At 66.0% G+C, this 51,258-nt stretch carries 52 protein-coding genes, 1 pseudogene and 1 riboswitch; of the genes and pseudogenes, 28 read left to right on the top strand and 25 right to left on the bottom strand.

The window, feature by feature from the left end:
* Nucleotides 1-18 precede the first annotated feature (18 nt).
* From ACX80M_RS13075 to ACX80M_RS13085, 3 genes are read left to right on the top strand one after another with little or no spacing between them, the layout of a single operon-like run.
* A complete protein-coding gene (locus ACX80M_RS13075; protein WP_252599153.1) occupies nt 19-669 on the top strand; it encodes an ECF transporter S component in 651 nt (216 codons plus the stop codon).
* Nucleotides 669-2,288: an ABC transporter ATP-binding protein gene (locus tag ACX80M_RS13080; RefSeq protein WP_252599151.1), complete on the top strand. Its 1,620-nt coding sequence runs from the start codon at nt 669-671 to the stop codon at nt 2,286-2,288. The genes ACX80M_RS13075 and ACX80M_RS13080 overlap by 1 nt, the downstream gene beginning before the upstream one ends.
* Entirely contained in the window at nt 2,285-3,079 is a 795-nt protein-coding gene (locus tag ACX80M_RS13085) for an energy-coupling factor transporter transmembrane component T family protein (protein ID WP_252599150.1), read from the top strand. The genes ACX80M_RS13080 and ACX80M_RS13085 overlap by 4 nt, the downstream gene beginning before the upstream one ends.
* 48 nt (nt 3,080-3,127) lie before the next feature.
* Here ACX80M_RS13085 and ACX80M_RS13090 read toward each other — a convergent pair whose 3' ends face one another.
* Nucleotides 3,128-3,865 carry a glycoside hydrolase family 25 domain-containing protein gene (locus ACX80M_RS13090; protein WP_308216162.1) on the bottom strand — a complete coding sequence of 246 codons (738 nt, stop codon included), beginning with the start codon at nt 3,863-3,865 and terminating at the stop codon, nt 3,128-3,130.
* Nucleotides 3,866-4,150: 285 nt separating this feature from the next.
* Between ACX80M_RS13090 and ACX80M_RS13095 the strand changes: the two genes are divergently transcribed.
* On the top strand, nt 4,151-5,674 hold the full coding sequence (locus tag ACX80M_RS13095; protein WP_252599149.1) for a UDP-N-acetylglucosamine 1-carboxyvinyltransferase: 1,524 nt from the start codon (nt 4,151-4,153) through the stop codon (nt 5,672-5,674).
* A gap of 151 nt (nt 5,675-5,825) precedes the next feature.
* On the top strand, nt 5,826-7,052 hold the full coding sequence (locus ACX80M_RS13100; RefSeq protein WP_252608068.1) for a glutamate--cysteine ligase 2: 1,227 nt from the start codon (nt 5,826-5,828) through the stop codon (nt 7,050-7,052).
* 95 nt (nt 7,053-7,147) lie between these two features.
* On the opposite strand, the gene ACX80M_RS13105 is transcribed toward ACX80M_RS13100, so the two are convergent.
* Nucleotides 7,148-7,771 carry a LysE/ArgO family amino acid transporter gene (locus tag ACX80M_RS13105; protein ID WP_252614283.1) on the bottom strand — a complete coding sequence of 208 codons (624 nt, stop codon included), beginning with the start codon at nt 7,769-7,771 and terminating at the stop codon, nt 7,148-7,150.
* Nucleotides 7,772-7,840: 69 nt separating this feature from the next.
* Here ACX80M_RS13105 and ACX80M_RS13110 point away from each other — a divergent pair, with 69 nt between their 5' ends.
* Both ACX80M_RS13110 and ACX80M_RS13115 read left to right on the top strand, forming a co-directional pair.
* On the top strand, nt 7,841-8,743 hold the full coding sequence (locus tag ACX80M_RS13110; RefSeq protein WP_459309800.1) for a LysR family transcriptional regulator ArgP: 903 nt from the start codon (nt 7,841-7,843) through the stop codon (nt 8,741-8,743).
* A gap of 84 nt (nt 8,744-8,827) precedes the next feature.
* A complete protein-coding gene (locus ACX80M_RS13115) occupies nt 8,828-9,169 on the top strand; it encodes a DUF1905 domain-containing protein (RefSeq protein ID WP_459309801.1) in 342 nt (113 codons plus the stop codon).
* On the opposite strand, the gene ACX80M_RS13120 is transcribed toward ACX80M_RS13115, so the two are convergent.
* The 4 genes from ACX80M_RS13120 to ACX80M_RS13135 form a co-directional block, all read right to left on the bottom strand.
* On the bottom strand, nt 9,081-9,590 hold the full coding sequence (locus ACX80M_RS13120; protein WP_459309802.1) for a methyltransferase family protein: 510 nt from the start codon (nt 9,588-9,590) through the stop codon (nt 9,081-9,083). The two genes, ACX80M_RS13115 and ACX80M_RS13120, sit on opposite strands and share 89 nt — an antisense overlap.
* Nucleotides 9,591-9,705: 115 nt before the next feature.
* Nucleotides 9,706-10,914, bottom strand: a complete 1,209-nt coding sequence (locus ACX80M_RS13125; protein WP_252599141.1) for an O-succinylhomoserine sulfhydrylase — start codon at nt 10,912-10,914, stop codon at nt 9,706-9,708.
* A complete protein-coding gene (locus ACX80M_RS13130) occupies nt 10,911-11,324 on the bottom strand; it encodes a rhodanese-like domain-containing protein (protein WP_252599138.1) in 414 nt (137 codons plus the stop codon). Before ACX80M_RS13130 ends, ACX80M_RS13125 begins: the two co-directional genes overlap by 4 nt.
* On the bottom strand, nt 11,321-11,590 hold the full coding sequence (locus tag ACX80M_RS13135; RefSeq protein WP_252608072.1) for a DUF1737 domain-containing protein: 270 nt from the start codon (nt 11,588-11,590) through the stop codon (nt 11,321-11,323). The genes ACX80M_RS13130 and ACX80M_RS13135 overlap by 4 nt, the downstream gene beginning before the upstream one ends.
* Before the next feature lie 13 nt (nt 11,591-11,603).
* A riboswitch (SAM riboswitch) is annotated at nt 11,604-11,719 on the bottom strand.
* Nucleotides 11,720-11,976: 257 nt separating this feature from the next.
* Between ACX80M_RS13135 and ACX80M_RS13140 the strand changes: the two genes are divergently transcribed.
* The gene (locus ACX80M_RS13140; protein WP_459309803.1) at nt 11,977-12,351 is read left to right on the top strand and encodes a hypothetical protein; all 375 of its coding nucleotides are present in this window, start codon (nt 11,977-11,979) and stop codon (nt 12,349-12,351) included.
* A gap of 8 nt (nt 12,352-12,359) precedes the next feature.
* Here the strand turns inward: ACX80M_RS13140 and ACX80M_RS13145 are convergent, their stop codons facing one another.
* The 5 genes from ACX80M_RS13145 to ACX80M_RS13165 form a co-directional block, all read right to left on the bottom strand.
* Nucleotides 12,360-13,556, bottom strand: a complete 1,197-nt coding sequence (locus ACX80M_RS13145; RefSeq protein WP_252608076.1) for an acetyl-CoA C-acetyltransferase — start codon at nt 13,554-13,556, stop codon at nt 12,360-12,362.
* Nucleotides 13,557-13,660: 104 nt separating this feature from the next.
* A complete protein-coding gene (locus ACX80M_RS13150) occupies nt 13,661-14,218 on the bottom strand; it encodes a GNAT family N-acetyltransferase (RefSeq protein ID WP_459309804.1) in 558 nt (185 codons plus the stop codon).
* 13 nt (nt 14,219-14,231) lie between these two features.
* The gene (locus ACX80M_RS13155; RefSeq protein ID WP_252608080.1) at nt 14,232-14,696 is read right to left on the bottom strand and encodes a pyridoxamine 5'-phosphate oxidase family protein; all 465 of its coding nucleotides are present in this window, start codon (nt 14,694-14,696) and stop codon (nt 14,232-14,234) included.
* Nucleotides 14,697-14,777: 81 nt separating this feature from the next.
* Nucleotides 14,778-15,245 carry an NUDIX domain-containing protein gene (locus ACX80M_RS13160; protein ID WP_459309805.1) on the bottom strand — a complete coding sequence of 156 codons (468 nt, stop codon included), beginning with the start codon at nt 15,243-15,245 and terminating at the stop codon, nt 14,778-14,780.
* 66 nt (nt 15,246-15,311) lie between these two features.
* Nucleotides 15,312-16,253 carry an aminodeoxychorismate lyase gene (locus ACX80M_RS13165; RefSeq protein WP_252608084.1) on the bottom strand — a complete coding sequence of 314 codons (942 nt, stop codon included), beginning with the start codon at nt 16,251-16,253 and terminating at the stop codon, nt 15,312-15,314.
* A gap of 95 nt (nt 16,254-16,348) precedes the next feature.
* On the opposite strand from ACX80M_RS13165, the gene cls reads away from it, so the two are divergent.
* Nucleotides 16,349-17,821, top strand: a complete 1,473-nt coding sequence (gene cls / locus ACX80M_RS13170) for a cardiolipin synthase (RefSeq protein ID WP_459309817.1) — start codon at nt 16,349-16,351, stop codon at nt 17,819-17,821.
* A 38-nt stretch (nt 17,822-17,859) separates the two neighbouring features.
* Here the strand turns inward: cls and ACX80M_RS13175 are convergent, their stop codons facing one another.
* The 8 genes from ACX80M_RS13175 to ACX80M_RS13210 all read right to left on the bottom strand — a co-directional run bounded on the left by ACX80M_RS13175 (nt 17,860) and on the right by ACX80M_RS13210 (nt 24,688).
* A complete protein-coding gene (locus ACX80M_RS13175; protein WP_459309806.1) occupies nt 17,860-19,983 on the bottom strand; it encodes a chorismate-binding protein in 2,124 nt (707 codons plus the stop codon).
* Complete coding sequence (locus ACX80M_RS13180) at nt 19,980-20,540, bottom strand: low molecular weight protein-tyrosine-phosphatase (protein ID WP_459309807.1); 561 nt, start codon at nt 20,538-20,540, stop codon at nt 19,980-19,982. Before ACX80M_RS13180 ends, ACX80M_RS13175 begins: the two co-directional genes overlap by 4 nt.
* Nucleotides 20,541-20,669: 129 nt before the next feature.
* A complete protein-coding gene (locus tag ACX80M_RS13185) occupies nt 20,670-21,680 on the bottom strand; it encodes a bile acid:sodium symporter family protein (RefSeq protein WP_459309808.1) in 1,011 nt (336 codons plus the stop codon).
* Nucleotides 21,681-21,811: 131 nt separating this feature from the next.
* Entirely contained in the window at nt 21,812-22,435 is a 624-nt protein-coding gene (locus tag ACX80M_RS13190) for a LysE family transporter (protein WP_252608092.1), read from the bottom strand.
* Nucleotides 22,436-22,475: 40 nt separating this feature from the next.
* Nucleotides 22,476-22,865 (bottom strand): type II toxin-antitoxin system VapC family toxin, encoded by a 390-nt coding sequence (locus ACX80M_RS13195; protein WP_252599124.1) that lies wholly within the window; start codon nt 22,863-22,865, stop codon nt 22,476-22,478.
* Nucleotides 22,865-23,176, bottom strand: coding sequence for a type II toxin-antitoxin system Phd/YefM family antitoxin (locus ACX80M_RS13200; RefSeq protein WP_252599123.1), 312 nt, complete (start codon nt 23,174-23,176; stop codon nt 22,865-22,867). Before ACX80M_RS13200 ends, ACX80M_RS13195 begins: the two co-directional genes overlap by 1 nt.
* A gap of 75 nt (nt 23,177-23,251) precedes the next feature.
* Nucleotides 23,252-24,070 carry a methyltransferase domain-containing protein gene (locus ACX80M_RS13205; protein ID WP_252608094.1) on the bottom strand — a complete coding sequence of 273 codons (819 nt, stop codon included), beginning with the start codon at nt 24,068-24,070 and terminating at the stop codon, nt 23,252-23,254.
* A gap of 102 nt (nt 24,071-24,172) precedes the next feature.
* Nucleotides 24,173-24,688, bottom strand: coding sequence for a MarR family winged helix-turn-helix transcriptional regulator (locus tag ACX80M_RS13210; RefSeq protein ID WP_252599121.1), 516 nt, complete (start codon nt 24,686-24,688; stop codon nt 24,173-24,175).
* Between the two features lie 176 nt (nt 24,689-24,864).
* Here ACX80M_RS13210 and ACX80M_RS13215 point away from each other — a divergent pair, with 176 nt between their 5' ends.
* The gene (locus ACX80M_RS13215) at nt 24,865-27,081 is read left to right on the top strand and encodes an MMPL family transporter (protein WP_252608098.1); all 2,217 of its coding nucleotides are present in this window, start codon (nt 24,865-24,867) and stop codon (nt 27,079-27,081) included.
* 5 nt (nt 27,082-27,086) lie between these two features.
* Here ACX80M_RS13215 and ACX80M_RS13220 read toward each other — a convergent pair whose 3' ends face one another.
* Complete coding sequence (locus ACX80M_RS13220) at nt 27,087-28,016, bottom strand: NAD-dependent epimerase/dehydratase family protein (RefSeq protein ID WP_459309809.1); 930 nt, start codon at nt 28,014-28,016, stop codon at nt 27,087-27,089.
* A 128-nt stretch (nt 28,017-28,144) separates the two neighbouring features.
* On the opposite strand from ACX80M_RS13220, the gene ACX80M_RS13225 reads away from it, so the two are divergent.
* The 13 genes from ACX80M_RS13225 to ACX80M_RS13285 all read left to right on the top strand — a co-directional run bounded on the left by ACX80M_RS13225 (nt 28,145) and on the right by ACX80M_RS13285 (nt 41,358).
* On the top strand, nt 28,145-28,921 hold the full coding sequence (locus tag ACX80M_RS13225) for a TetR/AcrR family transcriptional regulator (RefSeq protein WP_459309810.1): 777 nt from the start codon (nt 28,145-28,147) through the stop codon (nt 28,919-28,921).
* Nucleotides 28,922-28,990: 69 nt separating this feature from the next.
* Complete coding sequence (locus tag ACX80M_RS13230; RefSeq protein WP_459309811.1) at nt 28,991-29,218, top strand: hypothetical protein; 228 nt, start codon at nt 28,991-28,993, stop codon at nt 29,216-29,218.
* A gap of 221 nt (nt 29,219-29,439) precedes the next feature.
* Nucleotides 29,440-31,320: a molecular chaperone DnaK gene (dnaK, locus tag ACX80M_RS13235; protein ID WP_459309812.1), complete on the top strand. Its 1,881-nt coding sequence runs from the start codon at nt 29,440-29,442 to the stop codon at nt 31,318-31,320.
* A 2-nt stretch (nt 31,321-31,322) separates the two neighbouring features.
* On the top strand, nt 31,323-32,009 hold the full coding sequence (locus ACX80M_RS13240; protein WP_252599114.1) for a nucleotide exchange factor GrpE: 687 nt from the start codon (nt 31,323-31,325) through the stop codon (nt 32,007-32,009).
* 95 nt (nt 32,010-32,104) lie between these two features.
* Nucleotides 32,105-33,085 carry a DnaJ C-terminal domain-containing protein gene (locus ACX80M_RS13245; protein WP_252599113.1) on the top strand — a complete coding sequence of 327 codons (981 nt, stop codon included), beginning with the start codon at nt 32,105-32,107 and terminating at the stop codon, nt 33,083-33,085.
* Nucleotides 33,086-33,100: 15 nt separating this feature from the next.
* Nucleotides 33,101-33,526 (top strand): heat shock protein transcriptional repressor HspR, encoded by a 426-nt coding sequence (locus tag ACX80M_RS13250; protein ID WP_308216161.1) that lies wholly within the window; start codon nt 33,101-33,103, stop codon nt 33,524-33,526.
* Between the two features lie 369 nt (nt 33,527-33,895).
* Nucleotides 33,896-35,161: an urea ABC transporter substrate-binding protein gene (urtA, locus tag ACX80M_RS13255; RefSeq protein WP_252599112.1), complete on the top strand. Its 1,266-nt coding sequence runs from the start codon at nt 33,896-33,898 to the stop codon at nt 35,159-35,161.
* 34 nt (nt 35,162-35,195) lie between these two features.
* Complete coding sequence (urtB, locus tag ACX80M_RS13260) at nt 35,196-36,080, top strand: urea ABC transporter permease subunit UrtB (RefSeq protein ID WP_056341284.1); 885 nt, start codon at nt 35,196-35,198, stop codon at nt 36,078-36,080.
* The gene (urtC, locus tag ACX80M_RS13265) at nt 36,077-37,219 is read left to right on the top strand and encodes an urea ABC transporter permease subunit UrtC (RefSeq protein ID WP_459309813.1); all 1,143 of its coding nucleotides are present in this window, start codon (nt 36,077-36,079) and stop codon (nt 37,217-37,219) included. Before urtB ends, urtC begins: the two co-directional genes overlap by 4 nt.
* Nucleotides 37,216-38,019: an urea ABC transporter ATP-binding protein UrtD gene (urtD, locus tag ACX80M_RS13270; protein ID WP_252608103.1), complete on the top strand. Its 804-nt coding sequence runs from the start codon at nt 37,216-37,218 to the stop codon at nt 38,017-38,019. Before urtC ends, urtD begins: the two co-directional genes overlap by 4 nt.
* Nucleotides 38,016-38,711, top strand: coding sequence for an urea ABC transporter ATP-binding subunit UrtE (gene urtE, locus ACX80M_RS13275; protein ID WP_252608105.1), 696 nt, complete (start codon nt 38,016-38,018; stop codon nt 38,709-38,711). The genes urtD and urtE overlap by 4 nt, the downstream gene beginning before the upstream one ends.
* 151 nt (nt 38,712-38,862) lie before the next feature.
* Nucleotides 38,863-39,234: a hypothetical protein gene (locus ACX80M_RS13280; protein WP_252599215.1), complete on the top strand. Its 372-nt coding sequence runs from the start codon at nt 38,863-38,865 to the stop codon at nt 39,232-39,234.
* Between the two features lie 156 nt (nt 39,235-39,390).
* Nucleotides 39,391-41,358, top strand: coding sequence for an FAD-binding monooxygenase (locus ACX80M_RS13285; protein WP_459309814.1), 1,968 nt, complete (start codon nt 39,391-39,393; stop codon nt 41,356-41,358).
* Here the strand turns inward: ACX80M_RS13285 and ACX80M_RS13290 are convergent.
* From ACX80M_RS13290 to ACX80M_RS13305, 4 genes are all read right to left on the bottom strand, one after another.
* Nucleotides 41,348-42,205: a prephenate dehydratase gene (locus tag ACX80M_RS13290; protein WP_252599105.1), complete on the bottom strand. Its 858-nt coding sequence runs from the start codon at nt 42,203-42,205 to the stop codon at nt 41,348-41,350. The two genes, ACX80M_RS13285 and ACX80M_RS13290, sit on opposite strands and share 11 nt — an antisense overlap.
* 153 nt (nt 42,206-42,358) lie before the next feature.
* Nucleotides 42,359-43,078, bottom strand: coding sequence for a GntR family transcriptional regulator (locus ACX80M_RS13295; RefSeq protein WP_252599103.1), 720 nt, complete (start codon nt 43,076-43,078; stop codon nt 42,359-42,361).
* Between the two features lie 5 nt (nt 43,079-43,083).
* Nucleotides 43,084-43,629, bottom strand: a complete 546-nt coding sequence (locus tag ACX80M_RS13300) for a PTS sugar transporter subunit IIA (protein WP_459309815.1) — start codon at nt 43,627-43,629, stop codon at nt 43,084-43,086.
* Nucleotides 43,626-43,856: a glucose PTS transporter subunit EIIB gene (locus tag ACX80M_RS13305; RefSeq protein ID WP_058930899.1), complete on the bottom strand. Its 231-nt coding sequence runs from the start codon at nt 43,854-43,856 to the stop codon at nt 43,626-43,628. Before ACX80M_RS13305 ends, ACX80M_RS13300 begins: the two co-directional genes overlap by 4 nt.
* Nucleotides 43,857-44,040: 184 nt before the next feature.
* Here ACX80M_RS13305 and ACX80M_RS13310 point away from each other — a divergent pair, with 184 nt between their 5' ends.
* From ACX80M_RS13310 to ACX80M_RS13330, 5 genes and pseudogenes are all read left to right on the top strand, one after another.
* Nucleotides 44,041-45,315 (top strand): PTS transporter subunit EIIC, encoded by a 1,275-nt coding sequence (locus ACX80M_RS13310; protein WP_252599100.1) that lies wholly within the window; start codon nt 44,041-44,043, stop codon nt 45,313-45,315.
* Nucleotides 45,305-46,591 carry an N-acetylglucosamine-6-phosphate deacetylase gene (locus ACX80M_RS13315; protein ID WP_252599098.1) on the top strand — a complete coding sequence of 429 codons (1,287 nt, stop codon included), beginning with the start codon at nt 45,305-45,307 and terminating at the stop codon, nt 46,589-46,591. The genes ACX80M_RS13310 and ACX80M_RS13315 overlap by 11 nt, the downstream gene beginning before the upstream one ends.
* Nucleotides 46,572-47,384, top strand: a complete 813-nt coding sequence (gene nagB / locus ACX80M_RS13320) for a glucosamine-6-phosphate deaminase (protein WP_252599097.1) — start codon at nt 46,572-46,574, stop codon at nt 47,382-47,384. The genes ACX80M_RS13315 and nagB overlap by 20 nt, the downstream gene beginning before the upstream one ends.
* Before the next feature lie 86 nt (nt 47,385-47,470).
* Nucleotides 47,471-48,480, top strand: a pseudogene (locus tag ACX80M_RS13325) (dehydrogenase family protein).
* Nucleotides 48,481-48,988: 508 nt separating this feature from the next.
* Complete coding sequence (locus ACX80M_RS13330) at nt 48,989-50,278, top strand: ammonium transporter (RefSeq protein ID WP_252599096.1); 1,290 nt, start codon at nt 48,989-48,991, stop codon at nt 50,276-50,278.
* Nucleotides 50,279-50,424: 146 nt separating this feature from the next.
* On the opposite strand, the gene ACX80M_RS13335 is transcribed toward ACX80M_RS13330, so the two are convergent.
* The gene (locus tag ACX80M_RS13335; RefSeq protein ID WP_459309816.1) at nt 50,425-51,054 is read right to left on the bottom strand and encodes a glycoside hydrolase family protein; all 630 of its coding nucleotides are present in this window, start codon (nt 51,052-51,054) and stop codon (nt 50,425-50,427) included.
* Nucleotides 51,055-51,258 lie beyond the last annotated feature (204 nt).

A 51,258-nucleotide genomic window follows, 5' to 3' on the forward strand; every position in this document is an offset into this window, starting at 1 on the left:
TTCCTCAGGAGGACCAAAATGACAACTGCAGCAATCAAAAAGACCGGCAATACCTGGCGTGTTGTGGACATCGTGGTGGCGGCGCTCATCGCCATCACCGGCGGCGTGATCTTCTGGGCCTGGTCCCAGGGCGCCGGCATCGTCTCCGCCCCCATGAACGCCGTTTACCCCCCGCTGACCGGCCTGATCGCCGGTGGCTGGATGATCCCGGCAGTGCTGGGCATGCTCATCATCCGCAAACCCGGCGCGGCGCTCTTCTGCGAAGCGGTGGCCGCCACCGGCGAACTCATCATGGGCTCGCAGTACGGCGCCACCGTGCTGATCTCCGGACTCCTCCAGGGCCTGGGCGCCGAACTGGTGTTCTTCCTGCTGGTGTACGGCAACTTCCGGTTCAAGTCCTTCCTGCACCAGAAGTACAACCTCATCGCCGCGCTGCTGGCCGGTGCCGGCGCGGGCCTGTTCTGCGGCCTCAATGACTCGTTCCTGCCGTGGGGCTGGAACATCGCCTACGAGCCCGCCGACAAGCTCGCGTACATCGCGTTCTGCACCATCTCCGGCGCGGTGATTGCGGGCGCGCTGTCCTGGATCGCCACCCGCGGCCTGGCCAGGACCGGCGTGCTGAGCTCGTTCGCATCCCGGAAGGCAGCTTCGGAGCCCGTCTTCAACTGATGACCGCTTCCGACGCCGGCGCTTCCGGAGTACGCCCCGCCGCGGTGTCCGCCCGTGGCTGGGGCTGGCGGCATGCCGGACGTTCCGCCCCCGCCGTCCGGGGGCTCGACCTCGACATCGCTCCCGGCGAGCGGGTGCTGCTGCTGGGCCCATCGGGCGCGGGCAAGTCAACGCTGCTGCATGCGCTCGCAGGAGTGCTGGGGGATGAAGGGGACGACGCCGACGAAACCGGTTCGCTGCTGATCGACGGTGTGGTGCCGCGCGGGCAGCGCGGCCGCTCGGGACTGATGCAGCAGGATCCGGAAACGCAGGTGGTTCTTTCGCGCCTGGGCGACGACGTCGCCTTCGGCGCCGAGAACCTCGCCGTTCCGCGGGACGAGATCTGGCGCCGCGTCCATGAAGCGCTCGACGACGTCGGGCTGCGAAGTGCCGGGGGCGGCGGTTTGAACGCCGGCGCCGGCGCCGGTTTGAACGCCGGCGGGCTCCCGCTGGACCACGCGACGTCGGCCCTGTCCGGCGGGCAGAAGCAACGCCTGGCGCTGGCCGGGATCCTCGCGATGAGGCCCGGGCTGATCCTGCTGGATGAGCCCACCGCGAACCTGGATCCCGCCGGTGTGCTGGAAGTCCGGGACGCCGTGGGCCGCTGCCTGGACAAAACCGGCGCCACGCTCGTTGTGGTGGAACACCGTGTGTCCGTCTGGAAGGACCTGGTGGACCGGATTGTGGTGCTGCAGCCGGGCTCGGCAGCGGGTTCCGCTGCTTCCCCCGCTACGTCCGCAGTCCTGCTGGACGGGCCGCCGGACCAGGTGCTTGCGGAGGCGCGGGACATGCTGATCGGCGCGGGTGTCTGGGTGCCGGGCTATGTTCCGGCAACCCGCCGCCGCGTGTCCGCAGGCTCAGGTGACCTGCTGCTGGCGGCCGAGGACCTTGCCGTCTCCCGCGAGCGTCCGCGGCGCCGCGGCTTCCGGACGATCCCGCCCGTACCGGTGCAGCAGGGCATCACGGCCCTGGTCCGTTCCGGCCAGGCACTCACCGTCACGGGGCCCAACGGCGCCGGAAAGTCAACGTTTGCGCTGACTCTCGCCGGACTTCTTGCGCCGGTGGCGGGAAAGGTGTCGGCCGCCGTCGAGCTTTCCGAGGGGGCCGGGATCGATCCCTTCAAATGGAAAGCCAACCAGCTGATTTCCCGCATCGGAACCGTCTTCCAGGAGCCTGAGCACCAGTTTGTCACCGGCCGTGTGCTGGACGAGCTGATGTTCGGTCCGCGGCATCTGGGACATGGCGAGGAACGGGTTGATGAGCTGCTGGAACGGCTGCGCCTGACGCACCTGGTGGACGCCAATCCGTACACGCTGTCCGGTGGCGAAAAGCGGCGCCTGTCGGTGGCCACCGTCCTCGCGGCCCACCCTCGTGTGCTGGTGCTCGACGAGCCGACGTTCGGCCAGGATGCCAACACCTGGGCCGAGCTCGCATCGTTCCTCTCGGAACTGCTCGACGCCGGGACCTCAGTGGTTTCCGTGACCCACGACCAGGAATTCAGCGCCGTCCTGGGCGGGGCCGAACTGCGGCTGGGCCCGGCCTCGCGCGGCGGCGCCCGCCAGGAAGCAGGTGCGGCATGAGGGATGCCCTGACCCTCCGCAACAACCACGGGCTGCTGACGCGCGCCAACCCGCTGGCCAAGTTCGCCGTCGTCTTCCTCATCACCCTGGTGCTGGCGCTCTCCATCGACTGGGTGTCTGCCTCGGTGGCGCTTGCGGCGGAACTGGCGCTCTTTCCGTTGGCTGGCCTCACGCTGCGCCTCTTGTGGCAGCGCGGCTGGCCGCTCATCCTCGCGGCAGCCCTGGGCGGCTGGAGCACGGCGATCGTCGCGGCGGACAGCGGCGCTGTGCTGCTCGACGTCGGGATCTGGTCCATCAGCGAGGGTTCCCTGCAGCTGGGAATCGGTTTTATGCTGCGCGGGCTCGCGATTGCCCTGCCGGCGATCCTGCTCATGACCTGCACAGATCCCACCGACCTCGCCGATGCGCTGGCCCAGAAGGCCCGGCTGCCGCACCGTTTTGTCCTTGGCACGCTGGCAGCGATGCGGCTCGTGGGACTTATGGCCGAGGAGTGGCAGACCATCGGCATGGCGCGGCGGGCCCGCGGAGTCGGCTCGCAGGGCAGCCCGCTGCAACGGCTGCGGGCCACCCTCGGGCAGAGCTTCGGGCTCCTGGTCCAGGCCATCCGCCGGGCGTCCCGGCTGGCCATCACCATGGAAGCGCGCGGTTTTGGCGCGGGGCATAGGACGTGGGCGCGGGAATCCACGTATTCGCGGCTGGATGCCTGGGTGCTGGCGGGCGGCGTGCTGATCGCAGCGGCTGCTGTGGTTTCCGCGGCTGTAATGGGGACCTGGAACTTCGTCTGGCGTTAGTCCGGGCGGGCCATGCTTCTGGATTCTGGCTACGCCGCGCTGTGCTTGCTAAATGCACGAGTGGTCGTAGTCGAAGCCCCTGGAGACGAACTGGGTCAGGGTGACTGTGCCGCCGGGGGTTAGCGGCGCATTCGAGCAGTTGGCCGTGGCTCCGAAGGCCGTGCGGGCGCCTGCCAGCCAGCTGGGCAGGGCATAAAGGTTGCTGGAGTTGCTGACGGTGCCCACGATCTGTCCCCATTGATAGGCTGAGGAGTAGATGCCGACGTCGGCGCCGATGCTGTGAAATAAGTCGGTCATACCTTCCAGGACGGCACGGTTGGCACTCTTGTCGAGGGACCAGCTGTTGCCTGTTTCAACATCGAGCCACCACAGGTAGTCCGAGGGGCTGCTGATGCCGCGGATGTAGGCGTCGTCGTAGGCCTTGGCGTAGCCGTACATGTATGCGCACGCCGGGGCAACGTCCTTGTCCTTGCAGGTGCCGTAGGGGTTGGATACAGCTTGGGCTGCGGGGTAGTTGTTACTGGTGGGCCACCAGGAGCCAGCGTGCCCCGGGTTGGCGGTGTTGACGTAAAGGGCCACGGACGGCTGGTCGGTCGGGTTCACCGTGATGGCTTTGGCCCAGCGGAGCAGTTCGGCGAGGCAGGGGTTAGTGGTGCTGGCCAGGCCATTGTTGACGCCCACGATCCCGAAAGCTGAAGCGGCGGGAAGCGCCTTGTTGCACTGAGGCCACGAGACATCGTTACCCAGTGCTTGCTCGGCGCCCTCGCCCGGTGAAGGGGCGGCCACGGACGCCGGCGCCACGATAAGCCCGCAAAGGGCCATGAGCAGGCACAAGATGGCACACGCTAAAGCACGGGATGCTGTAGCCGCATTCCCATACATGGCAGGCCTCCTGCAGGGCATTCTTCCGTTATCGGGTGAACCCGATGTTTCAGTCTCCCGCCGAGCGAGTGGCTGGTCAAGGACGATCATCAAGGAGCTGCTATCTCATGAATCGGGTATTTGCTGGGATTTCAGGCGCCACTCCGATTCGCATCCCATAAAATAGCTCATTTGTGATATTTTTTTGTTATGACTCAGGAAACTGCCGAGCACATCGCCGCCACGCTCAAGGATGCCCGGACCGAGAAGGGCTGGACCCAAGGCCAGCTCGCCGCCGCGCTGGGAACCAGCCAAAGCGCCGTCGCCCGGATGGAACAGGGCAAGCAGAACCTCAGCCTCAAGATGATCCAGCGGCTCGAAACGATCTTCGACCGCAGCATCGTCAAAGTAGGCAAACCGCAGATGACGCACCTGCGGATCGAAGGCGGCCGCACCTTGTCCGGTGCGGTGGATGTCAACAGCAGTAAGAACGCCGGTGTGGCGCTGCTGTGCGCCAGCCTGATCAACCGCGGCACCACGGTCCTGCGCCGGCTCGCCCGGATCGAAGAGGTCAACCGGATCGTGGAGGTCCTGACCAGCATCGGCGTCGAATGCACGTGGCTCAACGACACCGACCTCCAGCTCCGCCGCCCCGCCGTCCTGGACCTTGAAGCCATGGATGTGGACGCGGCGCGCCGCACGCGCAGCGTGATCATGCTCCTGGGCCCGCTCCTGGACGAATCCGCGGAATACCGCTTGCCTTATGCCGGCGGTTGCGATCTAGGTACCCGCACCGTGGAGCCCCACATGCAGGCGTTGCGCCAGTTCGGGCTCTCCGTGGAAGCCACTGCCGGTTTCTACGCCGTGCAGGCTCCGCCGCCGGACACTCACGACCGGTCCTTTGTGTTGACCGAGCGCGGGGACACTGTCACCGAGAACGCGATCATGGCAGCGGCGCACCGCCGTGGCACCACCGTCATCCGCAACGCCAGCCCCAACTACATGGTCCAGGACCTCTGCTTCTACCTCGAGATGCTGGGCGTGAAGATCGACGGCGTGGGCACCACCACACTGAAGATCACCGGGCAGCCGCTCATCGACGTCGACATTGAGTATTTCCCGTCCGAGGACCCCATTGAGGCCATGAGCCTTATCACCGCCGGGATCGTCACCAACTCAGAGGTGACCATCCGCCGCGTGCCCATCGAGTTCATGGAGATCGAACTGGCCACGCTGGAGCAGATGGGCCAGCAGCTGGAGATTTCCGGCGAGTACGTGGCGCGCAACGGCCGCACCCGGCTGGTGGACGTGACCACCAAGCCGTCCGAGCTGCGGGCGCCGGAGGACAAGATCCACCCGATGCCGTTCCCGGGCCTGAACATCGACAACCTGCCGTTTTTCGCGGTCATCGCCGCCAACGCCGACGGCCAGACCATGATCCACGACTGGGTCTACGAGAACCGGGCCATCTACCTCACCGAACTCAACCGGCTCGGCGCCCAGGTGCAACTGCTGGACCCGCACCGGATCTACGTCAACGGCCCCACGAAGTGGCGGGCCGCCGAGGTGGGCTGCCCGCCGGCGCTCCGCCCCGCCGCCTGCCTTTTGCTGGCCATGCTCGCGGCGCGGGGTGTTTCGGAGCTGCGGAATATCTACGTGATCGAGCGCGGCTACGAAGACCTGGCGGAACGGCTCAACACCATCGGCGCCAAGGTGGAGTACTTCCAGGACTAACGCGAACGTACACTTGCGGCCCTCCGCCTGGCGCGAACTGGCAGATAACGACCCCCAGAGGCGGATTTGAGCGCTTTATCTGCCGGTTCGCGCTTCGTCATGATCGGCAGTAACCGGGTCAACCTGGCGGGCGTTGCAGCACAATATAAGAATGCGTACATTCGGCGTCGAGGAAGAGCTCCTGATCGTTGATCCGGACACGGGGGAGCCGCTTGCCCTCGCGGATGCGATGTTGGCTGGCCGCCGGATGGCAGCCGACGACGCCCCGGAACGTCCCTATGCGCTGGCAGCCAAGGAAAAAACCGCTCACGACGACTGGACTGGCCTGACTGCCGAGCTGAAGCTTGAGCAGATCGAGACCCAGACCCGTCCCTGCCTCGAGTACGCAGAACTGCTGCAGCAGATCCGGGCCGGCCGGCTGCTGGCGGACCAGGCGGCCATCAAGAACGGTGCCAGGGTCGCTGCGCTGGCCACTTCTCCGTTTGGCCTTGCGAGCCACACCACTCCGGACGCCCGCTATGCCCGGATGCTGGAACGCTTCGGCCTGACCGCGCAGGAGCAGCTGACCTGCGGCTTCCACGTCCACACGTTCATCGAATCCAAGGACGAGGGCGTGGCAGTGCTGGACAGGATCCGGGACAAGCTGGCAGTGCTCACGGCAGTGAGCGCAAATTCGCCGTTCTGGAACGGGATGCCCACAGGGTTCGAGAGCTACCGAACCCAGGCCTGGAACCGCTGGCCTATGTCCGGCCCTTCGGCCATTTTCAGCACGTACTCCGCATATCGGAGGGTGGTCACGCGTCTGCTGGACAGTGGCGTGCTGCTGGATGAAGGCATGATCTACTTTGACGCCCGACTGTCCCGGAACCACCCCACGGTTGAGGTCCGGGTGGCCGACGTTTGCCTCCGCGCCGAGGACGCTGCCCTGATCGCGGTGCTGGTGCGGGCCTTGGTCGAATCGGCCAGCCGTGAATGGCGCGACGGCGTGGAGCCGGCGCCGGTGCCCACGGTGCTGCTACGGATGGCGGCATGGCAGGCGAGCAGCAGTGGCCTGAACGGTGAGTTGCTGGATTTTGGCACGTTCAGGCCGGCGCCGGCCGTCGACGTGGTGCGATCCTTGGTGGACTATTTGGCTCCGGTCCTCGCCGAGCAGGACGAACTTTCCCTGGCCCGGCAGGGCATCGAGGACATCATTGCCCGCGGCACCGGCTCCACGGAACAGCGCAGGGTGCGGGACGCGGTGATGCAAGAATCGGCGCCCGACGACGGCGGGCTGGGGGCCGTGGTTGCCCACGCCGTGCGTGTCACGATGCGCGGCACCTCCGGGTTGCGTGAGGCGGACGAGGTCCCGGAGCTGCTGCGCGTGCGCCTGTCCTGAGTTCTCCCTGAAGCTTTGCGCGAACGGGCAGATATAGCCCTGTTCTTGCGCTGTGACGGGCCCACAGTGTCCGTTCGCGCCAAGAAACGACGACGTCATGCACCGACAGCCAGGCGCACACCCAGCGTGAGCATGACCGCAGCGACGAGTCCGTCCAGGATGCGCCACGAGGAGGGCCGCGCGAAGAACGGCCGGAGGACCCTGGCACCGAACCCGAGCGCACTGAACCAGGCGATGCTGGCGGCGATGGCTCCGCCCCCGAACCACCAACGCAAATCCTGTGCCTGCTGGTTGGCCACCGATCCGAGCAGCAGCACAGTGTCCAGGTAGACATGCGGGTTGAGCCACGTCAGGGCCAGTACCGTGCTGATGGCGGCGCCGAGGCCGACGGCGGGCTGCCGCCCCGACGCCGTTAGTGCTCCAGGACGAACCGCCCGGCGCGCCGCCATAACGCCGTAGCCCACCAGGAAGGCGGCGCCGGCAAACCGGACCACGTCTACGATCACGGGACTCGACTGGAGCAGCGCCCCCACTCCGGCGATGCCCGCAGCGATGAGCAGCGCATCGGAGACGCTGCAGACCAGGACGACGGCGGCCACATGCTCGCCGCGGATGCCCTGCCGGAGGACAAAAGCGTTCTGGCTGCCGATGGCCACGATGAGGGCGAGGCCCGTGCCGAAGCCCAGCGCGGCGGGGCCTAGAAATGCAGTCAGATCCATATCCTCCAACGTACGGGCGGACATAGGATTACTCCAGCTAAATATTATAAGCTCTATTAAGGAAAGCTAATGAAGATGTTCCAGTTCGAGCAGCTCCGGACCTTCGCGGCCGTCGTGGACGAGGGGACGCTCGAGGCGGCGGCCCGCAGCCTGTACGTCACGCCGTCGGCCATTTCCCAGCGGCTCAAGGCGATGGAGGACGCGGCCGGCCAGATCCTGTTGCAGCGCACCAACCCCGTCCGCCCCACCACCGCCGGAGAAGCCATCCTGCGGTTCGCCCGGCAGGTCCGGCTGCTCGAATGGGACGCCCAGCAGGAGCTCGGCGGGAGCCGGGACCGCCCGACGGCGCCCATCCCCTTGGTGGTGAACGCGGACTCACTCTCCACCTGGTTCATGCCTGCGCTGGCAAGTCTTCCGCCGGACCTCGGCGCGTGCTTCGAACTGCGCAGGGAGGATGAGCAGCATTCCACCCAGCTCCTGCGGACCGGATCGGTGATGGCCGCGGTAACCGCAACGCCGGAACCGGTCCAGGGCTGCAGCGTGGAACCACTGGGTTCCCTGCGGTACCGTGCGGTGGCAAGTCCCGGCTACCTCCGGCGCTGGTGGCCCGACGGGCCGGAACTTGTTGCAGGGAGCCAGGCCCCGGTGGTGGACTTTGACCGAAAGGATGACCTGCAGGACGGGTACTTCCGCACGATGACCGGCGCGGAACTGACCGCGCCGCGGCACTATGTGCCGTCGTCGGCCGAGTTCGCCCAGGCCATCCGGCTGGGACTGGGATGGGGGCTGCTGCCGGAGCAACAGTGCCTGGCAGACCTCCGCAGCGGCGCCCTCGTGGAGCTGGCCTCCGCGAGCCCCGTTGACGTGTCCTTGTACTGGCAGCGCTGGAAAATCGACTCCCCGGTGCTCAACCAGCTGACCGCCGCGGTCCGGGAGACGGCCTCCCGGCAGCTGCGCCAGCCACTCGCCTGAGCCGGCGTTTGCCTCACGCGTCATTCGCCTGGCCCGGCCCCGACAGGAGATGCGTCCGGCAACGCGGCATGCCATACTCAGGCCGTGACGTCGTTGTACTCATTCCGGGCCGAACTGTGGCGCTATCCCGACGAATCCGGCTGGCACTTCCTTACCCTCCCTGTCGAGGTCGCCGACGACCTCCGGGAAGAGGCCGCGGTGTTCCGGAGGGGCTTCGGCTCGGTCAAAGTCACGGCGGAAATCTCCGGCTACAGCTGGCAGACCTCGGTCTTCCCGGACAGCAAGAGCAGCTCCTACCTGCTGCCCGTCAAGAAGGCCGCCAGGGATGCGGCAGGCATCAGCGACGGGGATGACGTGGCAGTCCGGCTCGCCATGCACGGCGAAGGCGAAGCACGTACCGGGGAACAGACAAGCGGTACTGGCTGAACTCCACCGGGAACGACGCCGCCAGGATCTCTTCTTCTCCAAGCACCCCGCGGTGCACTGCCACGGAAGCCACCGGGAGGGCCGCCACCGTCCAGGCATCATCGCGCAGCAGCCCAATTCCCAGGTGCGCCAGGGCCCAGCCCACGTACATCGGGTTCCGCGAGTGCGCATAGGGCCCGGCGGTTAGCAACGCATCTGGCCGGGACAACCCGGTGTTCCGGGCAGCCAGCAACGCCCAGCTGACGATTGCGCTACCCGTCGCCAACGATGCAGCGCCGATGGTCCGTACCAGAAAGTGTGGCCCGCCGAGCCGGAGCGGCATCAAACGCTGAAGGACCACGCCGACGGCGATTCCCGCCAGGTTCTGCTCGGGCAGCGGGATGTTGGAAAGCAGCCGGCCCCAGTCCGGGGGTGTATTCATATGGTCTTCCCCGCCTCAAAGCTCGAAGGGACAGTTGAGGCTCCAAAAGACGCAAGAAACAGGGCCTCAACTGTCCCTTCGCGCCACCCGTTCGCACGCATGAGATCTGCGCCGATCAGATGTGCTTCAGGGCCTGCTCCAGGTCGCCGATGAGGTCGTCCACGTCCTCCAGGCCCACGGACAGCCGCACCACGCCATCGCTGAGCCCGATCGCGGCGCGGCCCTCGGGGCCCATGGCGCGGTGCGTCGTGGTGGCCGGATGGGTGATGAGGGACTTCGCGTCGCCCAGGTTGTTGGAGATGTCGATGATCCGCAAGGCGTCCAGCAGCGCAAAGGCGGCTTCCTTGCCGGAGCGGCCACCCGTCGTCGCAAGTTCCAACGTGAGGACGGTGCCGCCGGCCTTCATCTGCTTGGCGGCGAGCTCGTACTGCGGGTGAGACTTCAGCAGCGGGTACTTGACCCAGCTGACGGCCGGCTGCTGTTCGAGCCATTCGGCCAGCCGCAGCGCGGACGCGGAGGAGTGGTTCACGCGCAGCGCCATCGTTTCGAGACCCTTGGTGAGCACCCAGGCGTTGAACGCGGAGAGGGCCGGGCCGGTGTGCCGCATGAGCTGCTTGACCGGGCCGTCGATGAACTCCTTGGTGCCCAGGATGGCGCCGCCCAGGACACGTCCCTGGCCGTCGATGTGCTTTGTGCCGGAGTACACAATCACGTCCGCACCCAGCTGGCCGCAGCGCTGCAGCAGGGGAGTGGCAAAGACATTGTCGACGACGACGGTGGCCCCGGCGGCGTGTGCCAGCTCGCTGACCGCGGCGATGTCCACGATTTCCTGCATCGGGTTGGAGGGCGACTCGAAGAACACGGCCGTGGTGGGCTCCGACAGCGCGACGCGCCATTGCTCAAGATCCGGGCCGTCAACAAACACGGTTTCCACGCCCCAGCGCGGCAGGATCTCGTTCAGGATCACAAAGCAGGAGCCGAACAGCGATCGCGCGGCAACCACCCGGTCCCCGGCCGCCAGCAGGGCGCCCAGTGCGGTGAACACGGCTGACATGCCCGACGCCGTCGCAAAGCACGCTTCGGTGCCCTCAAGCAGGCGGAGGCGTTCCTGGAATGTGGCTACGGACGGGTTGCCGTACCGGGAGTAGACGAAGCGTTCGTCCTCGCCGGTGAAGGCGCGCTCGGCGGCGGCAGCGGACTCGTAGACGAAGCCCGAGTTCAGGAAGACCGGCTCGGTGGTCTCCTGGAAGTTGGTGCGGTCCAGCCCGCCGCGCACCGCCTGCGTCTCGGCGCTCCAGCTGGCGGCGTCTGGGTTGAAGGTCACTTGGCTATTCCCAGATTGGTGGGCAGGCCGCGGTTCTTCCAGCCGTTGACGGTGCGCTCGCCGTAGCGGTCCGGCTCGCCCTCGAAACCCTCCAGGACGTTGTAGGAGGTGAAACCGGCCTGCGTCGCGGCGATGGCGGCGGCGATGGAGCGCTGGCCCGAGCGGCAGAGGAACACCAGTTCAGTGCCGTCGTCCACCGGGGCCTGCTGCGTCAGGTCGGTGATGAAATCCCGGTTCGGGATGCCACCCGGGAACGTCCACGGGATGAACAGGGGATCGTTGTCCGTGGCCTTCGTGTCCGGGATGCCGATGTGGGCCCATTCACCTTCGGTCCGGACATCCACCAGAATGGCGCCCTGTTCGAGTTTGGCCCAGGCCTGCTGCGGGGTGAGGTCTCCGGCGTAGCTCATGCGTGGCCCTCGCCGTCGAAATCGAGGTCATCCACGGCGGAGGCGACGGCCGCATCAGCGGTGGCGATGGCCGACGGGAGGATGAGTGCCTGGGCCACAATCACCTGGCCGCCGTTGGACGTCGCGGCCGGGCTTCCGTGCAGGACATACCCTTCGGCCAGGGCAGTGGAAATCCGTTCACAGAAAGACCTGTCATCCGGCCCGGTGACAAGCCGGTACGACAGTTTCTCTTCAGGGGCGGGGGCGGGGGCGGGTGCGTCAGACACGACGGAACTCCTTCTTTCACGCTTGCAGCTCGAATGGGTCGATATGCCGAGTATTCACCTGAGGCACCCCGCCGCGAAAGGGAGGGTTGCCGACCGGCCAGTCAGGGCTTGGCGCCGGTTCTCATTACTCCCCAAAAACGTAACATCCGGCCCGCCCGGCCGCACCGCCGCCGACGTCATGTTCCGTAATCAACGCGTTTTTCGTAATCCCGCCGTGCTTCCGTAACGCCGGCGCTGACGGGACAATCGGGTCATGGGGAACTTTCGAGGGCGTTCATTGACGGGCGCCTGGGCACGCGTATTGGCTGTGACGCTGTGCGCTGTGCGCCGTGCCGGTGCTGGTGGGGGTGACAAGCTGCCGGAACATTTTCGCACCGCCGCCCTGCATGCCGCCCGAGTTTTCCGTCTCGCCTGCCGCCGCCAAACCCGGCGACCAGGTCACCGTCAGCGCCCCGGATACCACTTGCGATGCCCGCTATGGCACCAACGCACAGGTCCAGGTGACGGTCAAGGATGCGGCCGGTACCGCGGTGTTTGAAGAGCTCGCTCCCATGTCCGACGACGGCGGCTTCACTTTCGTGTTCACCGTCCCGGCTGGCGTGGCTCCCGGGAAGGCCGGGGTTACCGCTTACCCGTACAACCTGGACTGGTGCGGCGACACAGGGGTGAACAACCGGGCGGCTCAGGGGCAACCGGAACTGGTCCGGGTTTCGTGCGCGGAACGCTTGGTGCCGCTGGTGATCCTTGGACCCGGAGGCTGAACCTGGCGTCAGGCTTTGAGGATCAGGGCGTCGCCCTGGCCGCCGCCGCCGCACAACGCAACCACGCCTGTCCCGCCGCCGCGCCGGTTCAGCGCGAGTGCCTGATGCAGGACCAGGCGGGCCCCCGAGGCGCCCACCGGGTGGCCCAGGGCGATGGCGCCGCCGTCTGCGTTGATCCTGTCCGCGTCGATCCCCAGGTCCGTGGCGGACTGCAGCACCACCGAGGCGAAGGCTTCGTTGATCTCAATGAGGTCCACGTCGTCAATGGTCAGCCCTTCGAGTTTCAGGGCTCGCTCAATGGCGCGGGACGGCTGGGAATGCAGGGATCCATCCGGTCCGGCGGTCTGGCCGTGGCTGCCGATTTCCGCGATCCAGCTGAGGCCGGCCGCTTCCGCAGCTGCCTTGCTGGCCACTACCACTGCTGCGGCTCCGTCTGACAGCGGGGAGGCAGAACCGGCGGTGATGGTGGCCGCCGGATCCTTGGAGAAGGCGGGCTTCAGTGCCGCCAGCGTCTCGATGGTGGTGCCGGCGCGGATGCCTTCGTCGGCATCAATCACGACGGCGGGTCCCCGGCGCTGCGGGACCTCCACCGGAGCGATCTCCTCAGCCAGGATGCCGGCCGCCCGGGCGGCCTCCGCCCGCTGGTGCGAAAGGGCGGCGACGGCGTCCTGGTCCTCGCGGCTGATGCCCAGGCGGGCGTTCCCGGCGTCGGTGGCGGAGCCCATCAGTTCGCCTGAGACGGGGTCCTGCAGGCCGTCAAAGTTCAGTGAATCCAGCAGCGGCGCATCGCCGATGGCCACGCCGCCGCGGAGCCGGGGCAGCAGGTGCGGGGCGTTGGTCATGGATTCCTGGCCCGCCGCCACAATGAAATCAGCCTCGCCGGCGCGGATCATCCGGGCGGCATCGATCACCGCGGTGAGGCCGGACAGGCACAGTTTGTTGATGGTTACGGTGGGCACGTCCCAGCCGATGCCCGCGGCGAGGCTGGCCTGCCGGGCGGGTCCCTGGCCAGCACCCGCCTGGATAACCTGGCCTACGATGACGGCCTGGATCTGTTCCGGCGCCACACCGGACCGTTCCAGAGCGTTCCGGATGGCGTGGGCACCCAGTTCGCTGGAGGTGAGCCCGGAGAGGCCGCCGCGGAACTTGCCGAAGGGGGTCCGTGCGCCGCCCAGGATGACGGGGATGTGAGCGTCGGTGCTCATGGGGTGCCTTTCGATTGCGGATTCAAGAGTGCTTGGGGCCAGCTTAGGCGAACCGTGAGGGCCGGTGAGGTGGCGCAGGCGCTGTGGATTCGGCCGCGATCGCGTCAGCCGTGGAGGAGCAGTTGGTGGAGTAGGTGGTCCTGCCAGCGGCCGGCGATCTTCAGGTACTGCGGCGCCACGCCGATTTCCCGAAACCCGGCGCGTTTGAGGATCTTGCGTGAGCGCTCATTGTCGAGCAGCGTTGCCGCCTGGACCCGGTGGAGGCCCAGTTCTGTCCGGGCATGGTCAGTGGCGAAGCGGACCGCCGCAGATCCGATGCCCCGCCGGTTGAGGGTGGAATCAACCCAGTACCCGAGGTTGGCGTTGAGGAACGGCCCGCGGACGATGCCGGTGAGGGTGACGGCGCCGACGATGCAAGCGGGATCGTTGTGGTCCACCAGCACCCACGGAACTTCCTGGCCCACGGAATGCTGGGCGAGCTTGGCCCGGATGATGTCCAGTTGATGCCTGGGAGCGAAGAAGGCTTCGTCCCGCTCCGGTTCCCAAGCCTCGAGGTGCTGGCGGTTCCGTAGGTAGGCCTCGCTCAGGCCGGCTGCGTCGCTCCGCCGCAGCAGCCGGATCCGGACCCCCGGGACGAGCGGAGCGGGGGCTTCGCTGTCCATAAGCTCTCCCGCGCTACTCGAAGGAAGCACGACGGCGGTCCGACAACCGGGTGTTCCAGACGTCCGGTTTGGTGACCTGGAAGCGGCGGCCGGTCAGTGCAAGTGGGGTTAGCCGGATGTAGTAATTCTTGGGTCCAGACTGCCAGGGCTCCAGATGCAGGGCGTCGACGGCGTCCTTGTCAGCCTGGGCCTCGATCACTTCGGTGTCTCCGCGCGCCACCACACTCCAGGCCACCTCCGTGCGGGGATCGTATCCATCTATCTCCAGCGCCGCGGGACGGTCCGCCTGGGCGCCCCACAGTTTGGAGCCACCGGCGCTGCGGAAGACGACGCTCCTGCGGTCCAGGACGTAGTTGACCGGAAAGATCTCCGGATGGCCGTCCACTACAAGGGCCAGCCGCCCCAGGGTGTCGTCGGCTAGTAATTCCCAGCACTCGTCAAATGTCAATTTGTTGATCGGCTGCGCGTAAGAGTTCATGCACCAAACCATACGGACCTATGCGACGGACCAACAGGGCAGTGCCACCGTAATCCCCGGCCCGGGCCTCGGTAGTTCAATTTAGGGCAGCTCAACATGCTCCCTGAGGGCGTCCAGGACCGGAAGCTGGCCCTTGACCAGCTTGCCGCGGGCCTCGGCTTCCGTGACCCACCGGGCATCGTCCACCTCGGGAAAGTCCTGGATGATACCGGATCCTTTGGGCCATTCCAGCGGAAACGTGTTGCTCACAATCCGGTCGGGCTGGAAGTCAGACTCCGCGGCGAACACCGTGATGATCTTTCCTGACGGTTGCCGGAACGCGCCCAGCTCAAAGTAGGCAACAGCTGGCGGCGGCGTGCCGATTTCTTCGGCAAACTCGCGCAGCGCGGCCAGCAGGGGTTCCTCGTCGGGAAGGTACTCGCCCTTGGGAACCGACCAGGACTGGGTTTGTTTGCGGGCCCAGAACGGTCCGCCCATGTGCGCTATCCACACCTCCAGCCCGTTTGCTCCCTGCCGGAACAGCAGGATCCCGGCACTGCGAACCACCATGGCTTAAGGCCTCCCTGCTGAACTTCGGAAAACTACGGGATCCGGGAAACTGCTGAATCCCGGAACCTACTGGATCCCGGCAAACAATGCGTTGAGTTCGGCCGTCAGCTGCTTCTGCACCGCGGGCGTTCCGACTTCCTTGCCGTCAATGTGGTTCACCGGCGCGAGCAGCCTGATGCTGGAAATCAGCCACACGGCGTCGGCGTCCAGCAGGTCCCGCGGTTCCAGCGGCCCGTAGCCGAGTTCCCAGCCGGCCGCCTTGGCCGCCGCGAACAGGGCCCCCTGGGAAGTCCCGGGGAGGATCCCGCTGTCCAGTTGCGGGGTGATGAGGCGGCGCACCGTCCGAGGGGCGCCGGCGCCGTCGTCGGAGGTTTCCAGATGTGCCAGCAGCACAGTGGACGTGGGGCCTTCCAGGACCCGGCCGTCGGAGGAGGTGAAGATGACGTCGTCGGCGCCCTGTTTGTGGGCGTACCGCAGGGCGGCCATGTTCGTGGCATAGGACAGGGTCTTGGCGCCGAGCAGCAGCCACGGGGCACGCTCAGCGACGTCGCTGTCGTAGCCGCGGTCCAGGAGGATGACATCGATCCCGGTTTCGCGCTGGCGGCGTCCGAGGGCGCCTACGGGGGACACCTGAACCCAGCATGTGGGGGACTCTGCGCCTTCCGGGCCGCGGGTGACCACGAGTTTCACCACCACCTCGTCCTCGGCGGGCGACGGAGCGGGATGCTGCGTCCGGTGCTCCGCGACGCCCGTGGCGATGGCAGCCCGCCACGCACCCTGCGCCGGGATCACCAGGTCAAGGGCCTGGGCGGACCCGACGAGCCGGTCCAGATGAGCCTGCAGCTTCCGGACTGCGCCGCCCACCGCGAGCATGGATTCGAATACGCCGTCCCCGCGGGTGGCGCCCTGGTCCGTGGCCATCAGCTGGGGCTGCGAAGCGTCGGCCAGCCGGCCGTCCGGGAACGCGGGGTCAAGGAAAACGAGCACCACGGGCGCAGGAGAAGTCATGGCTCCAGCTTAGTAGGGCCCGCCGCGGCTAAGCTGTGGTCATTGCCCCGCTGGAACAGGTCCGCGGGTGCGCGCAATCCGGGGGTATTCCAGTGCTGTGGCCAATTTCGCTTGCGGGTACCGCGCCGACGTGGGTGGTGGTGGTGCTCAGCATTGCAGACCTGGTGATCCGGGTTCTGGCCATCGGCATCATCCCCGGCAACAGGCGCCCCACCACGGCCATGGCCTGGCTGCTGGGCATCTTCTTTGTGCCGTTCCTGGGCCTAGTCCTTTTCCTGCTGTTCGGAAACTTCAAGCTCTCCAGCCGCCGCCGCCAGCAGCAGGAGGTCATCAACACCCGCGTGCGGTCCGGCATCTCGGCGCTCGCCGACGTCGTCAGTGAATATGAAGGGCCCGAATGGGTGACGTCCGCCGGGGAACTGAACCGGCGGCTCGGCTCCCTCCCCATGGTGGACGGCAATTCCGTGGACCTCCTTCCCGGCTACCCGGACTCGATCCTGGCCATGACCCAGGCCGTGCGCAAAGCCAAGACGTTCGTCAATGCCGAGTTCTACATCATGAGCACGGACCACATCACCGATGACCTGCTGACCGCCCTGGAGGAGGCCGCCGAGCGTGGCGTGGAAGTGCGCGTGCTATTTGACCACATCGGCACGCTCCGCGTCAAGGGTTACCGCGACCTGCTCAAACGGCTGCGGGCGGGAAAGATCCAGTGGAAGCGTATGCTCCCGGTGCTGCCCATCCACGGACAATGGCGCCGCCCGGACCTTCGGAACCACCGCAAAATCATGGTGGTCGACGGCGAACTCGCCTTCACGGGCTCGCAGAACCTGATCGAGCCCTCCTACAACAACCCCAAACACCGTAAGGCCGGCCGCGAATGGGTGGAGCTGATGGCGTGCCTGCGCGGACCGATCGTCACCACGCTCAACGTGGTGTTCGCCACGGACTGGCTGAGCGAAACGGACGAGTCCCTGGAACACCAGCTGCAGCTCCCGGCCAACCCGGAACCGGGCAACGTCACGGCCCAGGTGGTGCCCAGCGGACCCGGGTTCAGCACCGAAAACAACCTGCGGCTCTTCAACACCCTGATCTACTCAGCCCAGCACCGGATCTCCATCTGCAGCCCGTATTTCGTGCCCGATGACTCCCTGCTCTACGCCATCACCACCGCAGCCCAGCGGGGCGTGGACGTGGAGCTGTTCGTCTCCGAAAAGGGCGATCAGTTCCTGGTCCACCACGCCCAGCGCTCCTATTACGAGGCGCTGCTGGAAGCCGGCGTCCGGATCTACCTCTACAAGGCGCCCTTTGTGCTGCACGCCAAGCACTTCACCATCGACGACGAAGTGGCCGTCCTGGGCTCCAGCAACATGGACATGCGCTCGTTCTCGCTGAACATGGAGGTCTCGGTGATGCTGCTCGGTGCGGAAACCGTGAACAGCATGCGCGCGGTCGAAGACACATACCGCGACATTTCCAACGAGCTCATACTCGACGACTGGCTGCAGCGCCCCCTCGCCGCCCGCTATGTCGATAACGTCGCCAGGCTGACCGCCACGCTCCAGTAACTCTTGACAAGGATAGGAGCATCAAAAACTTCGGGGGGTCAGGCGGTGGGAAAGTCCGCACCCAGCGCGGAAAGCACACCGTGCGCCTTCACGCGGATTTCGTCGTACTCCTCGTCAGGTACGGAGTCGGCGGTGATGGCGCCGCCGACGCCGAGGGTGAGTTCCGCCGTCGATGCTTGTTCGCCGCCGTCCCCGGCCACCGCCGTGGTTACCAGGGTGCGGATCGCCACCGCCAGGTCCGTGGCCCCGTTGAGGGAAAAGTAGCCGATCGCGCCGGAATACAGGCCGCGCGGGCCCATCTCCAACCGGTCCAGGATTGCCATGGTGCTGATTTTCGGGGCGCCGGTCATGGAGCCGGCCGGGAAACAGGCGGCCACCGCCTCGGCCCGCGGCGAGCCGGGCAGGAGCCGCGCGTCGATGGTGCTGACCATCTGGTGCACCGTGGCGTAGCTTTCGATCTCGCACAGCCTGCTGACAGTCACCGATCCGGGCTCCGCGAAGTGGCTGAGGTCGTTCCGCAGCAGGTCCACAATCATGATGTTTTCCGCGCGGTCCTTCAGCGAGGTCGCCAGATCCTCCCGCAGCTGCCTGTCACGCTCCGGATCAGCACCCCGGCGGCGGGTGCCCTTGATCGGTTCGGCGCGCATGCCGCCGTCGGACGTTATCCGCAGGAACCGCTCCGGCGACGTACTGGCCACCGTCAGCCCGCCGAACCGCAGGTAGCTGGCGAACGGCGCGGGATTCTTCCGCCGCAGCGCGAGGTACGTGGGCCAGGGGGCAGCCGCGGCGGCGGGCAGCCGGGCCGTGAGCGTGGTGGTCAGGCAGACCTCGTATGAGTTCCCTTCACGGATTTCGTGCTGGGCGGCCGCGATTTTGGCCAGGTAGGAGGGCTCCGTGTCGCGGCTGCTGAACGCGGGCCCAACGGGACGGACGACGCCGTCGCTGCCGCCGGCGTGCGTGCGTTGGTCCCCTGGGCCTGGCGTGCTCGCGGCGGGGGCGACAGCGGCGGCGACAGCGACGGCCGCGCGGGCGTCGGTCAGCCAGTGGTCGGCGTCGGGCGCTTCCAGGGCAAGGAGCCAGGCCGCTCCTTCCACGTGGTCCAAAACGACGGCCCGGCCCGCGAAGATCAGGGCCGCGTCAGGGGTCGGCGCCGCCACGTCCGTCCCGCCGGTTTCGCGCTTGAGCTCATAGCCCAGGCAGCCCAGCCAGCCCAGGGTGAAGTCGCCCGGGTAGCCGTCCGGCGTGCGGACCGCCCGGCGTCCCCAGACCGTGTCCAGCCAGCGGAAGAACGGTCCCGGCACGCGCGCCGTGGCGGAGCCTGCCGTGATGACGCTTTCGCCGGACCGGTGCGTGACCGCCTGGCCGTACGTCCCGCCGTCGTCCGCGAGGATGCTGAAGCGGCTGCGCGCGGTGGCGGGCGACGGCTGCGGGAGCGGCCCTGCGGGTGTGGCGACGTCCGCGTTGGAGGAGTCCAGCCAGACGGCATTTGCCGAGCCGCCGTAGAGGTTCTCGAAGAGCACGGCGGCGTCCGGCCTGGCGTCCAGCCGTTCTGCGCGCAGCCTGAGGCCGCGGCGGGCGGCAAGCTCGGGAACAAGGGCAGGTCCGAGAGCGGGCAGGTACGCGAGGGCCTGCATAACGTCGGCGGTGGCGGAACCGTCGGCATTGTTGAGGACGCGGATATCGGCTTCGTGAGGGACGTCGTCGTCGGCGAGCCAGGCTTCCTCCTGCTCAGCCCACTGGTCCCAAAACGGCTCATACGTGCCGCCGTCGCGGTCCAGGGCACGCTTTCGGCGGATGTCGTCCGGCGAGTCGGCCCAGATGACAGCGCTGAGCAGGGGCCGGGCGTCCGCAGCCGCCGCCCCCACTCCCTCAATGATCACGATCTCGGCGGGCAGCGTGACGCGTGTGTCGCCGTCGTAATGCCTTTCCCAGTCCCAGCTGGTCCAGGTGGCGGGCTCGGCGCGGCTCAACGGCGTGAGCACGGTGGAAACGTAGCGCTCGATGCCCGCGGTGAGGCCGTTCCAGCCCGGGTAGATGTCCTCCAGGTGGAAGAGCGCGACTTTGTGATGGTTCCGCAGCTGCGCGGCCAGTTCGATGGCCAGAGTGGTTTTCCCTGCGCCGGATCGCCCGTCAATGGCGATGATCACAGGTGCGGGGGTCATGAAATAGAGCGTACCTGCTGCTGCATCAGCTGCTGTCGCGGCGCCGCCTGGCCAAGGACCATGCGGACATGCGCGACGACGCCGGGCACGGCGCCGCGGATCTGCTCCCAGACGGCGTTAAAATCGGCATGGCCCCCGTACCAGGGATCCTCGATGCCTTGGTCCAGCAGATCGCTGCCGGCAGCGGCGAGGTTGAAGCTGCGGAGCATCCGGACTTTGTTCATGGTGTGCGCGTCCGGCGCGGCGTCGCGCAGCCAGGCGTAGTGGTCAACGTCCAGTGCCAGGATGAGATCGCGCTCGCGGAACCACCCGGCCTGCCAGGCGCGGGCAACATGGTGCTCTGAGCTCAAGTGCGTTTCCGCAAGCCGGCGGGCGGCGCGCGGATCGATGGGCTGTCCTGCCTCATAACCGGTAGTTCCCGCCGAATCCACTGTCACATCCGAGCCCATGCCCTCGGCTTGGAAGGCCGCGCCCGACATCATCTCAGCCATCGGTGACCGGCAAATATTTCCCGTGCAGACGGCGATGATTCGGTATGGGCTCGACGATGAGTTCATGGGGCTAAGCATGCGGGACTGGGGGGCATTCTTGGCCAGCTGGCATTCACATGACGTGACAGATTCGTAAGAAATTTGACCGAAGAGTCAAAATTCCGTCCGTCCGTCTGCCTTCCAGGATCGGCCTTGCTAGGCGTCCTGCAGCGGGCGCCGTGCCAGCCATGCTGCCACGATCGCGCCGGAGATGTTGTGCCAGAGCGAGAAAACGGCGGACGGCAGTGCGGCCAGCGGGGTGAAATGCGCGGTGGCCAGCGTGGCGGCCAAACCGGAGTTCTGCATGCCCACTTCGAAGGCGAGCGCCCTCCGTGCTTTATCGTCCAGCCGGCCCAGTTTGCCCGCCAGGTAGCCCAGGCCCAGGCCGAAGCCGTTGTGGAGGACCACTGCGAGGAACACAATGCCGCCCGCGGCCACGATCTTAGAGGCGCTGCCCGCCACAACAATCGCGACAATGAAGGAAATTACGACGGCGGATGCCCAGGGGAGCGCCGGTAGCAGCTTGGCGATGAGGTTCTTGAAGAACAGCCGCGCGAGCAGCCCGGCGATGACGGGCAGGAGTACCGTCTTGACGATGTCCAGGACCATGCTCCCAGCGTCGATTTCCAGGAACGATCCGGCCAGGAACAGGACCAGCAGTGGCGTAACCACCGGTGCGATCAGGGTGGATACCGAAGCGACGGCGACGGACAGGGCAACGTCCCCCTTGGCCAGGAATGCCATCACGTTCGAGGCGGTGCCGGATGGTGCACAGCCCACCAGGATCAGGCCTACGGCAAGCTCCGGCGGAAGCTGGAGCGCCACGGCAATCAGCCAGCCCGCGCCGGGCATGATCACGTAGTGCGCCACAATGCCCAGGACCACTGCCCACGGGCGCTTCACCACAGAGGCAAAATCCGGCGGCGTCAGGGTCAGGCCCATGCAGAACATGATGATGCCCAGCAGGTACGGGACGCTGGGCCCCAGCGGCTGGAAGGTGGCTGGCACAAGGAAGCCGGCGACGCCCGCCAGGACCACCAGCGCCGGGAGGATCGTGACGGCAAGCCGCGCGATTTTCGCCTCGGCGGCCAGCGCCGGGTTGGTGGGTACTGGGGCTTGATCAGTGCCGGATTCTGTCGATGTGGGGGATTTGGTTGCCTCAAGCATTTATCGATCGTGGCATTGATGTCCGGCAGGTGACCACTTCATGACCATGCTCAGGGCAAAAATGTCAGACATCTGCGGCCGAAGGCTTGCCAGTGGATCCAGGCCTTGACGACGGGCCTGGAAGAACAGGCCTAGTGGATCAGCGCAAGGAGAATTCCTACCGCCATAAAGAGCACCCCGAAGATCCGGCTGAGGATCTTCTGGCCACGGGCGTTGTGCGTGAACCGCTGGAAGGACTTGGCGGCAAAGGCGAAGAAGAACCACATCACCAGGATGTCGATCACCACCACGGTGGCTGTGAGCACAAGGTACTGCGGCAGGAGCGGCTGTTCAGGGCGGATGAACTGTGGCATAAACGCGAGGAAGAAAACGACGGCCTTCGGGTTGAGCAGGTTGACCCAGAGGCCACGCCGGAACATTGACCAGGCGGGCTCGTTCCGGAGGGCGGCGGCCTGTTCCTGGTCCACCTCCGGTTTGCTGAGGAACTGGCGGATGCCCAGGTACACCAGGTAGGCGGCCCCGGCGTAACGGATCACATTGAAGGCCACCGGGGAGCTTGCCACCAGCACACCGACGCCCAACGCCACGATCACCACGTGGACAACCAGGGCTGCCTGCTGGCCAAGGATGCCCCAGATGGAGCGGCGGAACCCTGACGTCAGCGAGTTGCTCATGGTGTTGATGGCACCGGCACCCGGCGTGAAACTGATCAGGGCGCCGGCGCCCGCGAGGGCGAGCCAAAGGGAGAATTGCACCTGCCAAGTTTAGTGCCGTCGGCACAACAAGAGTGCCGCCTCACCACAGCGTGGTCACGGGCTCGAATGCGTGAAGCTCCTCATCTGCCGTTACCAGCGTCAGCCCCTCCACCATGGCCTGGGCAGCCAGGATCCGGTCAAAGGGGTCCTTGTGTTCCCAGTCCAACTGGCCGGCGGCCAATGCGTGCGGTGCGGAGATGGACAGCTCAGAGGCGTACAGGTGGGCCACCTGCCGTCCAAAGCTTGCCACTATCGCCGCCCCAGCCGGCAGCTTGCCTTGATGGTGTTTGTAGGACAGTTCGTACGCGGTCATGGGCGACACGTAGACCGAGTTCTCGAGCTTGGTGATGGCGTTCCTGGCTTTGGTGGACAGTTTCCTGGGTTCGGCGAGGGCCCAGAGGAAGACGTGGGTGTCCAGGAGCAGGCGCATCAATGATCCCTGCCTGTCGCTTCACCCATTTCCTCGTCGGTCCACGGGTCATAGAACCCGTCAGGAATTTGAAGGGGCGCCAGGAAGCCCAGCTCGCGTTTGTGGGGGCGCTCGATTTTCACCAGCCGGGCCACCGGACGGCCTGCCTTGGCGATGACCACATCCTCGCCGTTTTCAACGAGGCTCAACAGCTCAGACAGGCGGGTTTTTGCCTCTTGGACGTTGTACTGTCCCATGTTGACCAAGTCTAGTTGGTCAACCTCGGCGGTGTAAGGCTCTGCCCAGTATTCGTTCTCTCCGTAATGGTTCATAGTCCGACGCTATTGCCGCCAGCGCAGGGTGGATAGGCACGGGTGCGCCTATGTGGAAATTACGCCCGTGGAAAATCACGCCCGGGCGATGACCTCACCGTTCGGGATCAGGAACCAGCCGTCGTCTGTGGATCCCCAGCGGTGCCATCCTGCCGAAATCCGGGCCAGGTCCGCTGGATTTGCGAAGCCGTATTCAAGGGCCTGCTCCGCGAAGGCCGAATGCAGCACTCGTTCGCCCCAGACCCGGGCCTGCCATCTCCGTTGTTGCCCGGTGGCATAGAGCCAGTTGCTGCTGGTGGGCGCCACGTTGCTGAAGCCCGCAGACTGGGCCCAGGACACGAGCCGGCGGCCGGCGTCGGGCTCGGCCCCGTTGCGTCGTGCGATCCGCTGGTACAGGTCCATCCATTCGTCCAGCTCAGGGATCGTGGGGTACCAGCTCATGCCGTGGAAGTCGGCGTCGCGCACTGCCACTATGCCGCCCGGCTTCGCTACCCGGCGCATCTCGCGCAGCGCCTCCACCGGGTCGGTCAGGTGCTGGAGCACCTGGTGGGCGTGGACGACGTCGAACGTTTCGTCCTCGAAGTCAAGGTCGTAGATGTTGCCGGCCAGGAACTCCGCATTGGCCACGCCGCGTTCGGCGGCCAGCGCCGTGGCCTGGGCGATGATGTCCGGTGACCGGTCCAGGCCGGTGACCTTTCCGGGCGACACCAGCCCGGCGAAATCGCAGGTGATGCTTCCAGGGCCGCAGCCGACGTCGAGCACTGAAACCCCGGGCGTGAGGTGCGGAATGACAAAGGCCGCGGAGTTCTCCGCGGTCCTGGAAGCGTGGGCGCGGACCACCGACTCGTGGTGGCCGTGCGTGTACACATCGTCGTCAGGCTGCTGCGCACTCATAATGAAACGCTACCCCTCCGCAGTGAAAAACAGGCGGAACCGTCCCCGAAGTAGGTGGCACTTAATGTCGTTATGAGCCCTCATGACGACATCTACTGCGACCTACTTGGGCGGAGTGGGCGAGGCGGGGCCGCCGTCGGACGTTTCCTCACGGGCCGCGATGGTGGCGTCCACCATGGCGGCCATGAACCGGCTGACCAGCTCCAGCTCTTCGGGCGAGAAACCCGCCATGGCGGCACCCATGTGGCGCGAAAGCGGCATAAAAATGGCGCTGCCGTCCTGGAAGGCCTTGGGTGTCATGCGCAACTGGACCTGCCTCCGGTCCGGGCCGAGGCGCTCCCTCACCACATGCCCTGAACTGTCCAGCCGGTCGATAAGCGCGGTGGTGGCGGGCGAGCTGAGGTTGAGTTCCCTGCGCAGGATGCCCGGCGTGACCACGAGGCCCTTGGCGGTGTGCCGCATGATCACTGCCAGCGCGTTGAGGTCCGTGCGGTGCATGTCGTTGCGGCCGCCGGCAGTGTCCACATACCTGTTGGCCTCCAGCGTGAAGTCCTGGAGCAGGCGGACCAGGGCAAAGGGGGCGGAGTCGGGTGGGCGCTGGAACGCTTCGTCCGTCATGTTCCGCCCTCCTCCGCTCGCTTGCCACGTCCTGTGATCTTGCCTGGTGCCCTGACGGATATTACTGCAGCGATGCCAGCTGCGTAGTTTCAAACAGAAAACCAATTTATTTCCATGGTGGAGATACTCTAGGATGGAACCAAGTGTACCCCGGCCACCCAAGCGAAGCAGGAATCATGAAATCAAGTCCCCAGCACAGCGCGAAGGTTCCGTTCTGGCTTCGCTGGCTGCTTCCCGTGTTCCTGGTGCTCACGTGGCTGGCCATCGCCGGTGTGGGTGGACCCACGTTCGGCCGGCTCGACGAGGTCTCCTCGAACGACCAGGCCTCGTTCCTGCCGGCGAGCGCCGAGGCCACCGCGGTCCAGGACTGGCAGGCAAAGTTCCGCGATTCAGACGAAGTGCCGGCGGTCATCGTCATCGAAAACGACGCCGCCATCAGCCCCTCGGAGCTTGGCGAACTGGCATCCCTGAAGGCTGGGCTCGAGGGCCTGGAGCTGGGCAGCGCGGTGATCGGCCCCATCCCGTCCGAGGACGGGAAAGCGGTCCAGTTCATTGCCCCGATCGGGTCCTCCGGCGAGCTTAAGGAATCCGTCCAGGAGTTGCGGGACTTCCTGGCGGATTCCGCCCCCGCAGGCATGCAGACCTTCGTCACCGGACCCGCGGGCCTGACCGCAGATCTGGTCGCCGCCTTCGCCGGCATTGACGGCATCCTGCTGCTGGTGGCACTCGGCGCGGTCTTCCTGATCCTATTGATCGTCTACCGTTCGCTCCTGCTGCCCATCGCCGTGCTGCTCACCTCGGTTTTTGCGCTCTGTGCCGCCATCCTGCTGGTGTTCGGCATGGCAAAGCTCGGCTGGATCCAGCTGAGCGGCCAAAGCCAAGGCATCCTGTCCATCTTGGTGATCGGCGCGGCCACGGACTATGCCCTGCTGTACGTGGCGCGGTTCCGCGAGGCCCTGACCCACACACGCAACCGGACGGAAGCGGTGCTGACGGCGTGGAAGGCGTCGTTCGAGCCGATCCTGGCTTCCGGCGCCACTGTCATCATTGCCTTGCTCTGCCTGCTGTTCTCGGACCTGAACTCCAACAAGGCGCTGGGCCCCGTTGCGGCTGCGGGCATCCTCTGTTCGCTCTTCGCCGCGCTGACCCTCCTGCCCGCCCTGATGGCACTTTTGGGCCGGGCCGCGTTCTGGCCGTTCCGCCCCAGGCTGGTTCCGGCGGGCGAGCGCGAGCCCGAGCTGGTCACCGGCCTGGAAGGGCAGAAGGGCATCTGGCGGGCCACCGGTTCGCTGGTCTCCCGCCGCCCACGCACGGTCTGGGTCGCGTCGGTCCTCCTCCTGCTGGTGGCTTCGGCGGGGGTGCTGCAGCTGAAGGCCAACGGCGTGCCGCAGACCGAGGTCATTCTCACCGCGTCGAATGCGGTGGACGGCCAGGACGCGCTGGCGCGGCATTTCGACGCCGGCAGCGGCAGCCCCGCCGTCGTCATCGCGGACGAAAGTAAAGCCGATGAAGTGCTGGCAAAGGTCAAAGCGGCCGACGGCGTGGGGGACGCCTACCTCCTGGCTGAAGGCAGGCTGCCGATCACCGGCGCCCCCGGGACTCCCAGCGAGCCTGACGTCCACGACGGCAAGGTGCTGATCAACGCCACGCTCAACTACGCCGCGGATTCCATTGAGGCGGAGGATGCGGTCAAGGCGCTGCGCGAGGAGGCAAAAACGGTCGACGCCGGCGCGTTGGTTGGCGGCGTGACCGCCACTGCGCTGGACACCAACACCACCGCCCAGCGCGACCTGGTGATCATCATCCCGATCGTGCTGGCGGTCATCCTGCTCATCCTGATGCTGCTGCTGCGATCAGTCTTGGCGCCGGTCCTGCTGGTGCTCTCCGTGGTGCTGTCGTACGGCGCGGCCATGGGCGTTTCGGCCGTGGTCTTCAACAGCCTGCTCGGATTCCCCGGCGCCGACGCCACCGTGCCCCTGTTCGGGTTTGTGTTCCTGGTTGCCCTGGGTGTGGACTACAACATCTTCCTGATGAGCCGGGTGCGGGAAGAGTCGCTGAAGCACGGGACCCGGCCGGGCATCCTTCGCGGACTCGGCGTGACCGGCGGAGTGATCACTTCGGCCGGCGTGGTGCTGGCCGCCACGTTCGCCGCACTGAGCGTCATCCCCATCATGTTCCTGGTGCAGCTGGCCTTCATTGTGTCGTTCGGCGTACTGCTGGACACCGTGCTGGTGCGCTCGCTGCTGGTCCCTGCGCTGGCGTACGACATCGGCCCGCGCATCTGGTGGCCCGGCAAGCTGGGCCGGACGGAGCTGGATGCCGCGGTGCGGCGGGAGGTTGGCCCGGCCGAGCCCGGCCTTCATCCCGCGTCAGAGACTGCCAGCCGCCGCTAGGGCACCTAGCACTGTGCGCGCCACCAGGCCACCGTGGCAGCGGCGGCCTCGCGCAGAGGTGTCGGGCGGATCCCAAGTGCGGTCTCGCTGGCGGCAGATTCCATCACAAACGGCCGCTCGAACTGGTAGAGCATTTCGGCAACTTCGCGGAAGTCTTTCGAGAACACACCCATGGTCCGGAGCGCCCAGCCCGGAATGGCTCCAAGCTTCGGCGCCTGCACTCCGCCAGTCTCGGTGAACGCTGTGGCCAGCTGCCGCTGCGTGACTGCCGGACCCGTGGGCGCGTGCCACACCCTGTTCCACAGCGACGGCGTCGCCGCGGCGTGGATCATCGCGGCGGCCAGGTCCGGGACGTACGTGAATGAATGGGGCTGATCGGCGCTCCCGATGACCCAGACTTTCTTGCCGGCCAGGACGGCGGGGACCACGCGCTCTCCGGCATGTGAGGTTCGCACCCGAGGGCCAAAGAAATCGCCGGCAACCACGCTGACGGTGTTGGTCGGAGAGACGTCCCGCGCCTTGAGCAGCGCGGTGCGGACGCCCCGCTTGCCGCCCTCGGCAGTCCGCGGACCCGCCTCGACCATGGGGCTTTCAGGCTCGCTGTACGAGTAAAGGCTCTCGGGAAAAACGACGACGGCGCCTGCCTCGCCTGCTGCGGATAGCACCGTTTGCTCGGCCCGGGGCAGTTCTGCTTGCCACGCGTCCACGGTGTAGGAGGAGCCGTGGATGCAGTGGAAGACGGCGGTGGCGCCCGCGAAGGCGTCCCGCAGCTGGGCGGCATTCTGGACGTCGGCCTTCACCCGTTCCACCAGCGGATGCTTGGGGCCGCTGCCCGAACGGGTGAGGATCCTGACGTTTTTCCCCTGCTCAGCGAGCTGTTCTGCAACTGTCCAGCCCACGGGGCCGGCTCCGGTAACAACGTAGACATCGTTCATGACTTCTCCTCAAGGGATTTCCGCTAGAGAGCGCTGCTCTCCAACAAGCGTGCGCCTTGTCCTGGAGGCCTGTCAAGAGCAGTGCTCTCAATTGTTGACACTGCTCTGATTTGTGCCATGCTGGAGCGATGAATGACCCTGCCGCGGCCGCGGAACCCATCCTTCGGACACCGCGGGAGCGCGCCCGGGCCCAGACCATTGCCGACATCGTCAGGCTGGGCAGGGAGCACCTGGCAACGCAGGGCGCGGCCGCATTGTCCCTCCGCGCCGTGGCAAGGGATCTTGGCGTGGTCTCCTCCGCGGTCTACCGCTACGTGGCCAACCGCGACGAGCTGCTCACGCTGCTTCTGGTGGACGCCTACAGTGAGCTCGGCGACGCCGTGGATGCCGCGGTGAACGCGGTGCCGGTGCGCGACTTCGATGGCAGGTTCAAGGCGCTCGGCCGGGCTGTCAGGGCATGGGCGTTGCGGGAGCCTGCGCGCTACGGCCTGCTATTCGGGAGTCCGGTCCCCGGCTACCAGGCCCCCTCGAGCCAGACCGCAACCCCGGGAACGCGCGTGATCTACCGCCTGATCGGCATTCTCGACGGCGCCTACCGGGCAGGTGCGCTGACCGCCACGGCGCGCACCGCCGTCGTACCTTCTGCCCTGTCCGCCGACCTTGAGGCGATCCGCAGTGAACTTGGGCTGGCCATGCCGGACGAACTCCAGGCGAACGGTGCCCTCGTGTGGACGTCGCTCTTCGGGGCCGTGAGTTTTGAGGTTTTTGGCCAATATGGCCCGGATACGTTCCGTGCCCGGGGCGAACTCTTTGAACACCACCTCACTGTCCTCGCGGCGATGGCGGGGCTCGTGCCTGAGGGAAACCCGCGGGACGACCCGAAGTCTGCGGCCACCCCTGTTTAGCCCGCCTCCGGCTGAGTAGACTCCAAATGCGCCCGGATGGACGCGGAGACTCAAAGGAGAGATCACGTCATGAGTAAGAACACCGCACCTGAAGAAGATCGCCGCAAAGGCAGCACCGAGCCCGGGCTGGAGGGTGAAGGTGGCCAGTATGAGGAAGGCGACTACGGCGAGGCCGGCGTCGTGGGCGGGGCGGAGAACCAGCCCCAGGAGGGCGACTATCCCGAAGGTGACTACGGCGAGGCCGGCTCTGTTGACAGCGCCCGTGAGGTGGAAGTGGACGAGGACGAGAACCGGTAGCGGCCGTTCACCCACAGCGAACTACTGCCAGGGACGGGGATTTTCCGCCTGAAATCCCCGGGATTCCGGGGGTTCGCCTGAGGGTGCCGTGACCCAAAAATCCAAAGTTGAGCGTACTCCGCTCAACTTTGGATTGACATCGCTTGTGCCTTGAGTAAAGTTGAGTGCAGAACGCTCAACACGAGCGCCAGCAAGTTTCCAAGGAAAGAAGGAAGCAACACATGTCACGTGCAGTAGGTATCGACCTCGGAACCACCAACTCCGTCGTCTCCGTTCTCGAAGGTGGCGAGCCCACCGTTATTGCCAACGCCGAGGGTGGCCGCACCACGCCGTCCGTCGTTGCATTCTCCAAGTCCGGCGAAGTCCTGGTTGGCGAGATCGCCAAGCGCCAGGCCGTCAACAACATCGACCGCACCATTCATTCCGTCAAGCGCCACATGGGCACTGACTGGAGCGTCGCCATCGATGGCAAAAAGTACACGGCGCAGGAAATCTCCGCACGCATCCTGATGAAGCTGAAGAACGATGCCGAGTCCTACCTCGGCGAAAAGGTCACCGACGCCGTCGTCACCGTTCCCGCGTACTTCAACGACGCCCAGCGCCAGGCCACCAAGGAGGCCGGCGAAATCGCAGGCCTCAACGTCCTGCGCATCGTCAACGAGCCCACCGCGGCCGCTCTGGCGTACGGCCTGGACAAGGGCAAGGAAGACGAGCTCATCCTGGTCTTCGACCTCGGCGGCGGAACCTTCGATGTCTCCCTGCTGGAAGTCGGCAAGGATGAAGACAACTTCTCTACCATCCAGGTCCGCTCCACCGCCGGTGACAACCACCTTGGCGGCGACGACTGGGACCAGCGCGTTGTTGATTACCTGCTGAACCAGCTCAAGGTCAAGGGCATTGACCTGTCCAAGGACAAGATCGCCCTGCAGCGCCTGCGTGAAGCCTCGGAGCAGGCCAAGAAGGAACTCTCTTCTTCCAGCAGCACCAACGTTTCGCTCCAGTACCTCTCCGTCACCCCCGATGGCCCGGTCCACCTGGACGAGCAGCTGACCCGCGCCAAGTTCCAGGACCTCACGAAGGACCTGCTGGACCGCACCAAGAAGCCGTTCCAGGACGTCATCAAGGAAGCCGGCATCAAGCTCTCCGAGATCGACCACATCGTCCTCGTGGGCGGTTCCACCCGTATGCCCGCTGTCTACGACCTGGTCAAGGAACTGGCCGGCGGCAAGGAACCGAACAAGGGCGTCAACCCGGATGAAGTTGTAGCCGTTGGCGCAGCACTCCAGGCCGGCGTTCTGAAGGGCGAGCGCAAGGACGTCCTGCTGATCGACGTCACCCCGCTGTCCCTGGGCATCGAAACCAAGGGTGGTGTGATGACGCACCTGATCGAGCGCAACACCGCCATCCCCACGAAGCGGTCCGAGACCTTCACCACGGCTGATGACAACCAGCCGTCCGTGGCCATCCAGGTCTTCCAGGGCGAGCGCGAGTTCACCCGCGACAACAAGCCGCTGGGCACGTTCGAGCTGACCGGCATCGCGCCGGCTCCGCGCGGCGTCCCGCAGGTCGAGGTCACCTTCGACATCGACGCCAACGGCATCGTCCACGTCTCCGCGAAGGACAAGGGCACCGGCAAGGAACAGTCCATGACCATCACCGGTGGCACCGCGCTCTCCAAGGAAGACATTGAGCGCATGGTCAAGGACGCCGAGGAGCACGCAGCCGAGGACAAGGCCCGCCGCGAGGCGACCGACACCCGCAACACCGCGGAGCAGCTCGCTTACTCCGTGGACAAGCTGATCGCCGACAACGCCGACAAGCTGCCCGAAGAGGTCAAGACCGAGGTCAAGGCCGACGTCGACGAGCTCAAGAAGGCCCTCGAAGGCACCGATGACGCAGCCGTGAAGACCGCGTTCGAGAAGCTCCAGGCTTCCCAGTCGAAGCTCGGCGAAGCCATTTACGCCCAGGCCGGTTCGCCGGACGGTGCCACCGGTGCCGCAGGTGCCGAAGGCGCCGCTGGTGGCGCCCCCGCCGGCGACAAGGCTGCTGATGAGGACATCGTCGACGCCGAGATCATCGACGAAGACGAAGCGAAGAAGTAGCCATGCCGCACCACGGTAACGAGGAAGAGCACAACTCATCCGCGAACCAGGAGCCGATCATCCGGGACAACCGCAAGGTTGACCCGGTGACCGGGCAGGCCCGGCACCCGGAGGGCGAGCAGCCCGCTGCCGAGCCGGTGGGAGAGCCCCTAGTGGGCGAGCCTGTTGGCGGCGAGCTTGGTGACAGGGACGGCGATGCACTCGCCCAGGCCGAGGAAATCCTGAACGGCATCGAGGTGCCGGCCGAGGAATCGGTGGCACAGGGTGCCGGACACGCTGAAGCTGCCGAGCTGAAGAACGATCTCCTCCGCCTCCAGGCTGAATACGTCAACTACCGCAAGCGCGTCGAGCGCGACCGGGCCGTGGCAGGGGAGATGGCTGTTATCGGCGTCCTGAACTCCCTGCTGCCGGTACTGGACGACGTCGATGCTGCCCGCCAGCACGGTGACCTGACCGACGGCCCGTTCGCCGCGATCGCCACCAAGCTGGAGAACGCGCTGAAGACGTACGGCCTGGTCCGCATTGATGAGACCGGAGTGGAGTTCGATCCCACGATCCACGAGGCCCTCATCCAGCAGCCGGGAGAGGACATCGAGGTTGACACCGTCAGCCAGGTCCTCCGCTCCGGCTACCGGTCAGGCGAACGCGTCCTCCGCGCAGCACAGGTTATCGTCGCAGTTCCTGCGTAGCATTTACCCCATCGAGATGGCAGTTCGCGGCAGTGATTCGCAGGAACATTGCCGCGAACTTCCATCTCGGCACAGAGATTTGAAAGGAAACGCCATTGGCTAGCCAGGATTGGGTGGACAAGGACTTTTACGCGATCCTTGGTATCGCCAAGGACGCTTCCGACGCCGACATCAAGAAGGCCTACCGGAAACTTGCCCGCCAGCACCACCCGGACACCAACTCGGGGGACGCTGCGTCGGAGAAGAAGTTCAAGGACATCTCCGAGGCCTATTCAGTGCTGTCTGATCCGGACGAGCGCCAGCAGTATGACGCCATCCGGGCCATGGGTGGCGGCGCGCGCTTTGCCCCCGGCGGTGCCGGTGCCGGTGCCGGGAACGGCGGCTTCGAGGACATGTTCGGCGGCCTGTTCACCGGCGGCGCGCGGCGCCAGCCCGGCGGGTTCAATACGTCAGGCGGCATCCCGCCCGAGTTTGCTGACCTGTTTGGCGGCGGCGGCTTCGGCGGCCCGACGGGCTTCCAGCGCCCGCCGCAGAAGGGTGCCGACCGTACGGCTACGACCAGCATTTCCTTCTCCGGGTCCATCCGCGGCACCACCATCGGCCTGCGCGAACCCAGCGGTGACGTCATTGACGTCCGCGTTCCCGCCGGCATCAAGGACGGCCAGAAAGTGCGCGTCCGCGGCAAGGGCCAGCCAGGGCCCGCCGGCAACGGCGACCTCATGGTGGCCGTGTCCGTCAAGCCGCACGAGTTTTACACGCGCGACGGCGACAACCTCCGCATCCATGTCCCGGTCACCTTCCCGGAAGCTGCTTTGGGCGCCGACATCCAGGTCCCCACTATCGACGGCGAGACCGTCAAGGTCCGTGTTCCGGCCGGCACGCCTTCGGGGCGTACGCTCCGGGTCAAAGGCCACGGCGTGAAGACCTCCAAGGTCACCGGCGATCTCCTGGTGACCATCGACGTCGCGGTGCCGAAGAACCTGAACAAGGAAGCCGAAGCAGCCGTGAAGGCCTTTGCCGAAGCCACCGCCGACGCCGATGTCCGTGAAGGCCTGGCCGCCAAGGCCCGGCTCTAAGCAACGGAGCAGACCGTGGACATCAGCGCTGACCAGCCGATCTTCGTGATCTCCGTCGCGGCTGAACTGGCGGACATGCACCCGCAGACGCTCCGGCAGTATGACCGGCTGGGCATTGTTTCGCCCAGCCGGGCGCCGGGGAAGTCGCGCCGCTATTCGCAGCGGGACATCAATATGCTGCGCGAAGTCCAGCGGCTGTCCCACGAGGGCGTCTCGCTCGAAGGCATCAAACGGATCCTTGAGCTCGAGAACCAGGTGGCCGCGCTGCAGCGCAGGGTGGGCGAGATGACCGAGGAGCTGGGCCGCCGTCGTGATCCTCTTGATTCGCGGATCTTCGCGGCCGGTGCCGCCGGTGATGTGGTCAGCCTGGCACGGGGCCAGCGCCCCCGTGCGCGCTCCCAAGCCGTGGTGGTCTGGCGGCCCAGGGCGCTGGGCGAATAGTCGCCACTCAGGCAGTCGGCCGACGCATAAATAGCCCTGCCCGCCGCTCGGGTGTTGCGCATAGCCGCAGGTGAGACCCGTTTCACGGCGCTGGGCCGGATTATGTCCGGCTACCGGGCCAAAGTTACGCCGCGGCAGGTTTCCCGCAGGTTAACTCTCCCAGGGCCCGTTTTCCCGCGGTTTTCTCCCGCACGCCTGCCGTGCGCCTCAACTCCCGGCCGGCCCGGCGAGCGCCCCGAAACGGTCTCGAAACCAACCGGGCAGGCGCTGAAACAATTCGCTCCTACGTTCATCGCAAGGGGTCACTTCTGACGGACCCCGGAGGCGAGCCGCTGCCCAGGGCAACGGCGGAGTGAGAAGCAGGTACACATGAGGGTTTCGGTCACCAAACGCGCTTTCTATTCCTTGGCGGCAGCCGCCATGGCCACTGTCCTGGCAGGCTGCGGCAGCCAGATCGCGGATCCGGCGTCCGCAGGCTCCACCGCCAGCAGCGGCACTTCCTGTGTGGACACCTCGGGCAGCAGCATCAAAGTCGGGTTCATCAACTCGCTGTCCGGCACCATGGCCATCAGCGAGAGCACCGTCTTCGACTCCCTGTCCCTGGCTGCCGAGGAAATCAACGCTTCCGGCGGTGTCCTGGGCAAGCAGCTCGAGGTCATCAGCGAGGACGGCGCCAGCGAACCGACCAAGTTCGCGGAGCGCGCCGGGAAACTGATCCAGCAGGACTGCGCGGCCGCGGTATTCGGCGGCTGGACCTCCTCGAGCCGCAAGGCGATGCTCCCTGTGTTTGAGGCCAACGACGCGCTGCTGTTCTACCCGGTGCAGTACGAGGGCCTGGAGTCGTCGAAGAACATCTTCTACACCGGCGCCACCACCAACCAGCAGATCATCCCGGCGTTGGACTATCTGGCCGAGCAGGGAACCAAGTCCCTGTTCCTGGTCGGCAGTGACTACGTCTTCCCGCGAACAGCCAACAAAATCATCCAGGCCTACGCCGCGGCCAAGGGCATCGAAGTCCTCGGCGAGGAGTACGCCCCGCTGGGCTCCACGGAATTCTCCACCATCGTCAACAAAGTCCGGGACTCCAAGGCCGACGCGGTCTTCAACACCCTCAACGGCGACAGCAATGTGGCCTTCTTCCGCCAGTACAAGAGCGTTGGCCTGACCGCCGACACCATTCCCGTGGTCTCCGTGTCCATCGCCGAGGAGGAAGTCCCCGGCGTCGGCCTGGACAACGTCGAAGGCCAACTGACTGCCTGGGACTACTACCAGACCCTGGACACGCCAGCCAACAAGAAGTTCGTGGCGGCGTTCAAGTCGAAGTTCGGCACCGAGCGCGTAACGAGCGACCCCATGGAAGCCGCCTACACCTCCCTGTACCTCTGGAAGGCAATCGTGGAGAAGGCGGGATCCTTTGAGGTGGACAAGGTGCAGGCCGCCGCGGACGGGGTGACCTTCGAGGCGCCTGAGGGCCTGGTCACGGTCAACGGGGAGAACAACCACATCACCAAGACCCCCCGCATCGGCAAGATAAACGCGGAGGGCCTGATCGACACGGTGTGGTCATCGCCCGCGGCGGTTGAACCGGATCCGTTCCTGGCCACTTACGACTGGGCCAAGGACCTGACCAAGTAACGGCCGCGGAAACATCGAGGAAAGGCCTGCTGGAATGGAACTCCTGATAGGGCAGATGTTCGCCGGACTCAGCCTCGGCTCCGTGCTGCTCCTGGCGGCACTGGGACTGTCGTTGACCTTCGGCCAGATGGGGGTCATCAACATGGCCCACGGCGAGTTCATGATGGCCGGGGCCTACACGGCCTTTGTGGTCCAGCAGGCCATCTCCGACGCCGGCGTATCGCTGCTGGTGTCCATTCCCGCAGGCTTCCTGGTGGGAGGTGTCCTGGGGCTGGTGCTCGAAGCGGTGCTGTTGCGCCGCATGTACCACCGGCCCCTGGACACCCTTCTGGTCACTTTCGGGGTGGCCCTGATCCTGCAGCAGGCCGCACGTGACATCTTCGGGGCACCCAGCGTCGATGTCCGCGCACCGGGATGGCTGCAGGGGAACATCGAGTTGCTGGGCGCTCCCATCCCGCTGACCCGGCTCTTTATCCTGGGGCTCTCGCTGCTGTGCCTCGCCGGCCTGGTCCTCCTCCTGAAGGCCACGCCGCTCGGGCGCCGTATCCGGGCCGTTGTGCTGAACCGGGACCTCGCGGAAACGAGTGGGGTGTCAACCCGGCGCAGCGACCAACTGACGTTCTTCATCGGTTCGGGCCTGGCCGGCATCGCCGGCGTCGCGGTCACACTCATAGGTTCAACAAGCCCGTACCTCGGCACCAACTACATAGTGGATGCCTTCCTGGTGGTGGTGGCCGGAGGTATCGGCCAGATCAAGGGGGCCGTCATCGCTGCCTTTGCCCTGGGAGTGCTGCAGTCCGTCTTCGAGTACTCGACGACGGCCAGCATCGGCAAGGTCCTGATCCTGATCGTGATTGTGGTGTTCCTCCAGCTTCGGCCGCAGGGCATCTTCAGCCTCAAAACAAGGAGCCTGGCATGAAAAGCCTGTTGCGCGGGCGGTTGGGAACCGTGGCCGGATTCACCCTTGGTGCGGTCCTGGTCCTGGGCGTTGCACCCGCGCTGCTTCCGGCGTTCAACCTCGGCCTGCTAGGGAAGTTCCTCTGCTTTGCCATCGTGGCAGTCGGTATCGGCCTGGCGTGGGGACGCGGCGGCATGCTGACCCTGGGCCAGGGGGTGTTCTTCGGACTCGGGGCCTACATCATGGCCATGCACATGAAGCTGGCCGACGCATCGCTCTTCGGCGGCTCCGGGGTGCCGGACTTTATGTCCCTCTACGGCAGCGGCGAGGTTCCAGGCTGGTGGGAACCGTTCCGGAGCCCCGCAGTGACGTTCCTCGCCGTGGTCCTGGTTCCGGGGCTGGTGGCACTCGTCCTGGGCTTCGCGATCTTCAAGCGCCGCGTCAAAGGTGCCTATTTCGCGATTCTCAGCCAAGCGCTGGCGGCGGCCTTCGCAGTGTTCCTGATTGGCCAGCAGGCTACAACCGGAGGGTCCAACGGACTGAACGGATTCCGGTCATTCTTCGGTTTTGACCTGAAGGACCCGAACAACAAGCTCATGCTGTACATGATCGCGGCGGTGGTCCTGCTGCTGTCGGTCGCCATTGCCCGGCAGCTGATGCACAGCCGTTTCGGCGAGCTGCTGGTGGCGGTCCGGGACCAGGAGGAGCGCGTCCGTTTCCTGGGCTACGATCCGGCGACCGTCAAAACCGTCATCTACGTGGCTGCCGCCGTCCTGGCAGGCGTCGCGGGGGCGTTGTTCGTCCCGATCGTCGGGATCATCTCGCCTGCGGACGTGGGCGTGATCCCGTCCATCGCATTCCTTATCGGCGTCGCAATCGGCGGCCGCGGCACCCTTCTGGGGCCGGTCCTCGGCGCCGTCTGCGTCGCCGCGGCCCAGTCCAGCCTGTCATCCACTTTCCCGTCCTTCTGGGAGTACTTCCAGGGCCTGCTGTTTGTCCTGGTCATCGGGTTTATGCCGGGCGGGCTTGCCTCATTGCCGGCCCTGCTGGGCAGGCGGCGCAGAACGCCGCCCGAAGCGTCAGATCCCGTAGCGCCGCCCGACGCGCCAGATCCCGACGTTGAAGAGCGAGCCACCAAGCCTGAGGAGGTCAGCAGATGACGACGCCCACGCTGCTCCCTGACGGGGAGCCCCAGGCCGGGGGTTGGCGCCGCGGCCGGCCAAAATACCTCGAAGTCCGTAACCTCTCGGTTTCCTTTGACGGATTCCTCGCCGTGGACAACGTCAACCTTGATGTGATCCAGGGCGACCTGCGGTTCTTGATCGGACCCAATGGTGCCGGGAAAACGACGGTAATTGATGCCATCACCGGGCTGGTGCCGGCTACGGGATCGGTGAACCACACCGGCACAGAGATCCTCGGCCGCAAAGTGCACAAGATCGCCCGGCTGGGTGTGGGGCGCACGTTCCAGACCGCAAGCGTGTTTGAGAACCTCTCCGTACTCCAGAACCTCGACATCGCTGCCGGCTCCAGCCGCAGCCCGCTGCAGATGCTCCGCCGCCGGAAGTCCGTGGAACCAGCCGTGGAAGAGGCCCTGGAAATCATCGGCCTGGCAGGCGCGGCGGACAAGAAGGCAGGCATCCTCGCCCACGGACAGAAGCAGTGGCTGGAAATCGGCATGCTCCTGGTGCAGAACTCGGACGTGCTCCTCCTGGACGAGCCAATCGCGGGGATGAGCCAGGACGAGCGCGGGGAAACCGGCGAGCTGCTGCGCCGCATCGCAGCCAACCGGATCACCCTCGTAATTGAGCACGATATGGACTTCGTCCGGGAGTTCGCGACATCGGTCTCTGTCCTTGCCGCGGGCAAGGTCCTCAGTGAGGGAAGCGTAGCGCAGGTGCAGGCCGACAAGAAGGTGCAGGACGTGTACCTGGGGACCGCGGCAACGGAAGGCCAATGATGCTCGAAATCGAAAATCTGCAGACCGGTTACGGCCGTACTCAGGTGATCTCCGGGGTGAGCGTGACCGTCCGGGAGGGAGCCGTCGTCTCGGTTCTGGGGCACAACGGCGCCGGCAAAACGACGCTGCTGCGCGCCGTCGTCGGGCTCCTCAAACCCATGGCCGGACGCATCACCCTGGACGGGGAGGACATCTCGGCCCTCCGCCCACACCAGCGGATGGCGCGGGGCATGGCCTATGTACCACAGGGCCAGCAGTCATTCGGGCAGCTGTCCGTTATGGAGAATCTGCAGCTCATCGCGGACGGGCGCAGGAACGGCAATGAACGCGTGGCAGAGGCCCTCGATATGTTTCCCGCGCTCCGTCCGCTGCTGGCACGGCGGGCCGGGCTGTTGTCGGGCGGCCAGCGGCAGCAGCTTGCCATTGCCCGGGCGTTGATCACCGAGCCGCGCCTTCTGATCCTGGACGAACCAACCGAAGGCATCCAGCCCAACGTTGTGGCGGAGATCGAAGCGACCATCCTCAAGCTGTCCCAGCGCAACGGCATGAGCATCCTCCTGGTGGAGCAGCACATCGGTTTTGCCCTCCATGCCGCGGACAGCTACTACGTCCTTTCGGCCGGAAGGGTTTCCTCCTCGGGAGCCGGCGGCGCTGGATCAGCGGGCAATGTGCGGCAGGCGATGCTCATCTGAGGCGAGAACAATGCTTGTCTGATGCCGAAAAGCGAGTACTCACTACTCGTGACCGGACCACCCCCCACTGGCTTGAATGGAACTTCAGCTAGGTCTAACAGTGCAGGTTCGAGCCTTTGGGGGTTTTCGCGTGTTTGGTTCTTCAGTCGTTATGTTCGCAGGGTCCAGTGCCGGGCTGATCCTGCTTGCCATCGGTCAGACCGTCGTTGTGGTTTGCATGTGCTTTGACATGGTGCGGGCGCTGTCCGTGCCGAGGTCGCACCGGCGCTATGTGGCCAGCACGGTCTTCCGGACGCTGGCCGTTCCGTCCATCATCGCCGCCGGCATGAGCGTGCTGATCGACGCGCTGGCCTGGTCCTGGATGGACGTTGGCATGTCGATGTTCGTGATGGTGGCCATCATCTTCCGTCTGCACCACGACAAGGACGAGGACAACTGGTGGAAGGGCAAGGGCAAAAAACTCGCCCGCTGGGCCCGCAGCCAGTTCAGCTCCGGAACGTCGGTAGCGCCGGCGATGGGGTAGGACTCCGGCGACCCGGGCACACGGTCGCCGGTGCCGGTTGTGGCCTGCATCACTGCCGCGTAGACTTCCACTTCAGGGCAGGATTCATATATGGAACATCGAGTTCTATTATCGAACTCGATGCCTGCCAGCCGCACAACGAAGTGAGGAAAGCCCGTGCAGTTCCACCACCACGGTTACGTATCCGGTGACCCGCGGGTCCAGGCAGCATCCGGCGTCGGTCTGGACCGGCCTGCCGAGCTTCCCGACGAAGTGGACGTGCTCATCGTGGGCACCGGTCCTGCGGGCATGCTCACCGCGGCCCAGCTCTCCCGGTTCCCTGGCGTCACCACGCGCATCGTGGAGCGCCGCCCCGGGCGGCTCGTCATCGGCCAGGCGGATGGTATCCAGGCCCGCAGCGTCGAAACCTTCCAGGCGTTCGGGTTCGCGGAGCGCATCATCGCCGAGGCTTACCGCATCACCGAAATGGCGTTCTGGAAACCGGACCCCGCCGACCACTCCCGGATCGCCCGCGCCGCCCGCACGACGGACGACCCCACGGGCATCAGCGAGTTCCCGCACCTGATCGTCAACCAGGCCCGCGTGCTGGACTACTTCGCCGAGTACATGGCCAACGCGCCAGCGCGGATGTCGCCCGACTTCGGCTATGAGTTCCGCAGCCTCGAAATCGGCGACGGCGACTACCCAGTCGCCGTGAGGCTCGTCCACACTTCAGGACCTGACGAGGGCAAGACGCGTGTTGTCCGAGCCAGGTACGTCGTCGGCGCGGACGGCGCACGCAGCAAGGTGCGCGACTCGATCGGCTGCACCATGGCCGGTGACCAGGCCCATCACGCGTGGGGAGTCATGGACGTTCTCGCCGTCACCGACTTCCCCGACATCCGCACAAAATGCGCCATCCAGTCCGGTGCGGGCGGCAGCATCCTGCTGATCCCGCGCGAAGGCGGGCACCTCTTCCGCATGTACGTTGACCTCGGCGACGTCGCGCCGGAGGACCACGGGGCCGTGCGCAGCACCACCATCGAGCAAATCATCGACCACGCGAACACCATCCTGCACCCCTACACCTTGGACGTCCGCAATGTCGCCTGGCACAGCGTGTATGAGGTCGCCCACCGCCTCACGGACAGGTTCGACGACGTCCTTCCGGACCAGCGCGGGACGCGCACACCCCGCGTGTTCATCACCGGCGATGCCTGCCACACGCACAGCGCCAAGGCCGGCCAGGGCATGAACGTCTCGCTGCAGGACGGCTTCAACCTCGGCTGGAAGCTCGGGCATGTGCTCGAGGGCCGCAGCCCCGCCAGCCTGCTGGCCACGTACTCGGCCGAGCGGCAGGTGGTGGCGAAGAACCTGATCGACTTCGACAAAGAGTGGTCCACCATGATGGCGAAGAAGCCGGAGGAGTTTGCGAACCCCTCCGAGCTTGAGGACTTCTACGTCAGCACCGCCGAGTTCCCCGCGGGCTTCATGACCCAGTACACGCCGTCCATGATTACCGCAGAACCGGTGCACCAGCACCTGGCCGCCGGCTTCCCCATCGGCAAGCGGTTCAAGTCCGCGCCCGTGGTGCGGGTGTGCGACGGCAACCCGATGCATCTCGGCCACCACGCCACAGCGGACGGCCGGTGGCGCATCTACGTCTTCGCCGACGCGGCAGCATCCGATGCGGCGACGTCGTCCGCAGAACAGCCGACGGCGGGACAACAGGATGCCGGACAGCCGACGGCGGGACAGCACGCGCCGCCGTCGTCCGTCTCCGGCTTCGCCGAGTGGATCGCGAACTCGCCGGAATCACCGCTGGCCGCTACGCCGTCGGGCGCTGACCGGGACGCGTGGTTCGATGTGAAGGTCATCTACCAGCAGGACCACACAAACGTTGATATCGGTGCGGTTCCGGCGGCGTTCAAGCCGTCAGTGGGGCCGTTCCAGCTGACGGACTACGAAAAGGTCTACGCCACCGATCCCGCCGCTGACATCTTCGAGCTCCGGGGCCTGGACCGCGGCGGCGTGGTGGTGGTGGTGCGGCCGGACCAGTACGTGGCCAACGTCCTGCCCCTGGACGCGACGGCCGAACTCGCCGCGTTTTTCGCTCCGCTCCAGCGGCCAGCGATCAGACAGTGACTGTCTGCGCGGTCCGGAAACCGGCGGCGGGATAGACGCCCAGGATGCGGACTTCGGTGGTGAAGAAATCCAGTTCCTCAAGGGCCAGGCGCAACGGCAGGTCCTCGGGGTGGCCTTCGACGTCCACCATGAACATTGTGGCGGCGAATTCGTCCCCCACCATGTAGCTCTCCAGCCGGGTCATGTTCACGCCGTTCGTGGCGAACCCGCCCAGCGCCTTGAACAGCGCCGACGGGACGTTCCTGACGCGGAACACAAAGCTGGCCACCGCCGGTCCGGGCAGCTCTTCCCGGGTGGGCAGTTCCTTTTCCCGCGCCAGGACCACAAAACGGGTGGTGTTGGACGGGTCGTCCTCGACCCGCGACGCCAGCACGTCAAGGCCGTAGATCTCGGCCGCGAGCGGGGGAGCGAGGGACAGCTTGGTGGGGTCGTTCCACTCGCGGACCTCCCGGGCGGATCCGGCGGTGTCCCCGGCAATGACAGGACGCAGCCCGGCCTCCCGGATCAGGCGGCGGCACTGGCCCAGGGCGTGGATGTGGCTGTGGACCTCCGTGGCCGCCTCGATAGTGCTGCCCGGAATGCCCAGCAGGTCAAAGTGGATGGGCAGGAAGAACTCGCCCACGATCTGCAGGTGCGACTGGGGGAGGAGGATATGGATGTCTGCCACCCTGCCGGCGATCGAGTTCTCAATCGGAATCATCGCCAGCTCCGCCTCGCCGCTGGAGACCAGCTCGAAGGCGTCCTCGAAGCTGGCGCAGGGAACGCTTTCCAGCTGGGGGAACATCTGCATGCACGCGATATTGGAGTTGGCGCCGGGCTCACCCTGGTACGCAATCTTCTGGGCCATGGTCCGTATGGTTTCACGTCAGGTGCCTGCCCACCCAACTGAGTAGCGTCAAGTGCCGTTTTGAGGGTCCAGAACGGCAGATAGCGCTACTCAGTTGGGGCATCAGAGGTGGGTGACGCGGAGCCAGACGTATTGGTGCGGCGTAAGCATGGCTTAGCCCGCGCCCAGCCGCATGGACACCTGGTACCGGTCGGAGCGGTACGTTGAGACGGCGTATTCGATGGGCGTGCCAGGGTCCTCCTGGCCGGTGAACGAACGGCGCCGGAAGAGCAGGACCGGTGACCCGGGTTCGATGTCCAGCAGCGCGGCGGTCTCGTCAGGGGCGGCGGCGGCCTCGACGGTCTGTTCGGCGTGCTGCACCGGGTGCCCCGCGGCGCCGAGGGCCCGGTAAAGGGACCCCGTCAGGTCTTCCGAGAGCAGCCCGGGGACCAGCGCGGGCGGCAGCCACGATTCGTCCACACTGACGGGAGCGCCGTTCGCGAGCCGCAGCCTGCGGACGCGAAAGGCAGTTTCCCCGGGCGCCAGCCCGAGGTGATCGGCGGCCGCCGCCGGCGGCAATGCCGTGGAGGCGTTGATGACCCGTGTGCTGGGTTCGAATCCGGCGGCCCGCATGTCCTCGTTGAACGAGGCCAGGTGCAGGGTGGAACGCACCAGCCCGTGGGAGACGAACGTGCCCTTCCCCTTGATCCGCACCAATGCGCCGTCCTGGACCAGGTCCGAAATGGCACGGCGCACCGTGATGCGGGAGACGCCGAACTGCTCCTCCAGTTGCCGCTCACCCAGCAGGGCGTCGCCGGGCCGCAGCGTGCTGGACACCAGGTCCTGGAGTTGCCTGCGGACCCAGACGTGTTTTAGTTCCCCTGCCGTATCCATGTCTCCTATTTTCCGGGAATTTTGAACAGGTGGCCGCCTGCTTCCACGCGGCCACCGGAGGCCGGAGGTTCGATGGCGTCCGCCGCGCTGTCCAGGATCACCACGGGACTGCACATGCTCAGGTCCTTTGAGCGGACCAATGTGACGTCCACGGTGATCATGGGGTCGCCGGCGCGGACCTGGTCCCCCTTTTGCGCGAGCACGGCGAAGCCCTCGCCCTTCAGCCCGACGGTGTCGATGCCGACGTGGACCAGCACTGCGGGCCCAGACGCGTGCTGGACGATGTAGGCGTGCGGCATGACCTTGATGACCCGGCCGTCCAGCGGTGCGACGGCGGTGAGGACGCCGGCGTCGTCGTCGGGAATTACGGCGGCGCCGCCGCCTACAAGCCCCTTGGCGAACACGGGGTCCGGCACCTCGTCCAGGGGAATGAGCCGGCCCGGCAGCGGGGCGACAACGCTGATGACCTGGGCCGGTGCTTCCGTGCTCACGTCCGGCGTGCTCACGTCCGGCGTGCTCACGTCAGGCGTGCTCACCTCAGGACTGCTCACATCAGATCCTGGATGTCTTCGGCGAGGCTTTCGGCTTCCGGACCCACAACCACCTGGACCACCGTGCCGGACATCATGACGCCGTGGGCACCCGCGGCCTTGAGGGCGGCCTCGTCAACGCGGGAGGAGTCCACCACCTCGGTGCGAAGGCGGGTGATGCACCCTTCGATTTCTTCGACGTTATCGGCGCCGCCAAGGGCGGCGAGGATGATTTCTGCTTTGGACATGTCCACTCCTGAGTTCGTTTCGCGGTGAATGACGCCGGGTCCGGAAGCTTTTTTACGGCTTGAGGTTGACAACTGAGGTCGGCGCCCTTCACAGTGATGGTTGTCACTGGTTATAACCAGTTAGCTAGACTCTACTGAATCAAGCATCCCCGCACAAGCACCACCCTCTTCGAGACGAGGAACAATGACGACTGAAAACCCATCAGCTTCCGCCGAGGCCGGCCCACTGGCCGCCCCGGCACCAGGCAAGGGCAAGGGCAGCGGAAAAGCGCTGCAGAACATGCAGCGCTTCGGCCGCAGCCTTATGCTCCCCATCGCCGCCCTCCCCGCGGCGGCGCTGCTTTTGCGCCTGGGCCAAGACGACCTGCTGGGCAGGTTCGAATCCCTGACCACCGTCGCCCAGGTCATCGGCGCCGCCGGCGGCGCCCTGTTCGAGAACCTGCCGCTGCTCTTCGCCGTCGGCATCTCCTTCGGTTTCGCCAAAAAGGGTGACGGTTCCACGGCCCTTGCCGCCGTCGTCGGATACCTGGTCCTCACCAACGTCTTCAAGGTCATGGCCCCGCTGGTGCTGGGAGCCGCCCCCGAGGGCGGCAAGGATCCCGTCATCAATTACGGCGTGCTGGCAGGCATTGTGATGGGCCTGACGACGGCGTTGCTGTGGCAGCGTTTCCACCGCACCACCCTGCCGGACTGGCTGGGCTTCTTCGCGGGCCGCCGCCTGGTGCCCATCCTGACATCCTTCGCCGCCATCGTGATCGGCGTTGCCATGGCGCTGCTGTATCCGCTGTTCAACAACGGGCTGACTGCCGTGGGCAACACGGTGGCGGACAACACCGTGGTGGGCAGCGGGGTCTATGGCGTCCTCAACCGGCTGCTCATTCCGCTGGGCCTGCACCACATCCTGAACTCCATCGTCTGGTTCATCATCGGCGACTACGACGGCGCCCACGGCGACCTGAACCGGTTCTTCGCCGGGGACCCCACCGCCGGCGTCTTTATGACCGGCTTCTTCCCCATCATGATGTTCGCCCTGCCCGCAGCCGCCCTCGCCATCTGGCAGGAAGCCAAGCCGTCGCAGAAGAAGATCGTGGGCGGCATCATGCTCTCCACCGGCCTCACGGCCTTCCTCACCGGGATCACCGAACCGCTGGAGTTCTCGTTTATGTTCGTGGCCTGGCCGCTGTACGTCGTCCATGCCTTCCTGACCGGGACGTCCATGATGCTGGTCAACTTCCTCGGCATCCATCACGGGTTCGGATTCTCAGCAGGAGCGATCGACTACGTCCTGAACTTCGGCATCGCACAGAATCCGCTGTGGCTGATCCCCATCGGGCTGGGCTACGCCGCCGTGTACTACGTGGTGTTCCGCTTTGTGATCCGTCGCTGGAACCTGCGCACCATGGGCCGCGAAGATGAAAACGACGAGAACGGCTCAATGGCCAAAGCCGATGCCAGCTGAGCCTTCGTCGGCCCGGGGCAGCGGGGCCGGCGACGGGGTGGGGCTGCGGGGCCGCCTCGTCACCGGACTCCCCGGTGCTGCGGTGATCGACGACGGCACCGTGGTGATGGCCGGAGGGAACATCGTGTGGTGCGGCCCGACGTCGGACCTGCCGGTAGGTTTCGACGCCGATCTCCGGCAAGTGCCGCTCATCCTGCCCGGACTTGTGGACGTCCACTGCCACGGTGCCGTGGGGCACACTTTCTCCGCGGATGCGGACGGCGCGCGCCTGGCTGCCGGCCACCATGCAGCGCAGGGCACGACGTCGGTACTCGCCTCGCTGGTCTCGGCGCCGTCGCAGGTACTGCTGGAACAGATCGAGGTGCTGCGGGACCTGGTGCAGGACGGCACCCTGGCCGGCCTGCACCTGGAAGGGCCGTTCATCACCACAAGCATGTGCGGGGCCCAGGACCCGGCAGCCATCATCGACGGCGACCCGGCGCTCCTGCAGCAATGGCTTGAGGCGGGACGAGGGACCGTGCGGTCACTGACTCTTGCCCCCGAAACCCCGCACTTTGCCGAGCTCGTGCAGCTCTGCCGGGAACACGGCGTCGTGCCTTCCCTTGGCCATACCGCCGCCACGGCTTCCCGCACCCGGGAAGCCCTGGGCGGCGTAGACGGTGGGGTTGGCGGCCTGTGGTCGGCCACGCACCTGTTCAACCGGATGCCCCCGCTGGGCCACCGCACGCCCGGGCCCATTGCGGTCCTGTTGCAGGCGGCCGAACAGTCACCCGGGCAGGTGGTGCTGGAACTGATTGCCGACGGCGTGCACCTGGACCCGGAGATCGTCCGCATGGTCTTCGGGCTGGTGGGACCCCGCTCCATTGCGCTCATTACGGATGCGATGGCGGCGGCGGGCATGTCCGACGGCCATTACACTCTCGGCAGCCTGGACGTGCTGGTCCAGGACCGCGTGGCGCGCCTGGCCGGAACCGCCGACGCCGGTCCCGGGGCGATCGCCGGGGCGATCGCCGGCGCGACGAGCCACCTGCTGGAGAACGTCCGCCGCTGCGTTGAGTGGGGCGTTCCCCTGGCCGATGCCGTCGTCGCGGCATCCTCCACTCCGGCGCGGCTGATGGGCCTGGATCGGCCTGGCCCCAACCGGGTGGGAGCCATTGCCGCGGGTTGCCGGGCGGACGTGCTGGTGACCACCGAAGAACTTGAACTCGTGCAGGCATACCGCGCCGGCACACCACAAACGCAGGAAAGGAATGACCGTGCAGATAGTTCTGTGTGAGTCCGCCGATCACGTAGGAGCCCGGGCGGCGGACATCATTGAAGCCCGGGTCCGGCAGGGACCGGCCGTGCTGGGGCTGGCGACCGGCGGCTCCCCGCGATCCACGTACCAGGAGCTCATCCGGCGGCACCGCGAGGAGCAGCTCAGCTTCGGCAAGGTCGCCGGCTTCACGCTGGACGAATACGCGGGTTTGCCGCCGGAGCACGGGCAGTCGTACTACTCCACCATCCGGCGGGAGTTCGTCGACCATGTGGACCTGCCCCTGGAACGGCTCTTTACCCCGCAGGGGGACGCGCCGGACCTGGTGGCCGAGGCTGACCGTTATGACGCAGCCATCGCCGCCGGCGGGGGTGTGGACATCCAGATCCTGGGCATCGGCGCCAACGGCCACATAGGCTTCAACGAGCCGACGTCGTCACTGGCTTCCCGCACGAGGGTGAAGACCCTCGCCGGGGCCACGCGGGCTGACAACGCGCGGTTCTTTTCCGACGGCGATGTTCCGCGGCTGTGCCTTACGCAGGGCCTCGGGACCATCCGCGAAGCCAAACTGGCAGTGCTGGTGGCGATGGGGGAGAACAAGGCCGCCGCTGTGCAGGCCATGGTGGAAGGTCCGGTCAGTGCCCACTGCCCCGCGTCGGTGCTCCAGCTGCACCGCCGGGCAGTTGTCATCCTGGACCCGGGAGCCGCTTCCCAGCTAAGCCTGCTGGATTACTACCGGGAAGCCCAGGACTTCAACGACAGGCTGGGCCAAACGCCCACGAGGCCCTGGCTCCGGCAGCCGGTCAGCCGTTGAAGAAGGTGACATTCGTCGCATTGGATTCCGCCAAATGAAATTTTGCTACCACTGCATGGAATAACTGTTGAACTAGAGGAGGCGGCGTGGACGCTCGGCTTGAGGCCATCCGGAATACGGTACTGGCGCGGAACCCAGGTGAAGCTGAATTCCACCAGGCAGTGACCGAGGTCTTTGAGAGCCTTGGTCCCGTCCACGACCGGCACCCCGAGCTGCTCGAAGCCGCCATCCTGGAGCGGCTCTGCGAGCCCGAACGCCAGATCATCTTCCGCGTCCCGTGGACCGACGATTCCGGCCGCGTGCAGATCAACCGTGGCTTCCCGAATCCGGCGTCCTCACCGGGAAAGGCATGTCCTGGGGCGGCTCCCTGGTGCGGCCGGAAGCCACCGGCTTTGGCACCGTCATCTTCACCCAGGAGATGCTGAAAACCCGGGGGTCCTCCTTCGACGGGCAGCGCGTGGTGGTGTCGGGTTCCGGCCACGTGGCCATCAACGCCATTGCCAAGGCGCAGACGCTCGGTGCCAGCGTGGTGGCCTTCTCCGACTCCTCCGGCTACATCGTGGATGAGGCGGGAATCGACGTCGCGCTCCTCCGCGAGGTCAAGGAAGTTGAACGCGGACGCCTCAAGGATTATGCAGTGCGCCGCCCCGGCGTTTCCTATGTGGAAGCCGGATCGGTGTGGGATGTCGACGCAACGGTGGCGCTGCCCTGCGCCACGCAGAACGAGCTCGACGGCGATGCTGCCGCGCGGTTGGTCCGCAACGGCCTGGTCGCGATCGGCGAAGGCGCCAACATGCCCTCCACCCGTGACGCTGTCTCGGTGTTCCAGGATGCCGGTGTGCTGTTCGGGCCGGGCAAGGCCGCGAACGCAGGCGGCGTGGCGACGTCGGCGCTTGAGATGCAGCAGAACGCCAGCCGCGATTCCTGGTCCTTCGAGCACACAGAACAGCGGCTCACCGAGATCATGGTGGGCATCCACCACCGCTGCGCTTCAACCGCGGACGAGTACGGCGACCCCGGCAACTACGTGCTGGGCGCCAACATCGGCGGCTTCGTCAAGGTGGCTGATTCCATGCTCGCGCAGGGGCTTATCTAGCGCACACTCACACTGACGCTCATATCGGCCACCGACACAAGCAAGGGTCGGTGGCCGCTTGCGTTGTTCCAGCATCCGGGCACGGAGTCTATTTACATGCTTGCCGGAAAGATGGTTTACGGACACGGCGCCTACGAATACACCATGGAATCGAGCGACTCACTCCTGCTTGACGGCGAGGGCCCCATGGGCCGCTGGAGCTGCTCGACTTGCCCATCAGGTTCATGGCCGTCTCCGCCAAGTAGCACTGCGCGGGAAAACCGGCGGCTGCGATCCCGGAATTCCCCGAATCCAAAGTTCGTTTGAGTGACCTGTGAAACTCGCGTGCCCGTGAGTGAAACGTTGATTTAACCAGCCAGAAACCCATCGCGGAACTGCAGCCATACAGTTGGAACCAGACGGCAATAGCTGCCCTCCGACGAACGTGGTACTTACTCCGCGTCCCACCTCCGGAGCGGCTCTGACGGGCAATTTCCGTTCTCTCTTCGCATCACGAAAGGGGTTTCCCATGGATTCGGGAAATGTCGCTTGGATTCTGGCCAGCTCAGCGCTGGTCTGTATGATGATCCCTGCCCTGGCCCTGTTTTACGGGGGCATGGTGGGGTCTCGTCGTATTCTCAACATGATGATGATGTGCTTTGGCGGCGCGAGCCTAGTGGCAGTACTCTGGGCGCTCTTCGGTTATTCCATGGCCTTCGGAAACTCCGTGGGCGGCCTCGGACTCATCGGGGACATCACGGAATTCCCGGGCATGGGACAGTTGCTCGCCGCAGACGAGGCAGCCTCCATTCCGGTGGTCCTGTTCGCCGCCTTCCAACTGTTCTTCGCATGTGTCACTACGGCCCTGGTTGCGGGAGCGGCAGCCGGACGTATGAAGTTCGGCGCCTGGATGCTGTTTGCCGGAATCTGGGCAACCATCGTCTACTTCCCCATCGCACACTGGGTGTTCGCTTTCTCCTCTGCTGACGGCAGCGTCATGGGCGGCTGGATCGCGAGCGGCATCAAGGCAATCGACTTCGCCGGTGGAACCGCCGTGCACATGAACGCCGGCGCAGCGGCGCTTGCACTGGCACTCGTGCTCGGCAAGAGCTCCGGCTGGCCCAAGATGGAGTACACCAAGCCGCACAGCCGGCCGCTTGTGCTCGTAGGAGCGGGACTGCTCTGGGTGGGCTGGTTCGGCTTCAACGCAGGCTCCGCACTCTCGGCCGGGCAGTCCGCCTCCATCGTATTCCTGAACACCGCGGTGGCAGCGTCGGCCGGCCTCCTCGCTTGGGCACTGGTTGAGCGCCTCCGCCACGGCGCAGCCACCAGCATGGGAGCGGCATCCGGCCTGATCTCGGCCCTGGTTGCCATTACGCCTGCTTGCGGCGCGGTCAGCCCGGTGGGTGCACTGGCCATCGGCGCCATCGCCGGTGCCGTCTGCTCCCTCGCCATCGAACTGAAGTTCCGCCTGGGCTACGACGATTCGCTCGACGTCGTGGGCGTTCACCTCGTGGGCGGCATCATCGGCACCCTGTTGATCGGCCTGTTTGCCACCGACGCTGCTCCGAACGCCGTCAACGGCCTGTTCTATGGCGGCGGCGTTGAATTGCTGGGTGTCCAGGCGCTGGCCACAGTCACGGTCCTGGCGTACTCGTTCGGCATCACGTGGATCCTGGCCAAGATCCTCGACCGCGTTGTCGGCCTGCGGATCAAGCCTGAAGACGAAATGCGCGGTATCGACATCGCCGCGCACTCGGAACTTGCTTACCTCACTGATGAAGACCCGGTGGAGCTGGGTTCGCCGCAGCGGGCCTGATAACCAGTGGGACCTGAACTCAAATAGATATGCCCGGGCGGCGCCCATTGGCGCCGCCCGGCGCGAGCCCGGCTAAGGGCCGAACATCGGACCGGTGCCAGCAGCCGCTGGCTTATAGTTCCGCAGTTCGGCCTTTTGTCGTGCCGTCAGGCGTCAATACATACCAGGTCGCCGTTGTGAACTTCCAGGACGGCCGCCCGGACGTGGCTGAGGTGGGTCTTCGGGTCTGCTGCCATGGCGTCAATATCCTCGCCGTTCCAGTGCGGATGGGTGAAGTAAATGATCAGGGCTCGTTCCTTGCCGTCCGCCGCTGCGTCCAGCGGCACCACGTCCGCGTGCCGTCCCGCGACCGGACCGCCGTCGGCCGTTTCAGGAGCGGTCAGGATGAGGCCGTCAAGGTACTCCTGTCGGGTCCAGCCACCAGAGGCATCCTCGGACCGGTAGATCGCCTGCCCGCGCCACTCGTCCACGATAATCCAGAACTGCCCGCCGAGCTTGAAGACTTTGGGTCCTTCGTGCGGGCGCCCCGGAATCGCCAGTCCTTCAAGAACCCACGACGTCGGATCGGCAGGCGTGCTGGTTACCGCACTATACGTGTTGGATCCGCGGGCCTCGTCCTTGTACCAGAGACGGTGCCGGCCATCACCGCAGGGGGCCACTGCCGCGTCGATGACCCGCGGAGACTTCAGGTCGATGGAACCGAGGAACTCCCACGTGACCAGGTCCGGGCTGGTCAATTGGACGATCGAGGCGTTGCCGGTCCGGTCAGTCCGCACTCCGCCGAGGACTGTAAGGTATGAGGTGTGTCAAGGATGTGAGACAGTCGCGTAGTTTCTTTTTGGTCAGGCAGCCGCGGGAAGCGGTTGCGCGGTGGGCATGAAGGCCGCCATTGCGGTGGCCGGCGGCAGGCCGTCATTGTTGCTGTGGGGTCGCCAGCGGTTGTAGAACACTTCGATGTAGTTCATCACTCCGCGCCGGGC

The organism is Pseudarthrobacter sp. MDT1-22 (assembly GCF_054511035.1).

Excerpts from the sequence above, each read along its gene's own strand:
- ACX80M_RS13075 (WP_252599153.1), top strand. The coding sequence starts at position 19 with ATGACAACTGCAGCAATCAAAAAGACCGGCAATACCTGGCGTGTTGTG.
- ACX80M_RS13080 (WP_252599151.1), top strand. The coding sequence starts at position 669 with ATGACCGCTTCCGACGCCGGCGCTTCCGGAGTACGCCCCGCCGCGGTG.
- ACX80M_RS13085 (WP_252599150.1), top strand. The coding sequence starts at position 2,285 with ATGAGGGATGCCCTGACCCTCCGCAACAACCACGGGCTGCTGACGCGC.
- ACX80M_RS13095 (WP_252599149.1), top strand. The coding sequence starts at position 4,151 with ATGACTCAGGAAACTGCCGAGCACATCGCCGCCACGCTCAAGGATGCC.
- ACX80M_RS13100 (WP_252608068.1), top strand. The coding sequence starts at position 5,826 with ATGCGTACATTCGGCGTCGAGGAAGAGCTCCTGATCGTTGATCCGGAC.
- ACX80M_RS13105 (WP_252614283.1), bottom strand. The coding sequence starts at position 7,771 with ATGGATCTGACTGCATTTCTAGGCCCCGCCGCGCTGGGCTTCGGCACG.
- ACX80M_RS13110 (WP_459309800.1), top strand. The coding sequence starts at position 7,841 with ATGAAGATGTTCCAGTTCGAGCAGCTCCGGACCTTCGCGGCCGTCGTG.
- ACX80M_RS13120 (WP_459309802.1), bottom strand. The coding sequence starts at position 9,590 with ATGAATACACCCCCGGACTGGGGCCGGCTGCTTTCCAACATCCCGCTG.
- ACX80M_RS13130 (WP_252599138.1), bottom strand. The coding sequence starts at position 11,324 with ATGAGCTACGCCGGAGACCTCACCCCGCAGCAGGCCTGGGCCAAACTC.
- ACX80M_RS13140 (WP_459309803.1), top strand. The coding sequence starts at position 11,977 with ATGCCGCCCGAGTTTTCCGTCTCGCCTGCCGCCGCCAAACCCGGCGAC.
- ACX80M_RS13145 (WP_252608076.1), bottom strand. The coding sequence starts at position 13,556 with ATGAGCACCGACGCTCACATCCCCGTCATCCTGGGCGGCGCACGGACC.
- ACX80M_RS13150 (WP_459309804.1), bottom strand. The coding sequence starts at position 14,218 with ATGGACAGCGAAGCCCCCGCTCCGCTCGTCCCGGGGGTCCGGATCCGG.
- ACX80M_RS13155 (WP_252608080.1), bottom strand. The coding sequence starts at position 14,696 with ATGAACTCTTACGCGCAGCCGATCAACAAATTGACATTTGACGAGTGC.
- ACX80M_RS13160 (WP_459309805.1), bottom strand. The coding sequence starts at position 15,245 with ATGGTGGTTCGCAGTGCCGGGATCCTGCTGTTCCGGCAGGGAGCAAAC.
- ACX80M_RS13165 (WP_252608084.1), bottom strand. The coding sequence starts at position 16,253 with ATGACTTCTCCTGCGCCCGTGGTGCTCGTTTTCCTTGACCCCGCGTTC.
- ACX80M_RS13175 (WP_459309806.1), bottom strand. The coding sequence starts at position 19,983 with ATGACCCCCGCACCTGTGATCATCGCCATTGACGGGCGATCCGGCGCA.
- ACX80M_RS13180 (WP_459309807.1), bottom strand. The coding sequence starts at position 20,540 with ATGAACTCATCGTCGAGCCCATACCGAATCATCGCCGTCTGCACGGGA.
- ACX80M_RS13185 (WP_459309808.1), bottom strand. The coding sequence starts at position 21,680 with ATGCTTGAGGCAACCAAATCCCCCACATCGACAGAATCCGGCACTGAT.
- ACX80M_RS13195 (WP_252599124.1), bottom strand. The coding sequence starts at position 22,865 with ATGCGCCTGCTCCTGGACACCCACGTCTTCCTCTGGGCCCTCGCCGAA.
- ACX80M_RS13200 (WP_252599123.1), bottom strand. The coding sequence starts at position 23,176 with ATGAACCATTACGGAGAGAACGAATACTGGGCAGAGCCTTACACCGCC.
- ACX80M_RS13205 (WP_252608094.1), bottom strand. The coding sequence starts at position 24,070 with ATGAGTGCGCAGCAGCCTGACGACGATGTGTACACGCACGGCCACCAC.
- ACX80M_RS13210 (WP_252599121.1), bottom strand. The coding sequence starts at position 24,688 with ATGACGGACGAAGCGTTCCAGCGCCCACCCGACTCCGCCCCCTTTGCC.
- ACX80M_RS13215 (WP_252608098.1), top strand. The coding sequence starts at position 24,865 with ATGAAATCAAGTCCCCAGCACAGCGCGAAGGTTCCGTTCTGGCTTCGC.
- ACX80M_RS13220 (WP_459309809.1), bottom strand. The coding sequence starts at position 28,016 with ATGAACGATGTCTACGTTGTTACCGGAGCCGGCCCCGTGGGCTGGACA.
- ACX80M_RS13225 (WP_459309810.1), top strand. The coding sequence starts at position 28,145 with ATGAATGACCCTGCCGCGGCCGCGGAACCCATCCTTCGGACACCGCGG.
- ACX80M_RS13230 (WP_459309811.1), top strand. The coding sequence starts at position 28,991 with ATGAGTAAGAACACCGCACCTGAAGAAGATCGCCGCAAAGGCAGCACC.
- dnaK (WP_459309812.1), top strand. The coding sequence starts at position 29,440 with ATGTCACGTGCAGTAGGTATCGACCTCGGAACCACCAACTCCGTCGTC.
- ACX80M_RS13240 (WP_252599114.1), top strand. The coding sequence starts at position 31,323 with ATGCCGCACCACGGTAACGAGGAAGAGCACAACTCATCCGCGAACCAG.
- urtA (WP_252599112.1), top strand. The coding sequence starts at position 33,896 with ATGAGGGTTTCGGTCACCAAACGCGCTTTCTATTCCTTGGCGGCAGCC.
- urtB (WP_056341284.1), top strand. The coding sequence starts at position 35,196 with ATGGAACTCCTGATAGGGCAGATGTTCGCCGGACTCAGCCTCGGCTCC.
- urtC (WP_459309813.1), top strand. The coding sequence starts at position 36,077 with ATGAAAAGCCTGTTGCGCGGGCGGTTGGGAACCGTGGCCGGATTCACC.
- urtD (WP_252608103.1), top strand. The coding sequence starts at position 37,216 with ATGACGACGCCCACGCTGCTCCCTGACGGGGAGCCCCAGGCCGGGGGT.
- urtE (WP_252608105.1), top strand. The coding sequence starts at position 38,016 with ATGATGCTCGAAATCGAAAATCTGCAGACCGGTTACGGCCGTACTCAG.
- ACX80M_RS13280 (WP_252599215.1), top strand. The coding sequence starts at position 38,863 with ATGTTCGCAGGGTCCAGTGCCGGGCTGATCCTGCTTGCCATCGGTCAG.
- ACX80M_RS13290 (WP_252599105.1), bottom strand. The coding sequence starts at position 42,205 with ATGGCCCAGAAGATTGCGTACCAGGGTGAGCCCGGCGCCAACTCCAAT.
- ACX80M_RS13295 (WP_252599103.1), bottom strand. The coding sequence starts at position 43,078 with ATGGATACGGCAGGGGAACTAAAACACGTCTGGGTCCGCAGGCAACTC.
- ACX80M_RS13305 (WP_058930899.1), bottom strand. The coding sequence starts at position 43,856 with ATGTCCAAAGCAGAAATCATCCTCGCCGCCCTTGGCGGCGCCGATAAC.
- ACX80M_RS13310 (WP_252599100.1), top strand. The coding sequence starts at position 44,041 with ATGACGACTGAAAACCCATCAGCTTCCGCCGAGGCCGGCCCACTGGCC.
- ACX80M_RS13315 (WP_252599098.1), top strand. The coding sequence starts at position 45,305 with ATGCCAGCTGAGCCTTCGTCGGCCCGGGGCAGCGGGGCCGGCGACGGG.
- ACX80M_RS13330 (WP_252599096.1), top strand. The coding sequence starts at position 48,989 with ATGGATTCGGGAAATGTCGCTTGGATTCTGGCCAGCTCAGCGCTGGTC.